The sequence below is a fragment of the Viridibacillus sp. NPDC093762 genome (genome assembly GCF_050279675.1).
Taxonomy (GTDB): domain Bacteria; phylum Bacillota; class Bacilli; order Bacillales_A; family Planococcaceae; genus Viridibacillus.
Genome location: NZ_JBNNUK010000022.1, coordinates 1 through 54,687 on the forward strand (window position 1 = coordinate 1; position 54,687 = coordinate 54,687).

Consider the following 54,687-nt stretch of genomic DNA (forward strand, 5'->3'; position numbering starts at 1 on the left):
TCCATAAAAGTAGTTTGAAAGCTCATTAGCTTTGCTAGCGTATCATCCGAAGATGATATCTATTTTTTGTTTTGATCCACCAACAGAGTTGATGTCCAAAAACATTTATTGATTAACGTCTTGCATGTTCAGTTTTCAAGGTTCATTATGTTTGTCACTTCGTTAGCGACATTTAATATTATATCGCGATAACTTTTCGTTGTCAACAACTTTTTTAAGTTATTTTCAAACCGTTGTTTCGAACTCGTTATCATTGCTTGTTTATCAGCAACTTTTATATCTTATCAAATTCACTACTCAGTGTCAACAACTTTTTTAAGTTGTTTTCAAATCGTTTTGTTAGCTAAATTAGCAACTCAATTAATATATCACTATATTAATTCTAACGCAACACTTTTTTTCAAAAAAGTGAAATCATATTTATAAGTTAACATTAGAAGCTTACAAAAACAGCTTGTCTTCTATTGTAATGAACTTCTTAGTAATTTTCAATCAAAAAGCTAACCTCTCTAATAGAACGTAAATAAAAAAGACTCTAGTATTAACTAGAGTCTTTTCTATAAGAAAACCTTAGTATTTAATCACGAGGACGCATTGTAGGGAATAATAATACATCACGTATAGTTTGTGAATTCGTTAACAACATGATTAAGCGATCAATACCGATACCTAATCCACCTGTTGGCGGCATACCATACTCTAATGCTTCAATGAAGTCATCGTCCATTTCGTGCGCTTCATCATTACCTGCTTCTTTTTCAGCAAGCTGCGCTTCAAAGCGTTCACGTTGGTCGATTGGATCATTTAATTCAGTAAAGGCATTTGCATGCTCACGACGTACAATGAATAATTCAAAACGATCTGTGAATCGCTCATCTTCAGGATTCTTCTTAGCTAATGGAGAAATCTCCACTGGGTGACCATAGATAAATGTAGGTTGAACTAATGTTTCTTCTATTTTCTGTTCGAAGAATTCATTAATAATATGACCTACTTCCATAGAGTCTTTAATTTCAACACCGTGTTCTTTTGCATGTGCTCGCGCTTCTTCTTTCGACATTGGAGTCCAGAAATCTACACCAGTTGCTTCTTTAACCGCATCTACCATATGCAAACGAGTCCAACCTGGCGCTAAACTAATAACATCATCGCCATATTGTACATCAGTTGTACCTAATACTTCTTGCGCTACGTGAGAAATTAAATTTTCTGTAAGCGCCATGATGTCACGGTAGTCAGCATACGCTTCATATAATTCAATCATAGTAAATTCCGGGTTATGGCGCGTTGACATACCTTCATTACGGAATACACGACCGATTTCATATACTTTTTCAAGTCCACCAACGATTAATCGTTTTAGATGAAGTTCAATAGCAATACGCATATATAATTCCATATCTAATGAATTGTGATGCGTAATGAAAGGACGAGCTGCTGCTCCACCTGCAATTGTGTGTAGCATAGGTGTTTCTACTTCAAGGTAACCATTGCCATCTAAGTAACGACGGATAGCTTGAATAATTTTAGATCGAGTAATGAAAGTTTGTTTACTTTCTTCACTCGTCATTAAATCTAAGTAACGTTGACGATAACGTTGCTCTACATCTTTTAAGCCATGGAATTTCTCTGGCATTGGGCGTAGTGATTTAGTTAGGAAAGTAAATTCTAATGCTTTAACAGAAAGTTCCCCCACTTGAGTACGGAAAACATTACCTCGAATACCTACGATATCTCCTAGGTCCGCTTGTTTAAACAATTCGTATGCTTCTTCACCAATAGCATCTTTACGAACATAAATTTGTACTTGTCCACCCAAATCTTGAATATGTGCAAAACCAGCTTTACCTTTACCACGTTTTGTCATAATACGACCTGCGATTACAACTTCATGTAAATCTTCTTCTAATTGTTCTTTAGTAAAATCCACATACTGTTCTTTAATTTCGTTTGATAAATGCGAACGTTCAAAACGGGCACCGAATGGATCTAAGCCGTTTTCTCTAATAGAAGCCATCTTTTGGCGTCTCACCAAAATTTGGTCATTTAATTCTTCAGACACGATATTCACTCCTCATTTTTTGTTCCGCTATGCAGTCCATAATGTACTTATTGTACACAATTTCGCTGGACGATTCACGTCTTTATCATCATTTACTAGTAAATACTTCATAATCCATTAGCTCCTAAAGAAAAAAGTCGTCACTTCAAAGGCGACGACTCGGGGTTTCATTAAATAATATGGATAGCTTTTTCTGCTGCTTCTCGTTCTTCGAATTCTGCTACTAAAGCATTTAGTAATGTTCTTAATTCTAACGCTGTCTCAGTTTGGTTAATGGCATTACGTGCCTTACCATTACCGCGAATGCCCTTTAAGTACCACGAAGCATGTTTACGCATTTCACGAACAGCTACAACTTCTCCCTTTAATGCCATTAGGCGCTCAAAATGAAGCAGGCAAACATTAATTTTCTCACGAACAATTGGTTCATCAATTAATTTACCTGATTTCAAATATTCCACTGTACGGTATATCATCCAAGGGTTACCTAGTGCAGCACGTCCAATCATAACGCCATCTACCCCAGTTTGTTCAAGCATACGTTTCGCATCTTGAGGCGTTTCTACATCTCCGTTTCCGATAACAGGAATGTTGACGTTCTCTTTCACTTGACGGATAATATCCCAGTTTGCATGACCTTCATACATTTGAACACGTGTACGACCATGGACAGCAACTGCAGATGCTCCAGCACGTTCTACCGCTTTAGCATTATCAACCGCAAAGACATGCTCATCATCCCATCCAATACGCATTTTCACGCTGACTGGTTTTTTTACATTTTCTACTACGGCCGCTACCATTTCATATACTTTATTTGGATCTAGAAGCAATTTAGCCCCTGCTTCACATTTGATAATTTTATTTACTGGGCAACCCATGTTGATGTCGATAATATCCGCAGTTGTGTTTTGATCTACATATTTAGCTGCTTCTACAAGCGTCTCTTTATCGCCACCAAATATTTGTAACGAAAGTGGGTTTTCACGTTCATCGATGTGAAGCATACTCATTGTTTTATCATTACGATAAACAATCCCTTTATCCGTATAGTTGGCGCTTTCCTCCACCTTTTAATTCGTCCATATTTATATCAAGCGCTGTCGCTATGATTTGTAACTGTTCTTCCGTTGGCAAACGGTCCCCACGTTCAATTTTACCTAAAATAGAAGTAGACATACCAACTTTTTTCGCAAATTCGACCTGCTGAATTCTTTTTAGTTTTCGAAATGCACGAATTCTTCTACCCCAGCGATCGTTTTCCATTGCCGTACGCCTTCTTTCCCAACACTAGATAGTATCGATTGCAACGCTTCGTTTGTTTTAGGATAAATGAGATCTGGAGCGATTTCCAATAATGGTACGAGAACAAAAGCACGTTCATGCATTCTAGGATGCGGAACAATAAGTGTCTCTGTTTCAATATTGTCGTGATTATAAAGCAAAATGTCAAGGTCTATCGTTCTTGGACCCCAACGAATTACGCGAATACGCTTTAACTCATTCTCAATCGTTTGGCACAATTCAAGTGTTTTTTCCGGATTCAACGAAGTACGAATTTGCACAACTATATTAAGGAATGCGTCTTGGTCTGTAAAGCCAACAGGATCAGTCTCATATACAGAAGACACCGCAACAACTTCCACCTCTGGATGTTCAGTTAGTAGCTTGACTGCATGTCGCAAAGTTTGCAACCGCTCTCCTATATTGGATCCTAGAGAAATAAAGGCCTCATTCATTAAAACTCACCTCTTGTCAATTCAACAGACACTTCGCGGTAATGACCTGGAATCGGCGGGTCAGGTTTAATCATCTCTACACGCAACCCTTTTACTTGCCCTTCATATGTAGCCAGAATACGCGTCGCAATTCGCTCTGCAACAGCTTCGATTAATTTATACGGTTCGCCTTCAACAATTTCTTTGCAAATCATATAAACTTCCGCGTAATTCACTGTATATTCAAGCTCGTCTGTCTCCCCAGCTTGATGTAAATCTACCGCTAGTGATATCGATACCCTAAAACGCTGACCAATAGCGGTTTCGGCAGCCAATACACCGTGATAGCCATAAAACTCCATATCTTTTACATGGATATAATCCATAGTTAACACTCCACTTCATCATTAGAAATATTATTTTAAAACAAATCTTATCATTCTACATTTGGTTGTTTATCTAATAAGACATCCATCATTCGTGTCATACGGGTGATTTCCTTAACATCATGTACACGTACCATATGGCAACCTTTATCGATTCCGAAACAGACTGTAGCACCTGTACCTTCCACCCGTTCTGTAACTGGGAGATCTAAGATATTACCAATCATTCTTTTGCGAGACGTTGCAAGTAATACAGGATAACCCATTTCCACCAATTGAGGTAAAGCTTGCATCATTAATATATTTTCGTGGTGTGATTTCGCAAATCCAATCCCTGGGTCTAACCAAATATGTGCATCAGGTACCCTAGCAGATTTGGCGATTTGAACGCTCTTTTCTAAATCAGCTTTGGCTACCTCCCAGGGGTTTTCTCCATATTCTTCATTTTCTCGGTTATGCATTAAAATAATTGGCACATTTAACTCTGCAGCCACATTAGCAATTTCAGGGTCGTACTTAGCTCCCCAAATATCATTAATTATATGTGCTCCAGCTAAAACAGCTTGTCTTGCCACTTCTGCTTTATATGTATCGATTGAGATCAATACATTTACCTCTTTACGAAGCTCTTTAATAATAGGTAAAACACGAGCTAATTCTTCTTCGACTGAGATTTGAGTATGTCCCGGGCGAGTTGATTCGCCTCCAATATCAATAATCTTTGCACCATCTGCTACCATTTGCTTTGCTTGAGCGACCGCCGCTTCTAAATCGTTGTATTTTCCACCATCTGAAAAAGAGTCTGGCGTTACATTTAATATCCCCATCACAAACGTCTCTTTATGGAAGTCGAGTATATGCCCATCAATAGTTAGTGGTGTTGTATAATTGTCTAGGTTCATCAAAATCTCCCTTTCTCATCATTTATGCTTTTAACATACTGCTCATGAAGAGCTTTGTAAACCGGCCCGTTATTTCCCAGGAAATTTTTCCCTTGCAAAGAGTTGATTGGGATAAGCTCTTGAATAGAAGTTGTTATAAAGCACTCATCCGCTTGTTCTAACTGCTCTCTAGTATAGAACCCTTCTATAACAGTCATTTGCCGCATCACTTGTCCACGCGTAACACCTGGCAAAATACCCGTTTCAATAGAAGGCGTATATATCTTGCCATCCGTCACCCAAAAAACATTTGACGTTATACCTTCTGCTACAAAGCCCTCTTCATTCATGAAAAACCCTTCAAAATCAGCTAAAGATGGTACTTCAAATCTAGCTAATACATTATTCGCATAGTGATGGGATTTATGGCGGATTGATTGTTCCGGTGAATTACGCTCTGTATTCAACCATATTGCTGATTTCTCTTGCCCTCTCACCATCTTAGGTAAAGGTTTACGAAATACAATAACAGTCGGTTCAGTATAACTTGTTGGTTTTAACCCAATATCATGCACACCTGCCGATACATTCAAACGGAAATAACCATCTTCTCCATCACAACGTTTATCCAACTCACGAATAATCGCTAACAATTCATCAAAGCTATATGGTAAAACGATACGATAGTCATCTAATGCTCGTTGCAGCCTTTTACAATGCTCTTCCCACAGAAATACGTCCCCGTCATACGTGCGAAATGTTTCAAAGAAGCCTAACCCATACAAAAATCCGTGATCAAATGGCGAAATCCTTAAATCTTCACTCTGTACATACTCCCCGTTCATCCAACACCACATTAGTTACCACTTCCTTCAGTAACCTCACAATAGCACTCGATAAAGTTCTGCAATATCTTCTTACCTTCCTCTGTCATAATCGACTCCGGATGGTACTGAACACCTTCAATCGGATAATCCTTATGACGAATCCCCATTATCTCACCTTCTGCTGTCGACGAAGTAATTTCTAGACATTCAGGTAAAGTTCCACGTTCAACAATTAATGAGTGATAACGCGTTGCTTGGAACGGATTTGGTAGCCCACTATTTACACCTTTACTATCATGCTGTACAGGTGACGTTTTACCATGCATTAAACGTTCTGCACGAATAACTTTCCCACCAAATACTTGCGCAATCGCTTGATGCCCTAGACAGACACCAAAAATCGGAATGCTCCCTGCAAAATGAGCAATGATTTCTAAACTTCTACCGGCTTCATTTGGACTACAAGGTCCTGGAGAGATAACAATCATAGCAGGCGCAAGCTTCTCAATCTCCTGCACTGTTAACTCATCATTCCTTTTCACGATAAGCTCTTGTCCAATTTCACCAAAATATTGCACAAGATTATAGGTAAATGAATCATAGTTATCAATCATTAAAATCATATGTTACACTCCTCCGCCATTGCCTTCGCTTGCCATAAAGCCTTTGCCTTATTTAGCGATTCAATATATTCATTTGCAGGAATAGAATCTATCACAATACCCGCACCTGCTTGTATATATGCCATCTCTTCCTTAATAAAAGCCGTACGAATGACGATATTAAGTTCTAAATCACCATTGTATCCTAACCAGCCGATTGACCCTGTATATAATCCCCGACGAACCGTTTCAAGTTCCTCAATAATTTCCATAGTACGAATTTTGGGTGCACCTGTTATTGTGCCACCAGGGAATAGCGCTCTTACAACATCTGCATTCGAACAATTTTCATCTACAATGCCCCGCACATTCGAAACAATGTGCATAACATGCGAATATCTCTCAATCACCATAAACTCATTTACTTCTACAGTTCCATATTTTGAGACACGACCTAAATCATTACGCTCTAGATCAACGAGCATAACATGTTCCGCACGTTCCTTTTCATTATCAATTAATTCTTGTGCCAATCGTTCATCTTCAACAATATCCTTCCCTCTCGGGCGGGTTCCTGCTATTGGGCGAGTTGAAAGCTCCTGCCCTTTTTTCTTCACAAGTAATTCAGGAGAACCTGAAACGACAGCAAATTCAGGAGAATTGATAAATGCCATATACGGAGAAGGATTAAACGAACGTAGCGCCTCATACATTTGCATAGGTTCTGCACCAAGCTCTTTTGCTTGTCTAACGGATAGATTCACTTGGAACACATCACCTTGCGCAATATAATTTTGCACTTTACGGACAGCCTCTTCAAAAACCTCTGACGATAGTGATACTTGTAGCTTTGTTACATCATGCACAACATCAGTAGCCGCTCCCTCCGCAAACATTTGCGATTTTAGACCTCTCTCTATAGCAAGTTGCCAATCGCGCGCTCGTTGTTCAAGGTCTACATTGCTAGATGAAAGCTTCATCAAATGAACTTGTTCTTCCACTACATCAAATACAGCCCATTCATCAAATAGATAAAAATATAAATCCGGTATTTGCAGATCATCCTCCGCTAGATCCGGTAGGTTCTCTATTTTTCGTGCATAATCATATGAGATAAATCCTGCTGCCCCACCCTGGAAATCCGGAAAATCGACATTAGCAGGCAATCTATATTCTGCCATTAAATCTTCCAACAAATGTAATGATTCTCCTACCCGTATTTCTTCTCGTCCATCACGCCAAGAAATAAGTATGCCGTCATCTGTCGAACGTACTACAGCCATCGGGTTCCACCCTGCCACTGACTGCTGACCACCGCGGCCACTCTCTAATAACAAATGATACTGTTCACTTTTTACAAGTTCCTTAAACGCATAAAAGAATGACTGTTTATCCATCGAAAAAGATGGATAGTTAATTAACGATAAGCTCAAGAACTCTTCCTCCAATTAATTAAATTTATATTTTACAAATTTTGTTTTAAAAATTGCACCGACATCTAACAGTATATGAAAATGAAAGTCAGAGAGCAAAGTTCTAGAGAAAATATAGACAAAAATAAAAAACGGAGCACATATATGCCCCGCTTAGAATTTAATATAGTGGAATTAGTCGTCAAAGTGGTAAAGAGGCGTACTTAAGTATCTTTCTCCATTCGATGGAAGAATCGCTAAAACGTTTTTACCTTTACCAAGACGTTTTGCTGTTTCGATTGCTGCGAAAATAGCTGCTCCAGATGAAATACCACCTAATACACCTTCTTCTTTAGCAATTTTACGAGCTGTATCAAATGCAGCGTCATTTTCCACTGGGAAGATCGAAGTATAGATTTCCGTATTCAACACTTTTGGAATAAAACCTGCTCCGATCCCTTGAATTTTATGAGGTCCCGGTTGTGCCCCAGCTAGAACTTGAGAATCTTTTGGTTCTACTGCAATAATTTCAATTTCAGGATATTTTTCTTTTAATACTTCTCCTACACCTGTAATTGTACCACCAGTACCAACACCAGCAATAAATGCATCGAGATTTAAGCCATCAAATGCTTCAACTATTTCTGGACCAGTTGTTACACGGTGAACTTCAGCGTTTGAAGGGTTTTCAAATTGTTGAGGAACAAACCAGCCATTTTGTTCAGAAAGCTCATTTGCCTTTGCAATTGCACCTTTCATCCCTTCAGCGCCAGGTGTTAAAACAAGATCCGCTCCGTAAGCACGTAGTAAATTGCGACGTTCCATACTCATTGTATCAGGCATTACTAACACTGCTTTATATCCCTTAGCAGCTGCTACCATTGCAAGACCAATACCAGTATTACCACTTGTCGGCTCAATTAATGTGCTTCCCTCTTTTAACTTACCAGCTTTTTCAGCAGCTTCAATCATCGCTAAAGCAATACGGTCCTTAACACTACTGCCCGGATTAAAGTATTCTAGTTTTACGTAAACATTCCCATCATTCGGTCCTGTAACATTATTCAATTTCACGATTGGCGTTTTACCAATTAAATCTGTTACTGAATTAACTAATCTACTCATCTTTTACTCACTCCTAATTCCTAGTAATTTTATAGGTTTTAAATTATCTTAATTTTACAACCTATTGGTTACGTTTGTCAAATGAAAAACTATTTACTCTACTAAAAATGCAAACTATATTCCTAAGTAACAAATCCCACCAATGAACCCTAAGATCATTCCTTATAGACGTGTATATTCATTCCACTCATGTAAAATAAAAAAGACTACTCTACAATTAGTATGTGCAGAGTAGTCTAGATATCATTATTTTATAAGTCTTTATCATGCATCAATATGTCTTCACAATATAAATGTTTCGGCATTTAATTAAGATACAGACTAATTTAAATTACATTCTTCAGAATAGATTTACTAACATTTTAAGAATTTATTTCTGTTATGAATCCTTCTAATTCTTCTTTTGAGTATTGGTACTTTTCTTGACAGAAGTGACAATGAGCTTCTGCTTTTCCATCTTCTTCGATCATATCACGTATTTCTTTTTCACCTAAGCTAATGATAGCTGCGCCAAAACGTTCTTTTGAACAACTACATTCAAATTTCACAGGCAATGTATCTAGCATTTGAACATTATCTTCACCTAATACGGCTTTTAAGATTTCTTCAGGTGTGAAACCTTTTTGAATCATTTTAGAAACCGGTTCGATTTTCGATAATTGGTTTTCAATTTGCGTAATGGTTTCATCATCTACACCAGGTAGAAGTTGTATGATAAATCCGCCAGCCGCCAGAATAGAATCATCTGTATTTACCAAAACACCAAGACCTACTGATGAAGGTACCTGTTCAGATGTAGCAAAATAATATGTGAAATCTTCTGCAATTTCCCCAGAAACAATCGGCACTTGTCCAGAGAAGAAGTCACGTAAACCTAAGTCTTTCACAACTGTTAATGCACCTTCAGTACCAACAGCTCGGCGCACATCTAGTTTTCCTTGAGGATTCAAATCAAATTCTACATGCGGATTTGTAACATAACCACGAACTTCACCTTGTGCATTCGCGTCTACGATCATCGAACCAATTGGTCCATTACCTTCAACTTTAACAGTGATTTTATCTTCACCTTTTAACATAGCACCCATCATCACTGATGCAGTCATTGTACGACCAAGTGCCGCAGAAGTTGTTGGCCAAGTATCATGACGACGTTGTGCTTCCCCAACCGTTTCAGTTGTACTCACAGCAAATGCACGCACACTATTATTAAACCCTAACGCTCTTACTAAATAATCTCCCACTCTTATATTCCTCTTTTCTTATTGATTTCTCTTATATATTATACGCAGTCCCTTTAAAGTTAAAAATGGATCAACAATATCGATAATTGTTGATTCTTTCGCAATCAATGAAGCAAGTCCACCCGTTGCAATTACAAGTGGTTCCTTCTTATTCTGCACCTTCATTCGACTAACGATACCTTCTACTTGTCCAACATAACCGTACACGATACCGGATTGCATAGCAGATACCGTATTCTTTCCAATAACATTACCAGGTCGCATAATTTCAACACGCGGCAATTTAGAAGCACGTGCAAATAATGCTTCTGTTGAAATATTAATACCAGGCGCAATTGCCCCACCCATATAGTCACCTTTATCATTCAAATAACAATAGGTTGTTGCCGTACCGAAATCTACAATAATCAGTGGCGATTCATACTCATGAAGTGCAGCTACAGCATTCACAATACGATCAGCACCAACTTCCCTCGGATTTTCATATTTGATATTCAGACCTGTTTTCACACCAGGTCCAACAATCAATGGCTCTAGAGAAAAATACTTACGACACATTGCCTCTAGTGAAAACATTATCGGAGGCACTACTGAAGAAATAATAATACCATCTATATCAGCAAAAGATAAATCCACATGTGTGAACAATGATTTAACCTGCATTGCATATTCATCTTCTGTCTTATGCGGGTCAGTTTCCATACGCCAATGATGCATAAGTTTGTCATCGTTAAATATACCAAGGGAAATATTCGTATTCCCAGTATCCATTACTAAAATCATCAACCCAAGCCTCACTTACATACAGTTTTCTGAAAGAATCATAACATATTTTGGCCTAATAAAAGAAGCTGATTGCCTTATGCGTACACAAAGGTCAATCAGCTTCTAATTTAATAGCTATTATTTTCGTTCTTCTTGAATACCATCATTTGATGTTCCATCCTGCTTTTCAGTAGGTAGGTCACTTGATGTTGGATCAGCAGTTCCAAATACATCAAGCTTTTCTTCTTTAACTAAAGTTACATTTTTAGATTCATTACTTTCAAGTACTAGATCAGCTTTTTTACCATTACTTTGGTTATAAGGTCTGTCTGGCAATTTCCCATGATCTTTTAGATGTTGAATCTGTTCTGCATCTAATGTTTCAACTTCAAGTAAAGTTGTAGCAATTAAATTTAGAAGATCACGATTTTCAGTAAGAATACGTTTTGTACGGTCATATTGCTCTTTTACCATACTTTGCATCTCTTGATCAATTTCGTAAGCAATTTTATCTGAATAGTTTTGTTCAGAATTGATATCTCGACCTAAGAAGACGTTGCCCCCTTGGCTTGAACCAAATTGCAATTGACCAAGTTTATCACTCATACCGTATTCGGTAACCATTGAGCGAATAATACTTGTTACGCGTTGGAAGTCATTATGAGCGCCTGTTGAAACTTCACCAAAGACGATATCCTCAGCTACACGTCCACCAAGTAAACCTGCTACTTTATCAAGAAGCTCCGGTTTAGTCATGAAGTAACGATCTTCTTTTGGAAGCATTACAGCGTAACCGCCAGCTTGACCACGAGGTACAATTGTTACTTTATGAACTTTTTCAGCCTCATCCAATATTAATCCAATCACAACGTGTCCTGCTTCATGGTATGCAACAATATTACGTTCTTTTTGTGAAATGACACGACTCGTTTTAGCAACACCAGCAATTACACGGTCTGTTGCTTCATCGATATCTCCCATGTCTATTTTCTTCTTATTCGTACGAGCAGCGACAAGCGCGGCTTCGTTTAATAAGTTTTCTAAATCTGCACCAGAGAATCCTGGTGTACGTTGAGCAATTGCTTTTAGGTCCACTGATTCGTCTAAAGGTTTTTTACGAGCGTGTACTTTAAGAACCGCTTCACGACCTTTTACATCTGGGCGTCCAACTGTAATTTGACGGTCAAAACGACCTGGACGTAATAATGCAGGATCTAGAATGTCTGGGCGGTTCGTTGCAGCAACGATAATAATACCTTCGTTTTCACCGAAACCATCCATTTCAACAAGTAATTGGTTTAATGTTTGTTCACGTTCATCATGACCGCCACCTAAGCCTGCGCCACGTTGACGACCAACTGCATCAATTTCATCGATGAATATGATACATGGTGCGTTTTTCTTCGCGTTTTCGAATAAATCACGAACACGTGAAGCCCCCACACCAACAAACATTTCAACGAAGTCAGAACCACTAATAGAGAAGAATGGTACACCAGCTTCACCGGCTACCGCACGTGCTAGTAAAGTTTTACCAGTACCAGGAGGTCCTACAAGTAGAATCCCCTTCGGAATACGCGCTCCAATATCATTGAACTTAGTAGGATCTTTTAGGAAATCTACTACTTCTACAAGTTCTTGTTTTTCTTCGTCGGCGCCAGCTACATCTGTAAAACGAACTTTTTTCTTCTGATCGTCATACAGCTTAGCTTTACTTTTCCCGAAGCTCATTACACGATTACCGCCACCTTGTGCCTGGTTCAATAAGAAGAAGAACAGGATAAAGATGATGATGAATGGAATAATTCCAGTAAAGAACTGAATCCATCCGCTCGTTTCAGGAGCAGGTAAAAAGTTGATTTTCGAGTTGTTTTTTGCCGCAGCATCAATTTTATCCATTACTGCTTGGTTATCACGAGGTATAGTCGTTACGAAAGATTCACCTTTTTTGTAACCCTCTAATTCACCTTTAACGACATAAACCAATTTGTCAGGCTGTAACTCCGCACGGGTTACTTTGCCTTTATCTAGTGCTGTTATAAACTCGTGATACTGTATTTCTTTCGTCGGTTGGTTCGAGTTATTAAACGTACCAAAAATCCCGATGATCACGAGGAAAATTAATAAATATAATATGGTGTATCGAAATATTCGATTCATCCCCAGCCTCCTCACAAGGTAAACAGAAAAACTATAGTAAATCTTAACATATGAACATTAAGGCGTACAACGAAAAGCATTTGTAAAAAGAAGTTTCAATGTAAAATTGTCAAAATTTTAACATTGTTATTAAAATGAATAAACTTCTTTCTTTAACACCCCAATGTATGGTAAGTTACGGTATTTTTCTGCGTAGTCTAATCCATATCCCACAACAAATGCATCTGGTACTTCAAAACCTACAAAGTCAGCTTTTAAGTCTACTTTGCGACCAGTTGGTTTATCTAATAATGTAACGATTTTAATTGATTTTGCTTTGCGATATTTGAAAAGGTCTACTAAGTAGCTTAGCGTCAAACCACTATCAATAATATCTTCTACTATTAAAATATCGCGACCTTCAACACTTGTGTTTAAGTCTTTGACAATTTTCACTTCACCAGAAGATACAGTTGCATTACCGTAACTAGTTACATCCATAAAATCTACTTCAACGTAAGTGTCAATTCGTTTCATTAAATCAGCCATAAACGGCATCGCACCTTTTAGTACACCAATCATTAAAGGAAACTTCTCTTGATATTCCTCCGTTAAGGATTCCCCAATCTCACGAATTTTAACTTGTAAATCTTCCTCTGAAATTAATACTTTTTCGATGTCTTTTTGAAGCATCTTAGTTCCTCCTTGATTGTATATAGACACTACAAAGTTTGTTGATCTACGATGAAGAATGCATCATCAGTAGAACGTTCGCTATAAGAAAAACAATTACCTATACGAAGACCAGGAAGTGCAATAACCTCATTTTCTTGCGTAACAATAACCGGCCATTCATCTCTAAGCGCCATTGGTACCTTCTCGTCAATAAAAATACGAGATATGCGCTTATGTTGATTCAAGCCGAGTAAATTGATGCGGTCTCCATTCATTCTAGTTCGGACATATAACGGCAATGACAGCAACTCAATTTGAAAAAAATACGTCTTTGCGGACGGGGTAGTATCAGATGGCCTTTCATCAGATAGCTTTCCTATGTATACACGCAAATTGTTCGTCAAATTCGTCCATGTATTAAGCGTAACCATTAAAGGCGACTTTTCTACACTTGAAATTTGTTTTTTCTTGATAATTAGCTCATCATATTGACGAATTGCTACAACACCTTTTGGTAAATGCAAAATTGCATTTCCAGCCATTGATGAAGTCTGTTCGAGAATAGAGTTCCAAAGAGTATAACTTTGTACAATGGTTGTATCTTTATATAGATATTTTAATAGTAGTAGAATGATTCTTCTTTGTAAAGCGAGTGGCTTATTTTGGAATGCTTTTATGCAAATTCCCCATGAATCTTCATTTATTTTAGCCACAACTTCATGAAAAGCATCTTGCGCTAAACTTCGCAATAAATCTTCATCAGCTTGTGCCCTTTCAGTATACTGACGAACTGCATCAGCAACACGTGGATTTTCACCCTCTAATAACGGCACAACATGATGGCGAATTCGATTACGTGTATAAGAATCCTTTTTGTTACTAGAATCTTCTCGATAAACCTGTTCGTTTCGTTGTAAATAAGTATGAATTTCATTCTTTGTTACAGATAAAAATGGACGTATTAGATGCCCATTTGCAAATGGGCGATCTCTTTTTATACCAGTAAGACCAGAAGCACTTGAGCCTCTTGTAAGCGCCATAATGACACTTTCTACTTGATCATCTGCATGATGCGCAACAACAAGATGCGTACTTGAACTTTCTAACATGATTTTCTCGAAATAACTATAACGCTCTCTACGGCATATAGCCTGTAGATTCCCTTTCTCACGTTGTAAAATTTCAGGAATAGGTATATCAATAGCATAAACAGGAATGTCATGCTCTTTGCAAAAAGCTTCAACAAATCGACGATCCCCTTCAGCATCTTCCCCACGCAACATATGATTCACATGAATCGCTGCAACGGAGACACCCAGTCGGTCCTTCTCTTTATACAAAAAATGCAGAAGCGCCATTGAATCAGCACCCCCCGAACAAGCTACGAGAAGACGGTCACCTTCATTACATAAATGATACTGCTTCATGTATTGATAAGCTTTTTGTTCGAGTTGTTCCATCTTCTCACCTCATTCACTATCTTACCATTCTTTGCTCAGAAATAGCCGCCGAAGATGGTTTAAATAAAGACCAATTCGATATTTTATGTTCAATGCGAATTGCTACGAGTGTACAATCATCATTTGGTACATCCGGACCTCGAAATGCACGTATAACAGATGCACACATATCCTCAGCTGGACAATTCTCTAGCTCGCGTAAATGACGAATTAGTTTACTTTCCTGCTCTTCCCAAGGCTTATTTTCAAAGAATAGACCATCTGTACACATGAAAATAATATCTCCTGCTTTTAGCGATACTTGATCTGCTTCTACTGAAAAGGATGTCAAAAATCCTACTGGCTCACTCTTACTCTCTAGTCGAATACACTTTTCCCCTCGCACTAAATAAGTTGCCATACTCCCTGCTTTCCAAGACCATAAGGTTCCAACTTGTAAATCAACAAGTGCAAAATCCATTGTCGCGTACATATCACTATCATTTTTCAAAGACATGACATAATGCAATGTATGCATCGCTGTTTCGGGTGCCATTTGATGGTGCATACATTCACGCATTAATCGAATGAGACGTCTGCTCTCCTGATGCGCTTTTTTACTATGTCCCATTCCATCTGATAACATAACGGCCGTAAGCCCCTGATGAAGTGGAAAAACGGCGTGTGAATCACCAGAGTAAATCGTATTCTGCTTCGAAGACGTATATACATCATAAGACATATGGAAACGAACTGAAGATTGGAAAGTCATCTGTAAATGTGGATACGGACTGTCCTTCATAGCAGTTCGTGCGATTTCAAACGGCTCATTAAACACACTTTGTAGAATAGGTAGTACTAAGCGTTCTGCTAATGTTTGATCTGTTTCCCACATGGCCTTTTTCTCTGGTAAACAGCAAACAATCTTTCGATTCCCTGCCTCATTTGATAAAATATCTACTTGAAAATGTTCGATACCAGCAAGCTTTAGCTCTTCTGATAGTTCGTCCTCTTTATGTTGAAAAGAGACTGCTTCTCCCGTCATATCATTCATCACCATATCGATATGTTGACACATATCCCTCAATTGCAAGGCAATCATCTTACGACCGTGGTAAAACTGACCACTAAGTTGCTTTTTCGAAACCTTCTCCTCAAGCGCTGACAAAAACGGCCCGGACTTCACACATTTATAACGAATTTTCTCATCAAGCTGTAGTCTCGTCGCTGCATTCGCAGTTGCACTTGCATCCAGCCATCTCTGCGTTAGATCTGGCATCTCACTTTTGCTATTGCTCCAACATTTATCATACTTAAAACAGGATTGGCAAACTCCGGGAGGCTGCTCTTGCCTCTCTTCCGCTACATGTCTATTCACACTCCCAAAACGATCATGTACAAGCTCTTTCATAAAATCTACGAAGTGATGGAAATCTACAAGCTTTGTATTGAGTCTTTCCGTTAACCACTTCTGCCTTTCTAAAAGCACTTCGTCTCTGTTTGGATATAGTTGATTTTGCCAATACAGTACCCATTTCTGTGGGAAGATAAAAAATAATAGGGTAGCAAATGCAATAGACATAAAGAATGTGTAATCAAGTGGCAGTGTCGCATCATACAATGCAAAAAAGACGCTCGCCATTATGCCTCCTGTAGCAATCCAAAACTTACCGACATTTTTACAAACTCCAGCAAATAATCCTGTTACCGCGTAAACCGCCATCATTCCACTAAAAGATAATTGAGATAAACTAAGTATCATACCTGTTAGCACTGCAACAGCTGTTGCTAATGTGACACCGCCAACTAATGCAGATACAAGTATGAGTAAATGCATGGCAATACGCGATACTGATAAGAAGCTAAGTACAACACCATCCATAGCCGTTAATACCACAGCGCCTACGATCAATGCTGCACCGAGTCGCTCAAAAGACCATTTGGCCGTCATTAACTGATGCATCGGTAAGAAAATGAGACCCAAAAAGAGCGTCATGAAGATAGCAAGTGTACCTTCATACCCGACGTATAGCCAAACAAGAATTGGAGGATGCCCACTATATGAAATATATTGCCAAACTATTTGAACCATCAAAATACTAAACCCGACTATTACAGGAAGTGGCAATCGTTTAAAAGGGGTTTTTAAAAGGAGTAATAAAAACAACAATTCTAATATATGAATTGTTGTTTGACCGAAACCTAATGTAAGACTTCCACACAATCCCCCTACTAATGTCCAACTCATCCACCTTGGATATCTAGTAAATGCAATTGCTGCAATCGGTAGGAAGAATGGTACTGTTGCTTCAAATAACACGGCCTGAGATAAGTAAAAGGAACAAAATAAAAACAAAACAGATAGCCATATCCGATATTTCCCCTTAGCTACACTTGCCCATGTATTCTTAATTGCTTGATTTTGAGCTATTCCTTCATGCCACATCTTCATAAAACAACCTCCTCCTGAACATTGCCACCATTATAGACTGAATATTCCATAAAGTTTGTCTTTTTGTGTTTCCACGAAAAAAAACTTTTCGACGAGAAATTGCTTTTTTTAAGAAAATATTTTCATAAAACAGCTTGACACTTACATACCTTATCTTGTATTATTTATTATGTTGTTTAAAACGGCGGCGTAGCTCAGCTGGCTAGAGCGTACGGTTCATACCCGTGAGGTCGGGGGTTCGATCCCCTCTGCCGCCATATTTTTTTCATCTAGGCCATCTGTGCCAATATTTTTTTGGCCCCTTGGTCAAGCGGTTAAGACACCGCCCTTTCACGGCGGTAACACGGGTTCGAATCCCGTAGGGGTCATCCTAAAAAGCAACTTTCCCAACATGAGAAAGTTGCTTTTTTGTTTGTCAAAATAAATACGGTATATAAATTTAAGTGGCAAATCATCTACAGAGGTGTCGTTATAGGCGAATTATAGTTTGTTTGTATTGCATTTAATAGTACAATTCGTCAGGTATAAACAATAAAAAAGCAATCCACAACGTACTTGGATTGCTCAAAAATCTATTTCACACTTTTTCTACAATTAAAATAGCCAGCAAGTTACCCTCTTCTTGCGCCTCGGCCACCACGTTTAGATTCTGTGGCGCGCTTTAATGTTGCAAGACGATCTTCACTGTCTTTTAAGAAACGGGCCATTTTTTGTTCAAAATTTTCTTTCGGTTGATGACGATTATCATTACGATCATTTGAACGGTTATTATGACGTGGGCGTTGAGGGCGCTCTGGTCGTTCTGCTTGAGGCTTTGCTTTACGAATAGACAAACCAATTTTGCCATCCGCTTCGACATTCATTACTTTAACCTCAACCATTTCTCCAACTTTCAAATGTTCGTTGATGTCTTTTACATAATTGTCCGCAACCTCACTAATGTGCACAAGACCTGTTGAGCCATTTGGCAGCTCTACGAATGCTCCAAAATTTGTGATACCTGTTACCTTCCCTTGTACCTTGCTGCCTACTTCAATTGACATAAAAAAAATGCTCCTCCTTAATAAATAAAGCGACTTTGTAAGCCATGTAATCAATTTATGAATCTTAAAACTCGGCTAGATTCTCACTTCTAATTATATCCAACAAAAAAAGAGTGTCAATAAGACTACTCTTTCGAATCCCCACTTTTCTCATCTTTTTCGGTATTTTTTGGAATTGAGAAAATGATTTCACCATCTTCAGAAAGGAAAAGTTCTTTACGTGCTAATTTGGCGATATAGTCATCGTCTTTTAGCTTCGAAATTTGAATTTTCAATTCCTCTTGTTGGTCTTGGGTGTCTGAAAGTTTTTGTGTTAGCTCGATTTTTTGTTGTTCTTTATTAGCGAGCGTCTTCTTTTGATTTATTAATGTAAACATTAGGGACCCCATAACGAGAACAAATGCGATTGCGAAAAGCGCCAGTCTTCGATAAAGACGTATTTTCATGGCTCTTTTTTTCTTTTCCTGCCGTTCCATGGACTCGATGTATTCTCGACGAATGGCAGCAACCGAATTTTCTCCACTAGCTTTTTTGTTACGATTATTCATCCTCGTTATCCCTCCCTAATTAATAATTCTTTTAGCTTCTTGGTTATTATTGTATGTGTATTCTCCATTATAACGAATTTACCTTGTTTTTTTAAGTCTTAACTGTTTAGTTTTTTTAACCAATGGCATAAATGGTAGCAGCAGGAGCCTTACAATACGCATTAGGGCGCGGATTATCCATCTTATGACAGAAAAGAAAAAATTAAAAATCAACCATATTGGCCTAAGTAAAATGATGTATATTAGACGACCTCCAAAACGAAATACAGATTGGAAGTATAACTGGTAACAATAAAAACCTGCGAGCTGCGCTATTGGATCAACAATACGCCATTCACCAGCTCGCACTTTAAATAGTAAATAAAAACTAGCTATACCGAGTATAAGCCAAGTTATCAACTCTAACGCTATATAGCCTTTTCTTCTGAATGACCGCGGGGGTGCATAATATTTAATCGTACGTACTAAATCTATACATGCTGCTCCTACAATTCCACTAGCAATCATGACGAGAAGGCTGAGAAATTGCGCTGTTACGGTCATCCAAATATTTTATGAAGGAAGCTTTTAGACAAGCCGTTGTCTTCGTCATCATACTGTAGCGTCTTCACTGTTCCTTCAAGTGTCAATAAACCTTTGTCTACATCCAAATGGACAATACGTAACTCCTCACCTCTGATGAGTAAATGTCCTTGCGAAGTGTGCACTAAAAACTCTTCTTGATCAAAGCGCTCGATTGATTTCACCGAAGTGACATCCATTCGTTTGCGATTTCTGACCGTTAGCAAATGATCCCCTGTTGGAATTGTGTACGTTGCATTATCCGGCTGTAACGTCAATGATTCCCCTCCCTTGTCCTGTCTTTAAACTATATGCTGCGGACAAACCCTTTATGATAAAACTGCTAATTTCCATTTAGAAATTTGTTTATAGATCGTTTTTTCTAATCGATTTGCTAGCATTTCTTTACTATTTTAACGTTAGCTCTTACAACATTCACTCTTCACATAGTTAGAAGAAATCCCTCTAAAAATGCATTACTGCATATATCTGCTCATTTCTATGGACCCTGATATAAGATATTCTTATCCCTTAATAATTTGTAACTTCTACCCTATCATGATTACTGATCAGTGATACTTTGGGGAATTAGCTTGGGAGTTGCCTAATTAAAAAGGTTGTCCTAAAATTTAGCGAATCCTAAATTTCAGGGCAACCTCATATAAAATCATTCAAACAAATATAGATCCATGCTTAAAATACTGTTTCACTATAAGCAATATCTACTTTCAAAATCAGCTAGTTCTCATCATCGATAAATTGCGGTTCAATCTTCTCTAATTTTTCTTCTTTTAAAATTGTAAACATTCTTGCTGCGTCTTCTTTTTTCACTGTATCTTTCAATTCTTCAACACGTGCTGTTACAACTTTTTGACCGAAGCGAATTGCGAGTTCATCACCAGCTTTTACAGCAGTACTTGCTTTCACCACCTTACCGTTAATTGTAATACGGCCTTGATCAGCAACCTCTTTTGCTAATGTACGACGTTTAATCAAACGCGATACTTTCAAAAATTTATCTAATCTCATATTATATTCCCTCCTTGTAATTTAGCCTCGTTCCAAAAGGCATCTAGCTCTTCAAACGTATAAGCTTTAAAGTCTTTTTTACCAGCCATTACTTGAGCTTCAACATAGCCAAAGCGACTAGCAAATTTTCGGTTAGCGTGGAGCATGGCATCTTCAGCTGAAATTTTATATACACGCGCGATATTCACTAACGTAAATAGCACATCGCCAAATTCATCGAGACGTGATTCATTCGTTCCATTCGTTACCTCAGCTCGGAATTCCTGCCATTCTTCGGAGAATTTTTCCCACACGCCTTCTGTCGTAGGCCACTCAAATCCAACTTTTGCAGCTCGTCTTTGATAATTATAAGACGTTTGTAGTGAAGATGTTGCTCGGTACTCACCTTTTAATAAAGGTTCTGGTATCTCACTATTAGCATTTTCTTTACTTTTAATTTTTTCCCAGTTGGCATTTACTTCTTCCACACTATCTACAGTAACATTACTAAATACGTGAGGATGACGACGAATCATCTTTGTGCTTACAACTTCTAATATATCTTCAAGGTTGAAGAATCCTTCATCTTCACCGATTTGTGCGTGTAAAAATACTTGTAGTAGAACATCACCAAGTTCTTCAATCATATGCTCATCATCTTGCTCATCGATCGTTTGTAAGAACTCATGTACTTCCTCTAGCATATATCTTTTCAAACTTTCATGCGTTTGCTGTTGATCCCAAGGACAACCATTAGGACCACGCAATGTTGAAATAATCTCACGGAAAGTTGACCATTCACGAACAGCCTCATCACGATTTGTTACTGGAGGTACATAGACAGTTGTTAAGTTATCAATTTCCGCTGCACGGTCCAATTCGTATAAAGGAACTGTACGTAGTTTTTCGCCTTGTGAACCTGCTGCAGTAACGATTGTAACTGGATAGTCCTCACGGTATTTTTCCATCAAAGTCAGTTTTACTTCGGAAGCGCTGAAAGTATCATATACTTGTGCAATTAATAGATGTTGCTTCATATTCACTTCATGTGCTGAGAAAGTTGTTCCATCTACCAGTTGGAAGCCATCGATTGGGTCGATACGTAATGCTCCGAAGATTGGATCTAGGAAACTTTGACCTCCCTCAATGTTCAGTTTTACTTTCCCTTCTTTTTCAGCTTCGATTAAAAGTTGAACAGTTAACTCTGCTACGAGTGGATGTCCAGGTACAGCGTACATTATGTCTTCCTTCTCCACATAACTTAAAAGCGTTGCTACAATTTCTTCATAAACTGGTCGGAAATCATCGTGCTTTTCATAAACATAATCAAAGCTTTCAAATTCGATTCCTTCAGTTGCTAACTCATTTAATACTGGGTGATCTATCGTACGTACATATATTTTCTTTGCCTGTTGTAGCTTGCGATAAACACCTATTTGTAATTGTTCAAAGTCACTAGCTCCGAGACCGATTATTGTTAATTGATGCATAATTTTCACCTATCCTTATTTCTTTCTTTGAAGCCATAATTGATAACTAGCCATTCTGCGCCCAAACGGTAGTAAAAACCAATCCCTACTCGTTAGAACTCCATACTTCGCAATGATTGTCAAAAAGACAAAGGCTCCTATCAATGCTGCTGAGCTACCAGTCAATGTCGCATTCAATCGCGAAGGTAAAGAAGCAAAGAGCCACTGCCCAGCAAAATAACTCCAACACACCACAAAAGCTATCATGACGACGGAAGCAAATCCAGTACATATATAAAAACGTAAAGGTGCGAAGCGTATCGGTCTAATTTTTTTAAAATAATAGATCAACCCAATAGCTGAACATATTAAACCTAAATTACTAGCATACACTGCACCAATGATACCCCATCTCATAATAAACAACTCATTACAAATCACTTTCACTATAAAGCCTACAATTAATATTAAAGTCGGTATTTTTAATTTCCCTAACCCTTGAAGCATAGCTGTTAATGTTAAAATAAGCGACAGCCATATAATTTGCACCACAAATAATATCAGCACATTAGATAATTCTCTTGTTTCAAATAGCATCTCATTTACATAAGGCATAACCAGCATTAAACCAAGCGTCGCAGCAAAACCAAATAACAAGGCCGTGCGATAAGTCACTTGAATAAACCGTTCAGTTCTTCGCCCATTGTCCTTTTTTGATGTATGAGCAACAAGAGGGACAATGGCAAGAGATAGCGATGTCGCAATTACAAGCCCAACTTGCACAAGTGGCTGCCCTCTATCGTAAATTCCCTTCGTTTCCATTGCCTCTATGGTTGGTACTCCACTTTTCGTAAGGGTTTCAAAAACAGTAAATGAGTCGACTAATTGAAAAAACAGTAGTAAAAGTCCACTCATACTGACCGTAATACTTAAAACTGTCAATTCCTTTAATACAGGAAATATATCTATCTTTTTCCTTACAACTATTTTGTCCCTCTGTTTAACTTTTTTATAATACATCCACAATAAAATAATGCCTGCCAGTTCACCAACTACAGTGCCTGCCATAGCCATTTGTCCAGCTTGATAAAGCGAAGAGGTTGTCGTCATAACAAGCCATGTGCCACCTAAGATGACAAGAACACGTACAGTTTGTTCCACCACTTGTGCATAGGCAACCGGCGTCATCATACCACGTGCTTGGAAGAACCCTTTATAAACAGCAATTGCTGGCATACATAGCGTAACAAACGCACCTGTACGTAGTAGTGAAGCCAATTCCGGATCGCCCATCCACTTTGCGAATAGATCAGCACCACCAAATAAAATTACGAAGAAAAGAATGGATAGGATACTTAAATAATAAAATACCACTCGTAACAATTCACTACGCCATACCCCTTCATCACTATCTTCAGCTTCAGCAAGAATCTTAGAAATAGCAACAGCAAAACCACTCGAGGTCCAAACAACGAAAATCGCTATAAATGGATACACTTGTTGATAAATATAAAATCCCTGGTCCCCAACTAAATTTTGAAAAGGGACTCGGTACAACATGCTCAGTATTTTGACAAAAAGAGCGGCAAGCGTTAGTAACGCCACTCCCTTCACATATACCTTCATTCCCCACTTCTCAGGCATTTCAAATCCTCATTCCTATACATGGTTCAATAAAATCAATAATAATCTAAATGTCATCAGTATAGCATATTGATGCATATCCATAAAAAATCAGGTTAGCGTGTATCCAAAGGACTATACTTATTAGATAACTATCTCTTTATATAGTAATGAATTGTAAATAAGTGACTTTTAGTTCAATTTCAGTAAAAGAATCCGATAAAATCCTTAATTAAAGAGTATAGAGGAGGGATTACTTTGAAGATGAATGTCACGAATATCAAAACATTTCATAACGCGGCGAAATTCAATCAGCCACATATACTACAAAGTTCATATATTTACGCTGCATTAAAATCAAAATCGAAAAAAAATCGAGTGATAACTGAAAAAGAAAATGGTTATGTACGTCAGTATCTCGTCAAAGAAGATGGCACTAAAATATTAATTTCCGAAATGCGGGAAGATACCGCGAAACAAGCACCTATTCATAATGGATCAAATACACGATCAAATACCGATGATTTAATGAAGTTACTTAATTTTTCAACAAATGTACATCCTTCTAATATTAAAACGATAAAATAAAAAAGTCTCCCTCGCAAAAATTGCGAGGAAGACTTTTTTCATGTTAATCAAGCATTTGCTTGGCAAGAAAGTGAGCAGCAGTTTCAGCTACTTTTTGCTCTGAGTCACCAATAAAGTGCACCTTTGACAATATATAAACAGCGCCAATTGGGTCACCTGAGACGATAATTGGTGCCACACAGTAAGATTTTATTTGCTCAACTTGACCTGGAACTAACTCTACAGAACTTTCATGCTTCTCTACAAGAATGGATCGTTGCATAATACTTTCTTCAGCAAATGATGAGAGCTGTCTATTAACATAATCCTTTTTCGATACACCTGCTACAGCAATCATTTCATCTCGATCACTAATTAATGCAGCCGTACCCAGTGTTTCATATAACGTTTCTACATACGAAGTTGCAAAGTCACTTAATTCGCTAATAGGTGAATATTTCTTTAAAATAACTTCCCCTTCGCGATCCGTGAAAATTTCTAACGGGTCGCCTTCACGAATGCGTAAAGTCCTTCTTATTTCTTTTGGGATAACGACGCGCCCTAAATCATCAATACGTCGTACAATGCCAGTTGCTTTCATTCGTGTTGCCTCACTTTCGACAAAATATAGTTATACTTGTCCTAGTATGGTTCACAAATGGGCAATCTATGCAAAAAGGGTATTACTCAGCAACAGGTGCAGATTCTTCCCTTTTTGCAGTCGGCAAAAGTTTCATAATAGCTTCTAAAATATCAAACGGTAATTGTTTTTCCATTTTACGCTCATCTATTGTAAGTAATAGTTGTTGCCCATCCATCCGGAAGCCCACAGCCCGCCCGAACTTCAATGATTCTGAGACAACTTTTGCGCCATCTATATTCGCTGTACCCTGCTCTGAAATTTGAATAGTAATTACTTTATTCATTTCCTTAATTGAAGTGACTCCTGCTTCTTTCGCCCAAACTTTCATTCGCGCAATACGTAATAATCGTTCGGTTTCAAAAGGTATATCACCAAATCGATCTTGCAATTCATCAATGATTTCTAGATAGTCATCTTCATTTTCCATCGCTTTTACACGTTTATACATTTGAATTTTTTGATAGCCATCTGGAATATATTGATCCGGAATGTATGCGTCATACGGTAAAATTATTTCAATTTCAGGTATGTTTTCTTTTTTCGTACCACTACGTCGTTCTTCTATTGCTTCTTCAAGCATTTGTGAGTACAAATCAAATCCGACAGAATCGATGAAGCCATGTTGTTGAGAGCCAAGTAAATTCCCTGCACCCCGAATTGATAGATCACGCATGGCAATTTTAAACCCAGAGCCAAGTTCAGTAAATTCTTTAATCGCTTGCAAACGTTGCTCCGCTACCTCTGTTAGTACTTTATCACGTTGATACATGAAATAGGCATAGGCTACTCGATTGGAACGCCCAACACGCCCTCGTAATTGATAAAGCTGTGATAAACCCATGCGATCCGCATTGTGTACAATTAATGTATTCACATTTGGAATATCAATACCTGTTTCAATAATTGTTGTAGTGACTAACACATCATAATCTCCGTCCAAAAACCCAAGAATAACAGCTTCTAGCTCAGACTCAGTCATTTGGCCATGTGCAAAGCCGACACGCGCTTCAGGTACGAGCTCTTGAATCTCTTGTACCTTTTTCGCCATATCTTCAACACGATTATATAAATAGAACGTCTGCCCACCGCGTGACATTTCACGCTCAATAGCTTCACGCACAAGCGCACCACTATGCTCCATGACATACGTTTGAACTGGGAAGCGATTTGCAGGTGGTGTTTCGATAACAGATAAATCACGGACACCAACCATCGACATATGTAATGTACGAGGTATTGGTGTTGCTGTTAATGTTAATACATCAACGTTCGTTTTTAATTGTTTGATCTTTTCTTTATGCGTCACACCAAATCGTTGTTCTTCATCGACTACGAGTAATCCTAAATCACGATACACCACGTCTTTAGATAAGAGACGATGTGTACCGACAACAACATCTATCGTGCCGTCTTTTAATCCTTTTAGTGTTTCTGCTTGTTGTTTTTTTGTACGGAAGCGGCTAAGTAAACCAATAGAAACTGCCTGCTCTTGGAAACGTTCTACCATTGTTTCATAATGTTGCTGAGCTAAAATGGTTGTCGGTACAAGGAAAGCTACTTGCTTACCGTCCATAATTGCTTTAAAGGCTGCACGAATGGCAACCTCAGTTTTACCATAACCAACATCACCACAGACAAGCCGATCCATTGGGCGCTCACGTTCCATATCGTGTTTGACCTCACGAATAGAACGTAACTGATCTTCTGTTTCCTCAAAGGGAAACGCCGATTCAAATGTGCGTTGTTCATCGCCATCCGGAGTAAAGGCAAAACCTTTTTCAGCTTCGCGTTTTGCATATAGTTTGATTAAATCATCGGCAATATCTTGCACTGCAGATGACACTTTACTTTTCGCACGTTTCCACTCTGCTCCACCTAGCTTATGTAGCTTCGGTTCACGTTCTTCAGAAGCAACGTATTTTTGGATTAAATCAATTTGATCGACTGGTACGAATAATTTATCGTCTGCTCGGTAGCGGATGTGCAAATAATCTTTATGTGACCCTTTTACTTCTAAAGTTTCGATACCGATATATTTCCCAATACCGTGGTGAATATGAACGACGTAATCTCCAGGTTTGATTTCGGTATAACTTTTTATACGCTCGGCATTTGTCATTTTTTGAGGGCGCGATTTCTTTTTTTGCTTTTGTTTAAATAGCTCCTCTTCCGTAACAATTGCTAAACGCTGTAATGGAAGTTCAAAACCAGCTGTCAATGCACCTTCAATTGCATAAACGCCCGCTCCATTCGGTTGCCCAAGTTGTATATGAATATCGTAATCATCCAGCACTGTTTGCATTTTTCGTAGACGGTCTTTACCTTCCGCCACAAAGAGCACCGTAAATTTCCCTTGCTCCCATCGCTCCATCTCATTTTTCAATAGAGGTATTTGCGCATGAAAATGTTGCATTGGTTTGCACGAGAAACTTGTAGTTTTCTTAAACTGCACCCCAGAAAATGCACGTGTAAATAGAGCAAAAAATAGTTTCGGTTGTTTTAGCATCGCTAAAATTTCTTTTAGTGAATATGAAGGTTTCACGGCATGCACCATTTTCCCTTCTTCTAGGAGGCTCAAGAACCATTCTTTCTCTTCTTTCTCCCACGCATCCATTACTTCTTGTACTCTTCCTAATTCATCAAATACAACGAGAGCATTTTGGGCAAAATAATCACCTAAATAAGATGGCTTATCATATAAAAGCGAGCCATACTTATTGGCGTAATTAGGTAAGTTACCTTGCTTTAGCATTTCAATATCAGCTTGGATATTTTGATAGAGTGCTTCTTTAACATCTTGCGCTTTCACTTTACGTAAGCTTTCTGCCAATGCATTCTCAAGTTTTTCAGCCAGTATTACTCTATCTGCTTGCGTTAAAACGAATTCTGTCGCAGGCAAAATACGTACCTCTTGTAGTTTATCAATTGAACGCTGATCATCAGCTGAAAATGTTCGTATTGAGTCTACTTCTGTATCAAACAATTCAATACGCACTGGCACTTCCATATAAGGTGGATAAATATCTAAGATACCCCCACGTAATGCAAATTCTCCTGGTGTTGTCACCATCTGACCACGTGTATAGCCCATAACAATAAGCTGATTCAACCAAGCTTCTACATCGACATCGGCACCGATTGCCGTTTGAAGACGTAAATTAAGCCATTGCTCTTTTGGGGACATCATTTTACGTAGACCTGCTACTGGAATAATGTAAATTCCTTTTTGTTCATGTAACATATGGTCAATTGTTTCAATTCTTTGCGCTCTTAACTCAGGACTTGCTATCGACATATCAGCTGCGATAAATTCATCAGCTGGATAATAATGCACAAGTTCCTCGCCCATTAACTTCACTAAATCATCATACATTTTCTGCGCCTGTAATAGATTTGGCGAGATGATATACACTGGTTTTTCTATAGCCCCATAAATCGTATCTAAAAAAGCCGGACGCGCACTCCCAGAAAGGCCTGTAATTAACTGAGGACCATTATCTTGCTGCAAATCTTCCAATAATTTTGTTATATGCATATCTTGAGAGAACAATTTACGTAATATCTCCAAATAAAGCCCTCTTTCCTTCAAAAAAATATAATGAACCTATTTGCTCTATCTATATTTTACGAGTAAATAGTCTATCTATTTCATATTCCTTTTCATTCTTATACAGAAAAAGGCCTTGGACGCATTGCGCGCCAAAGCATCCTTCATTATTGTAGCCATTTTTTTAACGCGTAATAGTCTGGAAATTGTTTTAAAGATTCTTCACAGTGCTCACAAATACAATCGACCGTTGTATCTCCATTATGGTCTTTATGAATGTATTGTTCTGCCTCTTCTTCATTTAATTGATGTAACTTACGGACACTTTCCTCTGAATCGAAAGGCAGTAGCCCAACCTCAGTTTCACAGTGCCGACAGCGATAATGAATTGCCATATGCAACATGCCCTCCTTTATAAAAAGTATAGACAGTCACATAGCAATTTATGCTCATTCATTAATTAAATTGATTCATAACATCTATAAACGGCTTGTTCAGTGCATACTCACAAGCATCCGCCGCTTTTTCAAAAGCATCTTGCATTACAGGTTGGTCTTCCTTCGAAAATCTTGCAAGAACATAATCCGAAACCTTCATACCAGCAGGTGGGCGGCTAATACCAATACGAATACGGTTAAAGTTTTGAGTACCTAAATGCTGGATTAATGATTTTATACCGTTATGACCACCCGCACTGCCTTTTTGACGCAAACGTAATTTTCCTTTATCCAAATCTAAATCATCATATATAACAATGATATCCTCCACATCAATATCAAAATAATCCATGATTGGACCTACACATTCACCAGAAATATTCATATACGTAAGTGGCTTCAATAGCATTACTTTGCCTTCTGGGCGGTGGATAGTACCGTACATACCATTAAATTTTGATTGATTTAATGATACACCCCACTTTGCTGCTAATATGTCGATGGTATCAAAACCGACATTGTGATGCGTATGTTCATATGTTTTGCCCGGATTGCCGAGACCAATTATTAGTTTCATAATAGCATCTTCCTTTTCTGCCTAATCCATGCTATTTTATCACATACCGTTGGATATTATGAAAAAATGCAATTATTAGTGGTTTTTCGACTTTTTCCTAAGAAAAAAATCGCTCTATCATAAAATGATAAAGCGATTTTCTCTATTCGACTATTGTTTCCAATAATCGGCCATTTCTCGGTCGAGATATACCCAACCTTTCCAAGAAATATGAATTGTATCACTAATAAAATGCGGCTCGTACTCGTAACCAGTAAAATCAACAAGTGGGAAACCAGCACTTTGCACCTGCTTATTAATTTTCGTATAATACTCTTCTCGACGTTCTTGTGGGAACCCTGCATAATCGTACCATTTTCCATTTACAGGAATAGATACAAACATTGGCTTAGCACCCGCATCCTTTAATACATCCAAGACCATTTGAAAATCTTCATACTCCGGTGACTCTGTGTAGCTTTCTTTTTTACGGAAGCCTTTAAGTTCATCTAACTTGAACTCAATCATCTTTTTATAATATTTATCGTTAATAGATAAATCATTTGTTGTAATTCGCTGACTACCATATTCATCCGCATACTTCGTCAACTGCTCAAAAGATTTTCCAGCAACCATGTCTGGATTTGCATGCAATTTTTCACGCGGCTTTGCCATGATGGAGTAGTACAAATCTTTTTTCTCCATTAACTTTTTATTTATTAAAGCTACTGGTTTTGCTAAAGCTGCTTTTATTGGATACTTTGCACCATCTGTTACTTCATTTTCATAAATTGTTGATAAAACAAAGTCTCTTTGTACAGTATCAAACTGCAAAAGACGCTCCATTGCTTTTTTCTTCAACTGAGGATCCATCTTATTATTCAACGCTAAATCGTAAGACTGCAACATAGAATAGTTAGGTGAGAAATGGAATTCATCAACACCTGTTTCTGTAAACCATTGCGGTGAAATAATAAATACCAATTTCTTATTTTTTAAATTTCCCTCTTGCGCTGCAAAATTCAAAAAATGATGAATCGATTGCGTACCACCACGACCATTTAAATACGTCGTAAAGCCTTCATCATTCGCTTCAAAATAGTTATATGGATGAAATGGATCAAAGCGATTCAACTCAGATGAGCCATAGATTGGGAACATATTCGGCTCTTGTAGTAAACGATTTTGGAAATACTCCCCTTGGAACATTAGAGGATTCAGAGCTGTTTTGGCATGTTCTACATCTTTGTCTGAGATTAAAAACCCAAGCCATTTATTTGGTATAAACAAAAATACTAAAAACAGAATTACCGCAATGATGAGCGGTAAGAAGGCATACTTTCTCATACACGCTCAGCTAACTGCTCTGCGATACGATTCGGTGTATTCCACTCCTCGCGCGTAAACTCTGTAATCGATACTGAAATACCAAACTTTTCTTCTACTTCAACTAGAAACGTAATGATACCAAACGAATCTAGTAAACCTTCTTCAAATAAATCGATATCAGGTTGCTCTACAACAACATCTTCCTGACATACCTCTGCTAATAATTCATATACTTTTTGTTTTTCCATCTTAATCTAACTCCTTATTATTTAAATAGTTGTCCAGAGAAAATATAAAATCCAAAGCAAATAAAGTTAAATGTTATAAACACGGATACAACATGTGTCCATTTATTTTTCGGCCATAGTTTATGTTTTCGATTCCATCTGTCGAAGTAATCATATCCTATGATTAAGGCTGCTTGGTACAAGCCATAAATAATAAAATGCCATTCTAGCCCATGCCAAACACCCATTATAAAGAATAATAGGAAATAACCAATATTAGAAACTGTATAGCGATTTTTAATCCACTTTTTCTTTGTCATCCAAAATACAAAACGCATATATACATAGTCTCTAAACCAGAATGATAGACTCATATGCCAACGATTCCAAAAGTCTTTAATATTTTTACTAATGAAAGGCATATTGAAGTTTTCTGGTGTTTTAACTCCCATTAAATAACTTACTCCTATAGCAAAGGCGCTATAGCCGGCAAAGTCGAAAAATAAATAAAAGCTGTAAGCATACATATAAGCAACGTTAGCCCAAAATGGTGAATGAATATAAGTTGCGTGGTCTGGTAAGTACACAAGAATTTTGTTGTAAATTAAAAATGCTAAAATAAATTTGTATAAGAACCCTCGGAAAATACTATTAATCCCTAAATATAAAAGCTCTTTATACTCCTCTTTTGAAAAGGTCTTATTAACATCCTTCTCAAATCTTCTCCAACGATCAATTGGACCTGATGAGACAGTCGGGAAAAATAGTAGGAAGTAAATAAGCTCACCAATCGGTAGTGTCTGCTTCTTCATCAAGCCGTCACGTGTTTCAATAACTATCTGTACAGACTTAAATGTAATATAAGAAACACCAAGGAATCCAAATATATGATTCAAACCAAGTAATGGTAATACTTTTACAAGCACTAATGGTAATATCGCTAATACAACCATCATACAGAATACAACTGTATTATTACGTTCTTTTCTATAATGATGGTAACCTTTAATTAAAACAATTTGAAAAATCGTAAACAAAATAATAGATATTGCACCGGTCTTCGAATTCCCAAAGATGACGGCCAATATAACAATAGACACAAGCATATTATAAATTTTTGATGATTTACCTAATAACCCAAGAATGATAGTAGGTAAAAGAAGGATACCGATTAGAAAGAAAAATATAAACGAGCCATATGGAATCATACCATAACCTCAGCTATTATTTGTTTTCGATTTATTTTACCATTAGATGTCATAGGTAATTGATCACAATAATTAAATTTTCTCGGAATCATATATGCTGGCAAACCTTTTGCTAGTTCTTTTTTTATAACGCTTGATAATTGATATTCTTTTTCAAAAGAGTGTTCTTTAGGCACGATGTATGCTGCTAAAAAATCAATAGCCTCATTTTTATAAACCGGTACGACTACACATGAATCTACATACTGGCATTGTAATAAATGGTTTTCGATTTCTTCGATTTCCATTCTATAGCCATGAACCTTCACTTGGAAATCTGCACGTCCACTATAGAAATGTAACCCTTTTTTCTGATATCCAACATCACCTGTACGATACGCTTGTTGCCCTTTATATTCAAAAAAGGCTTTTTCAGTTAATGTTTCTTCTCCTAAATACCCTTTACTAACACTCGGTCCAACAATAATCATTTCACCTTTTTCGCCATCAGGTACTATTTGATCATCCTCATCTATAATAAGCATTTGAGTATCACATTTTATATAACCTATTGGTAAAGAAATATGATCATTTAATAATTCTTTGGTTACTTCTATTGCTGAAACAGCTACTGTTGCCTCTGTTGGTCCATATGTATTGAAAATGCGTGCGTTCGGGAACAATTTCAATAACTTTTTTGCAACTTCTGTCGGCAATACTTCTCCACAAAATAGGAAAGTATTTAATGAAGGCAGCATCTCACTAGTAAATTCCGGATTCATTAAACACATTTGTACGAATGATGGAGTGGATGTCCAAACATTTGTTTTTGACTGTGCTAATTGCCCAAATAAAATCTTAGGATTTGCTATCATCTCTTTTGTAATTGCGAATAACGTAGCACCTGTCGTTAGTGCAGGATAAAGGTCCATTACCGACAAATCAAATGAAAATGGTGCCTGATTTAAAAATACCTTGCCCTCTGTTATTGGGAAATCTTCATGCATCCAACTAACAAAGCTCTCTAAATTTTGAGCTGAAATTTGAACACCTTTAGGATTTCCTGTACTACCTGAGGTATAGATAATATAAAAATTATCATTCTCTTTCACCCAAGTAGATGTTGATGATCCATTGGCGTGTTCAGCAACTATATTTGCTAATTGACCTTCAGACATATAAGGAATCGATGACTGCTGAAGTGAATCTCTTTCTAGATTCTCTGTTTCAATGAGAAATGCTGCACCTGAGCACTTAATAATGTTTTGAATTCGTTCTTTTGGAATTGATACATCCACTGGAATATATGGGTGACCTGATTTTACTACTCCTAAAAAGGAGCTAACCATCATGGGTGCCATATGACCATATACTATAATTGGTGCTTTCTTCGGGAGATTTAAAGTGGTTAAATACGCGGCTAATGATTCTGACTGTTTCCATAAATCTCCGTAACTTAATGTCGCATCTCCATTTTGAAATGCAATAGAATCGTCATTATTTAAGGCTATATTTTGAATAGCCGAAAGTATATTCAATGGGAACCCTCCTAACTTTAAAATTCTGTATATATGAATGGACCGGCATTCATATCGTGAAAACCATATAAGAGAACAAGTAAAATGAGAATCGCCAAGTAATAAATCGTCCGCATACCCACATACGTTACACTATGATTCCAAAGCTTTCTTACTTTCTCCATCCTGTTTACCTCACATTTCTACAATTTAATCATTTACGATACACCATTTCATCTATTATTACAATATCATGTCAATACCATTACATTAGACGTAATATAGTAAAAGTTGTTCCTACCCTCAATAATAAGAAGACCTAAAGACTACATTTTTTCAAATAAATAGTAGCGAGGGTAAAGAAAAAGACTTACCATCCGTATCTATTGATGGTAAGCCTTTTTTTGAAATTTATTTTACCTAGCACCAATAATTTCTTCAGAAGTTGCATTTCCCTCAACTTCTGTTGACTCAACCTCAACTGTAGGTGCAGATACGGTAATAAGAAGGCAGTCATCCGTATCTAGAATTTCGAATGGTGACGTGCTACGAATATCACCAACAGCTAAAGTATCACCGATATCTCAAGTTGAAATATCAACCTCTATTGATTCTGGAATATCTGATGGTTTTACCTTAATTGTTACTTCACGATTAGGCTGTTGGAGAATGCCGCCCTCTTTTGCTCCTACTGAATCGCCAGTAAGATTTACTGGTACACTCACTTCTAAAGCATCTGACATGTTAACCGCTAAAAAATCTAAGTGAACTAATGTCCCCTTCAATGCACATTTTTGAGCTTCATTTAATACGGCGTTTAAGTTTTTACCATCAATTTCTAATATTACTATGGAGTTTTTACCATCTGAACGTAATGCTTTTTCATACTCTCTTGCATTAATCGTAATTGGAGTTGCCTCTGTTTTATAACCATATACCACAGCTGGTACAAAACCTCTTTTACGAAGTTCAGTTAGTGCAGAATGATTTTCAACCTTACGCTTTTTTGCATGAACTACAGAACTCATATAGAAATGTCTCCCTTCCTAGTTAACATAGTCACATTAATATATGTACCTTGTAAGCTAGGAATTCAAACATTTACCATTATTAATCGAATAAAGTACTTACTGATTTGTTCTCGTAGATTCTTACAATTGCATCAGCTAATAAAGTTGCTACAGATAGTTGTTTAATTTTAGGTGATTTTTTCTCATCTGGTAATTGGATAGAGTTTGTAATCACTAGTTCTTTAATAACAGAGTTATCAATGCGCTCGATAGCTGGACCTGATAATACAGGATGTGTACAGCAAGCGTAAACTTCTTTAGCGCCAGCTTTAACTAACGCGTCAGCACCAATTGTAATTGTACCTGCCGTATCAATAATATCATCGATTAAGATTGCTACTTTACCATCAACACTACCAACAATATTCATAACTTCTGCAACATTTGGACGCGGACGACGTTTATCGATTATAGCTATTGGAGCTTTTAAGCGATCAGCCATTTTACGAGCACGTGTTACACCACCATGATCTGGTGATACGATAACAACGTCTTCTGATTTGAAGCCCTTTGCTTTGAAATGGTCAGATAATAGCGGTACACCGATTAAGTGATCCATTAAGATGTCGAAGAAACCTTGAATTTGTGGAGCATGCAAGTCAAGAACGATTGCACGAGTAGCTCCTGCAGTTTCTAGTAAGTTTGCCACTAATTTAGCCGTAATTGGTTCACGTGCACGTGCTTTACGATCTTGGCGAGCATAACCATAGTAAGGTAATACTACGTTTACTGTGCGCGCTGAAGCACGTTTCACGGCATCAACCATAATAAGTAATTCCATTAAGTTTTCGTTTACTGGAGCTGAAGTAGACTGTACGATAAATACGTCACAACCACGAATACTTTCCTCAATATTAATTTGAATTTCTCCATCACTGAAATGTTTAACGGAGCATTTTCCTAGCTCGACACCTACTTCTTTAGCAATTTCTTCAGCTAATGGTATATTCGAGTTTAATGAAAAGATTTTTAACTTTGAGTTGGCATATTGATACGGCATGATGGCCTCCTGGTAATTTTAATTATTTTAATTTTAGTTTGTTAACATAATTATCTTTGTTTTCTTGTCTAGAACGTGCAATTGCTAGTGCGTCAGCGGGTATGTCTTTTGTAATTGTTGAGCCAGCTGCTACATATGCGCTTTTTCCCACCGTTACGGGTGCAATTAAATTAGAGTTACACCCCACAAAAGCATTATCTTCAATCACTGTTTTAAACTTGTTTTTACCATCATAATTGACAGTGATTGTACCGCAACCTATGTTGACTTCAGTACCTACTTCAGCATCTCCTAAGTACGATAGGTGAGACACTTTACTACCATTGTCTATTTTTGTTTTCTTCACTTCAACAAAGTTTCCAATTTTCACATGATTGCCCAAATCAGAATCTGGACGGATATGCGCAAACGGACCAACAGCTGTATCCTCACCGATGATGCTTTCACGTACTACAGAAGAATGGACAGTCGTACGATTTCCGATACGGCTATTTTGAATGTGGCTATTTGGACCAATGATGCAATCTTCGCCAATGCTAGAAGCACCTTCAATGATAACACCAGGTTGGATGACTGTGTCACTACCTATTTGTGCATCAACACTAATATATGTGTTATTAGGGTTAATAATCGTCACCCCATTACGCATATGTTGTTCGTTAATTCTAGCACGCATTGTTTCTTCAGCTTGAGATAAAGCAAAACGGTCGTTAACACCAAGCGTTTCAGCAAAGTTTTCAGTTACATATGCTGCAACTACTTCACCTTGTTTTTGTAAAATTTCAATGACGTCAGGTAAATAATATTCACCTTGTACATTATCATTTTTCACAAGTTTCAACGCAGCAAATAACGCTTTATTATCAAAGCAATATGTGCCAGTGTTGATTTCTTTTACTTGTCGTTGTTCAGGTGTTGCATCTTTTTGTTCAACAATTTGAGCAACCTGTTGACCTGCAGAGCGAAGAATTCGACCATAGCCAGTAGGATCTTCAGCGATAGCAGTTAAAATTGTTGCTTTGGCATGATTTGATTCATGATGCTCGAACAACGCTTTCATTGTTTCGGGGCGAATTAAAGGTGTATCCCCACATATAACAATCGTTGTGCCTTCTAATTCTCCAAGGATTGGTTCCACCTGCTGAACGGCATGCGCAGTACCAAGCTGTTCAGCTTGTAATACATACTCACTTTTTTCACCAAGTTGTTCCTTTACCTTTTCAGCACCATAACCTACGATTGTTACTATACGTTCTACATCTAATGTTTGAATATGATCAACTACATGTTCAACCATTGGTTTTCCACAAACTGGATGAAGAACTTTATATAATTTGGACTTCATACGCGTACCTTGGCCAGCAGCCAGTATAACGGCATAAACATTCGTCATTTCGCAAGTCCTCCATTTTAGCTGATTTTCTCTTTTGACTATAAAGCAAATTTAGTTAATTTTCAAGACTTCCTCACTTGACAAAACTATGACAAACAATTTATTATTAAAATCTTTTGTTTTTTTATAAAAAAATTCCAGTAGCTATACTTTTAAGTAAAAACAAACTTTTTAATTAAATAGACTCCACAATAAAAAGCACCATTCAAATAATCTTACTAATCTGTCGTCAATTATCCCTTTTCTTAGTAGGTTTCAGATTCTTATTCCTCTATTCACTAAACTAGCAAACGAAGAGGTCTGATATATACAAAAAAGAGCCCATTCAATATGAATGGGCTCTAAATTTACGGGTTATTGAATTTCTTGGTGTTCTTCATAAACCGTCGCATCTTCATCACTCGACTCTTCATAAGCTTTAAGTACTGCTTCTTGAATTTTCGTACGAGTTCCAGAATTAATCGGATGTGCAATGTCACGAAATTCTCCGTCTGGAGTGCGCTTACTAGGCATTGCTACGAATAGCCCTGCGTTACCATCAATGACGCGAATATCATGCACTACAAATTCGTTGTCAAGTGTGATGGAAGCAATGGCACGCATACGTCCATCAGTTTGTACACGACGTAATCTTACATCTGTAACTTCCATTCTCTCACCACCTCTCATCTAAGATGCCAAAATGACTCTATCTACTTTATTCTATGTAAATTTATAGATTCCTTCTTTTTCCTTATTTATTTTTTAAAAATTTCGAATGTTTACAATCCCATTATACATTAATCACTAATTGTCTTTAAATTACTGATTTATTCTGCCCATTTTTTACAAACAAAATGATTATATATAAAAAAGACTATCTAATAAGCTTACTAGCTTATTGATAGTCTTTTCATATTTCATCGTTTCTTAAAACTACTCTCTACTTAGCCAATTACTGCAATGACTTCAATTTCTACTTTTGCATCTTTTGGCAAACGTGCAACTTCTACAGTTGTACGAGCAGGTTTATGCTCACCGAATTGCGCAGCATATACTTCATTCATTGCTGCGAAGTCATTCATATCCGCGATAAACACTGTTGTTTTAACTACTTTTTCTAAAGAAGTGCCTGCTTCTTTAAGAACTGCTTTTAGATTCTCAAAAACTTGGTTTGTTTGTTCAGTGATGTCGCCATCTACAAACTCTCCGGCTGGTGTTAAAGGAATTTGACCTGAGCTATAAAAAACATTATTTAAAATCATACCTTGTACGTATGGGCCAATTGCTGCTGGCGCATTTTTTGTTGCTACTACTTCCATCTTTCATTTCCACCCTTCTAAAAATAGTTTCCCTCACTTAAAGCAATTGTACGATCCTTTTCATTCACTTCTTTTAGTTTCACAAGTGAATAATAATCATCTACTAAGCGCTCGTCTAGATGTTCAGCCTCTACTAACACAGCGATGCCAGCTAGTGTACAGTCGAATTCCTCTAGCAAGTTTTTCATGCCATTCATTGTACCGCCAACTTTCATAAAGTCGTCGGTAATAAGTACGCGTTGGCCACTTTGCATGCTACGCTTTGATAGCACCATCGTTTGAATACGACGCGATGATCCAGATACATAGTTAATACTTACAGTGGACCCTTCTGTTACCTTGTTATCACGACGTACTACAACAACAGGTACATTCAAATGCCTCGCAATAGCGTGGGCAATTGAAATACCTTTCGTTGCAACTGTCATAATAACATCAATTTCTTTATCGCAAAATGCCGAAGCAAATACTTTTCCGACGCGGTTCATTAATTCGGGATTACCGAGTAAATCTGTCATAAATAAGTATCCGCCTGGCAATAGTCGATCTGAATGACTTAACTCTTTTAAGAGCTCTTGCATAACTTCTTTAACAGCCTTTTCTGGCATTTTAGGAATATATTTTACTCCCCCAGCAGCTCCTGGAACAGTCACAAGAAGGCCAATCCCTCTTTCCTCAAATGTATCTTTAACAATCGATAAATCCTCACTAATAGAAGATTTGGCCGATTGATACAATTCTGCGAAAAACGTAAGAGGGATCAACTGCTGTGGATGCTCCAATAAATAATGCGTCATGTCTACAAGACGTTCGCTACGCTTCCATTTCATGAAATCCTCTCCTGAACACGAATGATTTATACAAAAAATACCACAATTATACGTATTTAATCAAGGGAATCGCGATCTCCAAGCATACGAATTGCATATACTTCATCACAAAAGCCTCTTAATCCATTATAAATACGACTTACACGGGCCTCATTCTGCACGAGACCAAACACCGTTGGACCGCTACCACTCATTAATACGGCATCCGCCCCAAAACGTTTCATTTGTTCTTTAATCACTGCTACTTCTGGATGTAATTTTAATGTAACCGTTTCTAGTACATTCCCCACAGTATCACAAAGTAATTCATAATCATCCTCTTCAATAGCTTGAATCATCTGTTGTGTATTCGGATGGACAACATCATCCATGCTTAGACCACCATAAACAGCCGCTGTTGAGACACCAATCGTCGGCTTAGCTAATACTACCCAGCAACTTGGAGGCGCAGAAATCGCCTGTATACGCTCTCCTCGGCCTGTTGCAAGTGCAGTGCCACCGTAAACGCAAAAAGATACGTCAGAACCAATTTTAGCTCCTAATTCTGCGATTTCATCCATAGTTAGGTTTAAGTTCCATAATGTATTTAAACCTTTCAAAGTTGCGGCAGCATCGCTACTACCTCCAGCTAGTCCCGCTGCTACTGGAATATGTTTATCAATAGTAATAGATACACCTTTATCTATGTTGTATGTATCTTTTAATAACTTAGCTGCTTGATAAGCTAGGTTTCTTTGATCATCAGGTACAAAGCGATCTGTCGAGTGAATTTTTATAAGTCCATCTTTTCTACTTCTAAGGCCGACTCTATCAGCGAGATCAACCGTTGTCATAATCATCTCTACTTCATGATAACCATCGGGACGTTTATAGAGTACATCTAATGTTAAATTAATCTTGGCAGGTGCTTTTACGTAAAGCATAACGCTGCCCCCTTCCTAGCAGGTTTTTATACAAAAAGTGATTCTATTATTCGTGCTTTTTTCACTGATTATTATTCTACCACAGGAAGACCTTTGTAAATAAACTTCTACCTTTCCAATTGGGAGATTTTTATGCCTGTTAAATCTTTATATTAAAAACGAAAGCTACCTCACAGTTGAAAGCTCAAGCTGTGAGGCAGCCAATTGTCAGTTCATCAATTTTGGACAATCATCAATCTACTTTGTTTTTGCTTCTTCAGCTAATTGCTGTTGTGCCATTTCGATTGCTCTTTTGACCATATTACCGGCATCTCGTGATTTGATCCCGCCCCATCCTTCTCGCTCTACTACATCGTAAAATCCAAGGTCTTTTGCGATTTCTTCTTTCAAACGATCCGACATGATACGTTTTCTCGCCATTCGAAATTCCTCCTTAGATGACTGACTGTTATAGTATGTTCAAAAAAAAACAAAAACACTCATAAAATATTCTTACGCAAAGAATACGTTACAAGTGTCCGAAAAAAAATATTCGATTATAATTGCACTTACTTGGCAATGACCAATTCTTTGATGTCATCGTCAAATGTAATCTCTACTGCTTCTGTTAAAATATCTGTGTAGCTGTAAGAAACTCGCTCAAAGGCGTTTTCATCTTGATCAAGATCAACTACAAATACTGCGCGATATGTTTCACGTAATATTCCAGCGCGCTCAACCGTTTTCTTGCGACCACCGTTTGCTTTTAATTGCAAACGTCTACCCAAATGACAATCTAACGACTTCTTAATGTCGGCTAAAGTTTTTGGCATTTTCGCTTACACCTCACTATAAACCATTATACACGAGGATGTTTAATTCGTCAAGTTAAATAAATTATTTTATCAATCCATCTTAGTGATGTCAATTGTTTTTTATTCGAAAATCTATATTTTTTTTTACGAGTGTGCTAAGAATGTAACAGAAACGTTTATTGACGGAAGGTAGGATAAAGTGCATTAGCCAATTGACCAAACTCAATAATAGACAAAGTTTCACCTCGGCGCGTCGGGTCAATACCACACTCATCTAGTGCTTCCATAATTTGTTCTTTCTTTTCTTTACCTTTTGGCAACTGTGATTGTAAGTTATTCAATATTGTTTTACGACGTTGTGCAAAGGAACTTCTTGATACTTCAAATAAGAATTCTTCATCAATTACATGCACAGGCGGCTCTGCATGACGAGTTAAGCGAATAACTGCTGAATCTACATTTGGCTGTGGCATGAAGACAGTTTTAGGTACAGTCATCACTACTTCAGCCTTCATATAATATTGGATAGCAATTGACAGTGAACCATATGCTTTTGTACCAGGGTTTGCAGAAATACGATCTGCTACTTCTTTTTGCATCATCACAACCATACCGCGTATAGGTAATTTCTCCATTAATAATTTTAGCAAAATAGGAGTTGTTACGTAATAAGGTAAATTTGCTACTACCATAATGTCTTTATACTTCGCAAATTCCGAACTTAACTCCTCAGCTACATTCGCTTTTAAAATATCTGAATGAACGACTTTCACATTATCATATGGGCTTAATGTATCTTCTAGAACTGGTAATAAACGTTGATCAATCTCAAATGATACGACTTGCCCTGCAGAGCGAGCTAAATGCTCCGTCAAGGCACCTATACCTGGGCCAACCTCAATTGCCACACTATCTTCTGTTAAATCAGCGTAGCTCACAATGTTACGAAGAATATTAGGGTCAATTAAAAAATTTTGCCCTAAACTTTTTTTGAATGAAAAACCATATTTCTTTAAAATCTCTTGCGTGCGTAAAGGCGTTGCAATATCTTTATGCATTTTGTTCCTCCTGATTTATCTGTGCAATCGCTTCACCGAATTGCTCTAAAGTTATTTGAAACATCTGTAATCGCTTGTGCAATTGTTTGCCGTTTGTTGAACCTATATTTAATAACTCACCTAAACGTTCTCTACGTGCTTTCGCATTAGGATGTGATAGTAGCTGCGCCACGATTAAATCATCTAATGTGATATTCTGCACGTCCTCTGAAGCCACTCTAGGTGTATAAACGTTTGAGAGGGCATGACGGATATCACCGTCTTTCGCATGTTCTATGCCAAGACTTTTACCGTTTTTAGCAATAGTTTTCTTTTTCGGTAAAAATGCATGTTTTACATCTGGCACTCTTTGTTCAATAATTGCGCGAATACGTCTCCCTGGATAATCCGGATCCGTAAAGACGATAACTCCCCTTTTTTCTTGGGCATGTTGAATTCGTCGTAGAACTTCCTCTGAAATAGCAGAACCGTTCGTTTCGATTGTATCTGCATGAACAGCACGTTTAATAGCTGTCGTATCATCTTTTCCTTCAACCACAATAAATTCTTTTATTTCCACGGATACCTTATCCTCTTTTCTAAAACGTCCTTTGACCATTTTACTGCTATATTACTTATATTGTACAGTAGCTTAAGCAAGAAGGCTCGTTTTCAATCAGTAAGACTGTTCCCTATAAAAAAAGCTTCCCTTACAACTGCAAGGAAAGCTTTTCATATCTATATGTTAAACGTCATGTATTAGTTTAATACTTTTATTTTAACTCTTTTGCGACCCCAATTATAAACAGACTGCTTATTTGAAATAAAGACATCGATCTTGTTCCCTTTAATCGCGCCACCAGTATCCCCAGCAACCGCATAACCGTAATCTTCTACCCAAACTTTAGAACCTAATTTAATAACCTTTGGATCAACCGCAATTACTTTCATATTTGGATTCTTTCGTAAGTCGATACCTGTAGCTGTTTTACCCGAACAACCATTACAAAAAGCAGTGTAAGCTGTAGCTGTTACATACATAGATCGACCACTAGACGGCTCATCTGAACGAGATGGTGTCTTAGGTTTTGAAACTTTTTTAATTGATGTTAAATATTTTGATGAGACATAACCCGTTTTACCTTTATATTTCACTTTATACCAAGAACCTTTTTTACCTTTGTACGTCACTTTTTTACCTTTTGGAATTGTCAGAAGCACTTTATATTTTGTGCTTGGACCTTTTCGTAAATTCAAACGACCTTTAGTTTTATAGGTTTTGGCTTTGCTAACTTGTGTAATTTTCTTGTTGCTAACGTCAGTTGTGGAGCCTTTAGAGCCTTCCACCACATCGGTGACTTTTTGTACTCGAACATCATCAAAAGCCGTTGCGTTAGGTGTTTTAGCGAGCGCCTTAGTGTCTTGTTGAGCGCGTCCTATCTCGCCTGACTCAACTATTGGTTGCTTTAAAAAGTCAGCGACCGTAGTCGAAGTGGTTCCTGCTATCTTGTTGCTACCATCACCTTGGATGGTTAAATTTAATGCCTGTTCATACGAATTTGTATTATTATTTTTAAAATTCGTATTCACTGAGGTTTGTATTTTATCATTGTCGGATGTTTTAACTCCAACAATATTGTTTTGTGCTGTAACTTCTTGATGATCACCGTTTACCACGGCTGTGTTTGTACTTTCGAATAAATTCGAAGCTACGAAAGCAATTACTAGTGCGATTGATAATACCATCATCACTACTCGCTTATTCCTCAATGATCTTGAGAACAGGTTTCTCATGGGATTTTTTGTCATGAAAAACGCCTCCTTATCACTCGTTGGATTATATAGACCTTCTTTTTAGCTGTCAACACCTAAGGTTTTTACCTAATTTTGACAATAAAGCAAGTCCTCCTATCCTAAGTAAGGGAGGCGACCTTGCATTTTATTTCGTAATTTTATAAAAACGGTGGGCATTAGCAGTTGTTGCCGATGCTACTTCTTCTACCGATATTTCCTTTAGGCGCGCTATTTCTGCTGCAACTAACGGTACTAAAGATGGCTCATTTCTTTTACCTCGATGTGGGTGAGGTGCCAAGTATGGAGCATCTGTTTCAATCATCAAATACTCAAGTGGAATTTCTGTTGCAACTTCTTTTGGTTTTTTTGCATTTTTGAAAGTAACGGGACCGCCTAAGCTAATCATGAAATTCATGTTAATACACTCTTTTGCAATTTCTACGCTACCGCTATAACAGTGCATAACTCCACCCGTAATTTCTGCATGTTCTTCTTTCAAAATGCGCACACAATCTTCTGTTGCATCACGATTATGAATGACAATTGGTAAATCCAATTTTTGTGCCAATCGAATTTGTTTACGCAATAATTCCTGTTGCATTTCTTTTGGAGATTTATCCCAATAATAATCAAGTCCTGTTTCACCGATTGCTACTACCTTTGGATGAGCTGCTAATTCCTCAATCCATTGTAAATCCGCTTCTGTGCAGTCAATTGCATCTACAGGATGCCAACCAATTGCTGCATACAAAAATGGATATTCATCAATCAATTTCATCGCCTTCTCGATTGTTGGTCTGTCAAAACCTACGACAACCATCTCTTTTACATCAGCATCTAATGCGCGTTGGATCACTTCTTGTAAATCCTCTTCGTATTGGTCAGCATTTAAATGCACATGTGTATCGATAAACATCATCATTCTCCTCACAGTAGTTTTATTTTAGACAAAGAACAGATTTCAGAGTTGTCATTCATATTACAATTTGATTACAAGGCTCTCCAGATTATTTCAATAACCATTTAAAGGAACATTTATAGGTATTAAAATTTCAACGTGTTATTTTTATACTATTAGCATATCCCCGAAATACAGTTCCACAAAAAAATATCATATCCATAAATAGAACCAAGAGCCTACTATGTCATACAGTAGGCTCTTGGTTTTTCAGTAAACTTAAGAAAAATCGCGATATTTAAGGAAATTTAGACTTCCTTCATTATTAATAAGATGATTCTTTAGTTGTTATTAAATATTTATTTTACTTTTGCGCCGTTTTCTAGTTTTTCATCGACAGTCGCTAAAGTTAAAACACCATCTTTACTTCCTGCCAAAACCATACCTTGAGAAAGTTCGCCACGAAGTTTTACTGGTTTTAAGTTAGCAACAACGATTACTTTACGCCCAACTAATTCTTCCGGTTTGTAATACTCAGCAATACCTGATACAACTTGGCGTTGCTCATATCCTAGCTCTAATTGTAATTTTAATAATTTATCTGCTTTTGGAATTTTATCGCATGCAATGACAGTTGCAACACGAAGATCCACTTTCATGAAATCTTCAAAAGAAATTTCAGGTACATCTTCTTCTTTTTTTGCTACCGCATCTTTTTTAGGCTCTTCAATTGGCTTAACTGAACCTTGCATTTGTTCGCGAATATAGCCAACTTCTACTTCATTATCTAGACGTGGGAAAATCGGTACACCTTTTTCGATGACTTTTTTACCAGATGGTATTGCTCCAAATGTATCTAGTGTATCCCAAGCCAATAATTCTTCCCCTAGGCCAAGCTGTTCCATAATTTGCTTTGGTGCAATTGTCATAAATGGTTGAATCATAACAGCTATTTGTCGTAAGCTTTCTGCTAAATTAGCCATTACAGTTGCTAATTGACCTTTTAGTGCTTCATCTTTTGCTAATACCCACGGTGCTGTTTCATCAATATATTTGTTTGTACGTGAAACTAATGCCCATACATCCGAAAGAACTACACTAAATTGCATTTTTTCCATGTTTTCTTCATATTTCATTTTAGTATCTGTAGCTTGTGCGATTAATGCTGCATCAAATTCTGTTGGTTCTAAACCTTCAGTCGGTATATGTCCATCGAAATACTTGTTCATCATAGAAATAGTACGGTTTAATAAGTTACCAAGGTCGTTTGCAAGATCAAAGTTTGTGCGTTCGACAAATGATTCTGGTGAGAATACCCCATCTGATCCAAATGGTAACTCACGTAATAAGAAGTAACGTGTTGCATCTAATCCATAACGCTCAACTAACATCTCAGGATATACAACATTACCTTTAGATTTCGACATTTTACCGTCTTTCATCATGATGAAACCATGTGCAAATACTTTTTTAGGTAATGGTAAATCCAGAGCCATTAAGAAGATTGGCCAATATATTGTATGGAAACGTACTATATCCTTACCAACTACATGTACATCTGCCGGCCAGTACTTTTTAAATAATGTATCATCCTCAGATAAATAGCCTAATGTTGTAATATAATTTGTTAAAGCATCTACCCATACATAAATAACATGCTTTGGATCTCCAGGAACTTTAATTCCCCAGTCAAAAGAAGTACGAGAAACAGATAGGTCTTCTAAACCAGGTTTGATAAAGTTATTGATCATTTCGTTTTTACGAGACTCTGGTTCGATAAATTCAACATTATCCTCATAATATTTCAAAAGGCGATCAGCGTATTTCTTCATATTAAAGAAGTACGATTCTTCTTTTACCTTATGAACAGGGCGACCACAATCAGGACAATTACCATTGTCCAATTGTGATTCAGTAAAGAATGATTCACACGGTGTACAATACCAACCTTCATATTCCCCTTTGTAAATATCACCGTTGTCTAAGAATCTTTGGAAAATCTTTTCGACAACGTCTGTATGACGTTTTTCTGTTGTCTGGATAAAATCATCATAAGTGATGTCCATTAACTTCCAAACAGCTTTTGCCGATTCAGCAATTTCATTCACATATTGCTGTGGCTCTTTACCAGCTTCAGCTGCTTTTTCTTGAATTTTTTGCCCATGCTCGTCCATACCCGTTTGGAAACGTACGTCATATCCTCTCAAACGTTTATAGCGTGCGATCGTATCAGAAGCTACAGTTGTATATGCAGTTCCAATATGAAATTTACCACTAGGGTAATAAATAGGTGTTGTTATATAGAATGTTTTCTTTTGATTGTCCACGAAAACTTCCTCCAGTGTTCTACAGTATACTTTCTATTCTAACCAAGTACCAAAAACCTTTCAATCAAAGTTTATTAAATGACGTTTTGACGAAAAATGTCGAATATTACTTTTCGAATTCGAGATACTCAAATATAGCAAAAAACTCATGCAATTTATGTGTTTTTGAGGAAAATAATCAAATTCGTATGTAAATCCTACTTAAAGAACGGAATATTTTTGAAATAAAATATCATTTTTCAAACAAAAATAATTGACGTTTATGGCATTAGTTGGTATGATAATCAACAGACACAGAATATATGTCGAAATTTGACGAAAAATCATAATAATATAGGAGGAATTCTTGTCATGAAATCTACTGGTATCGTCCGCAAAGTTGATGAATTAGGTCGCGTGGTTATTCCTATCGAACTTCGCCGTACTCTAGGCATTGCTGAAAAAGACGCTCTTGAAATCTACGTTGATGATGATAAAATCATCTTAAAAAAATACTTACCTAATATGACTTGCGCTGTAACAGGCGAAGTGTCTGATGATAACTTCCGTCTTGCTGGTGGTAGCTTAATTCTAAGCCCTGAAGGCGCTGAAATCCTTGTAAAAGAAATCCAATCTAAATTAACTAAATAATTTAGAGGATTTAATTATATTCGAGTAACAAGTTATACAATAACAAATAGATTATTACCTATCTTGTTTTTCAAATGTGATTTCATATATAGAAAACATCCGAAATATTCGCTATTTCGGATGTTTTTTTTATTAATAGATCTTATTATTCCACATGATAGGCTTGATACACTTCTCGCTTTGCAAGACCTCTTACTTTTGCCACTTCTTTAATAGCATCTTTAGAAGATAGTTGCTGTTCTTCTATTACCTTATTTATGTGGTCGACAACCGTTAGCTCATCCCACCAAGTTGCTTCCTCTTCTTCATCAGCATTTACATTACCTTCTAAAACAATACAAAACTCTCCGCGAATTTCGCTTTCAATTGCCCACTCTAACGCTTCATCAATTGTGCCTCTTAAAAACTCTTCAAATTTCTTCGTCAATTCGCGTGCTAAAACAATCCGACGATTACCAAGAATCGTTTGCATATCCTTTAATGTATCTTTCAAACGGTGAGGAGCTTCATAAAATAGAATCGTCTCTTGTCTCTTACTTAATTTTTCTAAAGCTTCTTTACGCTCCTTCTTTTGACGACTCAAAAATCCATAGAAGAAAAATGGTTGAGGGATTAAGCCTGAAGCGATTAAAGCGGTGATAGCCGCATTAGCACCAGGTATCGGTACGACCGCAAAATCTTCTTCAATTGCCTTTGCAGCAATATCTGCACCTGGATCTGAAATACACGGTAGTCCTGCATCACTTACTAATGCTACGGTTTTACCTTCACGTAAATAATTAAGAAGCTTTTCACCACCATACTCTTTGTTGTGATCGTGGTAACTAACAAGTGGTGTATCAATTTCAAAGTAGTTACAAAGTTTCTTAGTATTACGCGTATCTTCTGCTGCAATGACATCAGCTTCTTTTAGTATACGAATAGCTCGCATAGTCATGTCTTCTAAATTGCCAATAGGTGTTGCGACTAAATATAAGCAACTCGTATTTTCATGCATGGTACTTTTTTGTGATTTCACAGTTCTCCGCTCCTTATATGGTCTATCTTCTGTTTACGTGTTAATTGTTTAAATGCGTATTCAGCTCTCATCGCTTCTTGCTTTGTCTCGTATTCTTCAAAGTAAATGCAACGTACAGGTAAGCGGGCCCTTGTATACTTGGCACCTTTTCCTTGATTATGCACGCCGAGTCGATGTTCTAAATCATTTGTGTAACCTGTATAGTAAGTTCCATCACCACATTCTAGTACATACAGGAGATGCTTATTGTTCTTTTCCATATAGCATCTCTCTCACTTCAGCTGTATATTCACCATCTTCTCCATATACATAGAGTGGGGGCAAAATCTTTAAATCTGGCTTGCCATCTTTAATTCCTTCTATTAATAATGTATTGGCTTCTTTACCAGCTTTCGGATAAACAAAGCGGATGCGTTTGGGCTCCAATCGATTTTCACGCATCGCCGTTATAATATCAAGTAAACGACTCGGGCGATGGACAAATGCTGCCTTTCCACCCTGCTTTAACAATTTACTTGCGGAAAAAATCATTTGCTCTAATGTTAAATGGATTTCATGTCTAGCAATCGCGACATGCTCCTTCAAGTTTTTATCACTCGCTTCATGCGCAGGGAAATACGGTGGATTACATGTAACAACATCATACTTTTCAGCGCCAAGTACAGATGCAATTGTCTTCACATCACCTTGCATAATATCAATTTGTAGTTCTAATTTATTATAATGAACACTTCTCTGAGCCATATCAACAAGACGATTTTGCAATTCTACACCAGTAATATGCCCTTTTGTTCGAGCACTCAAGAACAACGGAATAGCTCCATTACCAGCACATAAATCAACAAGCTTCCCCCTTTGATAAGGTACATTCACAAACTTTGCAAGTAACACTGCATCAAGAGAAAAGGAAAACACCGACGGACTCTGAATAATGCGTAATTCCTCTGCTAAAAGATAATCGAGTCTCTCATCTTCTTTCAACCACTGTTCCATATAATTACCTCCAACATAGCAAAAGACTGACCTCCACTTTTTAAGAAAATGGAATCAGTCTTTGTTTAGCCGTTTTGTTTATTTAAAAATGATAGGCAGAATAAACAATCCTCGCCCTTACGTGATCCTCCAAAATGGACATGACATACATGGTATCCTTCATGATAAAGTCGTGCCAAGTTATCATAACCCTCACCGACATCAATGATTTCTACTTTTTTCGCCGAAACCTCTTTAATAACCTTCCCCTCAGGTTTAGAAGAGAGTACTTCCTCTAGACGTGTGCGAAGATGACGATTCTCCATTTGGAGTGTTTGATGCTCTTCCATCATGAGTGCAACGAATTTCTTCAGTGCCTCGAATTGTTTTTGCATCGATTCTAGCTGTTGTTCGAACTCCATAACAGTATCTAAGAAATTACGGTCCTCCACTCAAGCCACCTCATTATTTCCACTATTGGACAGAACTTTTTTCGTGTTGTAAAATTTCTTCCAATGTATAATCCAAAATACGTTGTTGCTCAGAAAGCTCTACTTGTAGCACGCGTTCTAATATATTCATACCTACTACTTTTCCACTACCATCTGGTGTTATAATTACAGCACCAATATCAGGCATTTGCTCTCTTGCTTCTTCATACTCGTCGTTTTCATATTTCAAGCAACACATTAAACGACCACATAACCCTGAAATTTTAGAAGGGTTAAGCGATAAGTTTTGATCTTTCGCCATTTTTATAGAAACTGGCTCAAAATCCCCTAAAAATGTAGAACAACATAACATTCTTCCACACGGACCTATACCACCAAGCATCTTCGCCTCATCTCTCACACCAATTTGGCGAAGTTCGATTCGTGTGCGGAAAATAGCAGCTAAGTCTTTTACTAACTCTCTGAAATCTACTCGACCTTCCGCTGTAAAATAAAAAATAATTTTATTGCGGTCAAATGTATATTCAACATCAACTAATTTCATTTCTAGTTCATGTTCTGAAATTTTTTCTGTTGCCAATTCAAAAGCACGTTTAGATTCTATAGCATTTTCATCAACCTGGAATCGATCACGTTCATCAGCTGGACGTACGACTTGCTTTAATGGTAGTACAACATCGCTTTCTCCTACTTGTTTCATTGGAACAACAACTTTGCCATACTCAATACCACGCGCAGTTTCGACAATTACATATTGTCCCTTATTTAATAAAAATTCTCCAGGATCAAAATAATATATTTTACCCGCTTTTTTAAAGCGGACACCAACTACATTATACAAAGGATTTTCCCTCCTGCAGATTCAGCATAAGCTGCTCCATCATCAGCGTTCGGTTCATGTTGCGCTGTAATTGCTGACGAGCTTGTAATATCGCTTGTAACTGCGTCGATAAACGAGCATATGTCGTCTGCAATGCAACTTTCTTCCAGTACGATAACCAATCTGGATACGTACACACTGCTTCGGGATTTGCTTTAATCGCAACAATGTCACGAAATGCAAATAGCAGTAAATCTAATGCCAACTCCATTTGCTCTTTCTCTTTAAATAGTGGCAGCCAATCTTCATGTACTGATAACATAGATTCATGCACATTAGTAAAGGTTGCTTCAACCAATTTTAACACTGTTTTTCGGGCCTGCGCAAACTCATCATCTTTTGATAGAGAAAAAGCTTCCTCTAAATCGCTTGTCACCATGCTAACCGTAGCAGCCATTGAAACAGTAATTCCCTCTGCTACAAGCTCTTTAATCATAGCGTCTTTCGATATTCCTTGAAACTTTATATGCTGGCAACGCGAACGAATAGTCGACAACATAGCATTAATATTATCTGTAATGAAGATTGCTGTCACAATACCTTCAGGCTCTTCAAGAAATTTTAATAATTTATTGGCAGATTGCGGATTTAGACGGTCGGCCTCATGAACGACATATACTTTTCGCCCTGCTTCTAAGCCTGTCTTATTCATTTCATGTAACAAAGCCTCGATGGTCGCCACTTTAATAAATTGACCATCCGGGTATATTTGGTGGAAATTTGGGTGATTTCCTGATTTTATACGCTGACAATTTCGACATGTTTCACATGGAACATTTTTCCGAGGTTCCTCACAAAACATTAATTGCACAAAGAAATGCATTATAACTTCCGTTCCAGAGCCTTTTCCACCTTCAAATATGTAAGCATGACCCAGTCTTTTTTTATCGAAAATTGTTTGGAGCTGCTTCATCACTACAGGTTGTAATTTAAGTAGCTCTTCAGCTGTCTGCACCATCATTCATCACCTTTTCATTGTTTGAAAAAATCCCGTGCTCCGGGGTTCCGAAAGGCACGGGGTTCAATTACGTATATAAGTTGATTAACAACCCTTTAATTTCGCCTATTTTACTTAATAAGTCAACGGAGTCTTTCTCCTGGTCTAAAATGTCCTCTGTCAATTCGATAAGCTTTTCATCAATTGTTGATACAACCTTCAATCGTCGACCTTCACCAAAACGATTCCATGTATGCGATTGTTTAAGCTCCATACCATAATCAACTGCCTCTTTTAAGAAGCGTTTTACAAGCATTTTAAATTTAGCTAAGTCACGTAAATTACGAGATTTGGCAATGCGATCGCCAGCTGTTGAAATATCACCTAATAGTCTTGTTAATTGCTCTGTTTGTAATCGCTGCCCTTGCTTCACTACTACATCACCAAAACGTGTTACGGGTTGATGATTTTGTAGCGGCTGACGTGATTGATCTAAGCCAGTTCGTAAGTCTTGATTAATTTTCAACTACCAGTCGCCTCCATTATTAGAAATGGTGGAACTGTTCAATCGGTAATACGAAAACCGTAGCTCCCCCAACTTCAACTTCTACAGGATAAGGAATATATGAATCTGCATTCCCACCCATCGGTGATATTGGTGCTACCATTTGTTCACGAGCACGACAATTATCACGAATGATATCTAAAGCTTTTGGAACCAATGAATCTTCAGTACCTATAAGGAATGTTGTATTTCCTGAGCGTAGGAATCCTCCAGTACTTGCCAATTTTGTTGCACGAAACTCATTTTTCGTCAAAGCGTTTGAAAGACGGTTACTATCCTGATCTTGTACAACTGCTACAACTAATTTCATCGGCACTCACCCCTTAATTAAATAGGTTCTTTAAATAATTATAACACAAACAAGCTTATTTCTTCATTTTCTTTATAATTCATTTTTCAAAATTTCCCAAACACTTTCCACTACTTCATCTAAACTTTTACTTGCATCGACTATACGAAAACGTTTTGGATTTTGATCAGCTAATAATTTATACGCTTCACAAACTTTTGTATGGAATGCTAAGCTCTCCACATCTAAACGGTTTATTTCACGTTCACTATGCGTATTAATTCGCGCAAGGCCAACCTCTGGCTCTAAATCAAATAATATCGTCAAATCAGGCATTCTATCGCCAATAGCAAACTCATTGATAGAACGCACCCCTTCCATTCCAAGACCTCTGGCATGTCCTTGATAAGCTAATGATGAGTCAATAAAGCGATCACATAAGACCGGGATACCTAAAGCTAAAGCTGGTTCAACCTTCTCCGCAAAATGCTGGCTGCGAGCAGCTGCATATAATAGAGCCTCTGTCCGTGCATCCATTGCTGTATGGGCAGGATTTAAAATAATATCGCGAATCTTTTCAGCTATTTCGTTGCCCCCTGGTTCACGTGTTGCAACGAACTTCTTGCCCTCCCTTTGTAGCCTTTCAACAACCATTTTCAAAACCGTAGTTTTCCCTGCTCCCTCTGGTCCTTCAATTGTTATAAATAAATTTTTCTTCATTATTATATATTCCTCCGATAACGGATTAGTTTCGATTAATTTCGATTTACTCTATTATACAATATCTATTCTTAAAACCAGTCACTCATGCGTAATTTCATAAATCAAACAGTCCATAATGCAACGGGTTATTTAATGATTAAAATATTTTAATTAGCTTCTATATATAATGTATTAAAACAATCAATAATAGCACTCAAATAAAATAGGCATAATTACTAATCTTTTTCGATAAAGAACATGCGCCTCCCTACCAAATTGTACATATAACACCACTTTATTATATTCGGTTTTTTAGACTCCATGGTTCTAATTGAAATGTTTCAAACAAACAAAAAAGCCTTAAGCCAATTTTAAATTGACTTAAAGCTACTATTTTAGCATATCATTGAACGAGCTAGCCCATCTACAAGAACGAATTACCTTTTCATACCTTTTGCTGATTTACTTACAATATATAATACCAAATCTGTTATCCTTTTTCATCCTGTAATCTTTTCTGCAAAACTAGGGGATTGAAAACTTATTCTAAATCTTACTTAACTTCAATGTTTCTATTTTTGGCTAAGTAATCAATTTCATTTTTTACAAGTAGAGTATCTATATATTCTTACATATTACAATTATCAAAATACCATCTAAATGAACTTCCTGAGTTATCTGTTTGAGTCTCTATTGATCCAACTGATTTAGTTAGACAAAGGTCCCCCGATTGGATAAACAGGAGAAGTAACTACAGACAAGCTCATTTTCACCATAAAAATTTAAGATTACTAAGACTATTGTATAAAGTATATTTGATGTATTATATTTTTCAAAATCAATAAAAAAGCACAACTGATTAAATCAGCTGTGCTTTAGTGTGCCT

57 protein-coding genes and 2 tRNA genes are annotated in these 54,687 nt (G+C 37.3%); 4 read left to right on the forward strand and 55 right to left on the reverse strand.

Going from position 1 to position 54,687, the window contains the following annotated elements; translation table 11 throughout:
• Window positions 1-577: 577 nt before the first annotated feature.
• The 16 genes from lysS to ACQKM9_RS18865 form a co-directional block, all read right to left on the reverse strand.
• Window positions 578-2,062, reverse strand: coding sequence for a lysine--tRNA ligase (gene lysS, locus ACQKM9_RS18790; RefSeq protein ID WP_427735917.1), 1,485 nt, complete (start codon window positions 2,060-2,062; stop codon window positions 578-580).
• Window positions 2,063-2,232: 170 nt separating this feature from the next.
• Entirely contained in the window at window positions 2,233-3,075 is an 843-nt protein-coding gene (dusB, locus tag ACQKM9_RS18795; RefSeq protein WP_427735955.1) for a tRNA dihydrouridine synthase DusB, read from the reverse strand.
• Between the two features lie 28 nt (window positions 3,076-3,103).
• Window positions 3,104-3,328 (reverse strand): helix-turn-helix domain-containing protein, encoded by a 225-nt coding sequence (locus ACQKM9_RS18800; protein ID WP_427735918.1) that lies wholly within the window; start codon window positions 3,326-3,328, stop codon window positions 3,104-3,106.
• Entirely contained in the window at window positions 3,280-3,801 is a 522-nt protein-coding gene (gene folK / locus ACQKM9_RS18805; RefSeq protein ID WP_427735919.1) for a 2-amino-4-hydroxy-6-hydroxymethyldihydropteridine diphosphokinase, read from the reverse strand. Before folK ends, ACQKM9_RS18800 begins: the two co-directional genes overlap by 49 nt.
• A complete protein-coding gene (gene folB / locus ACQKM9_RS18810) occupies window positions 3,801-4,166 on the reverse strand; it encodes a dihydroneopterin aldolase (RefSeq protein ID WP_427735920.1) in 366 nt (121 codons plus the stop codon). Before folB ends, folK begins: the two co-directional genes overlap by 1 nt.
• A gap of 50 nt (window positions 4,167-4,216) precedes the next feature.
• Window positions 4,217-5,068, reverse strand: a complete 852-nt coding sequence (gene folP, locus ACQKM9_RS18815; RefSeq protein WP_427735921.1) for a dihydropteroate synthase — start codon at window positions 5,066-5,068, stop codon at window positions 4,217-4,219.
• Window positions 5,068-5,904, reverse strand: a complete 837-nt coding sequence (gene pabC / locus ACQKM9_RS18820; RefSeq protein WP_427735922.1) for an aminodeoxychorismate lyase — start codon at window positions 5,902-5,904, stop codon at window positions 5,068-5,070. Before pabC ends, folP begins: the two co-directional genes overlap by 1 nt.
• Window positions 5,904-6,497 (reverse strand): aminodeoxychorismate/anthranilate synthase component II, encoded by a 594-nt coding sequence (gene pabA / locus ACQKM9_RS18825; protein WP_427735923.1) that lies wholly within the window; start codon window positions 6,495-6,497, stop codon window positions 5,904-5,906. Before pabA ends, pabC begins: the two co-directional genes overlap by 1 nt.
• The gene (locus tag ACQKM9_RS18830) at window positions 6,494-7,873 is read right to left on the reverse strand and encodes an anthranilate synthase component I family protein (protein ID WP_427735956.1); all 1,380 of its coding nucleotides are present in this window, start codon (window positions 7,871-7,873) and stop codon (window positions 6,494-6,496) included. Before ACQKM9_RS18830 ends, pabA begins: the two co-directional genes overlap by 4 nt.
• 210 nt (window positions 7,874-8,083) lie before the next feature.
• A complete protein-coding gene (gene cysK / locus ACQKM9_RS18835; RefSeq protein ID WP_427735924.1) occupies window positions 8,084-9,013 on the reverse strand; it encodes a cysteine synthase A in 930 nt (309 codons plus the stop codon).
• 362 nt (window positions 9,014-9,375) lie between these two features.
• Complete coding sequence (gene hslO, locus ACQKM9_RS18840; RefSeq protein ID WP_427735925.1) at window positions 9,376-10,257, reverse strand: Hsp33 family molecular chaperone HslO; 882 nt, start codon at window positions 10,255-10,257, stop codon at window positions 9,376-9,378.
• Between the two features lie 18 nt (window positions 10,258-10,275).
• Entirely contained in the window at window positions 10,276-11,040 is a 765-nt protein-coding gene (locus ACQKM9_RS18845; RefSeq protein WP_179078297.1) for a type III pantothenate kinase, read from the reverse strand.
• A gap of 120 nt (window positions 11,041-11,160) precedes the next feature.
• The gene (ftsH, locus tag ACQKM9_RS18850; RefSeq protein ID WP_427735926.1) at window positions 11,161-13,182 is read right to left on the reverse strand and encodes an ATP-dependent zinc metalloprotease FtsH; all 2,022 of its coding nucleotides are present in this window, start codon (window positions 13,180-13,182) and stop codon (window positions 11,161-11,163) included.
• Between the two features lie 129 nt (window positions 13,183-13,311).
• A complete protein-coding gene (gene hpt, locus ACQKM9_RS18855) occupies window positions 13,312-13,854 on the reverse strand; it encodes a hypoxanthine phosphoribosyltransferase (RefSeq protein WP_038179291.1) in 543 nt (180 codons plus the stop codon).
• A gap of 29 nt (window positions 13,855-13,883) precedes the next feature.
• Window positions 13,884-15,296 carry a tRNA lysidine(34) synthetase TilS gene (gene tilS, locus ACQKM9_RS18860; RefSeq protein ID WP_427735927.1) on the reverse strand — a complete coding sequence of 471 codons (1,413 nt, stop codon included), beginning with the start codon at window positions 15,294-15,296 and terminating at the stop codon, window positions 13,884-13,886.
• 16 nt (window positions 15,297-15,312) lie between these two features.
• Window positions 15,313-17,727 carry a SpoIIE family protein phosphatase gene (locus ACQKM9_RS18865; protein ID WP_427735928.1) on the reverse strand — a complete coding sequence of 805 codons (2,415 nt, stop codon included), beginning with the start codon at window positions 17,725-17,727 and terminating at the stop codon, window positions 15,313-15,315.
• A gap of 183 nt (window positions 17,728-17,910) precedes the next feature.
• Between ACQKM9_RS18865 and ACQKM9_RS18870 the strand changes: the two genes are divergently transcribed.
• Both ACQKM9_RS18870 and ACQKM9_RS18875 read left to right on the forward strand, forming a co-directional pair.
• Window positions 17,911-17,984 (forward strand) — tRNA-Met (locus ACQKM9_RS18870).
• Window positions 17,985-18,023: 39 nt separating this feature from the next.
• Window positions 18,024-18,095 (forward strand) — tRNA-Glu (locus tag ACQKM9_RS18875).
• Between the two features lie 243 nt (window positions 18,096-18,338).
• Here the strand turns inward: ACQKM9_RS18875 and ACQKM9_RS18880 are convergent.
• From ACQKM9_RS18880 to ACQKM9_RS18910, 7 genes are all read right to left on the reverse strand, one after another.
• Window positions 18,339-18,770 carry a S1 domain-containing RNA-binding protein gene (locus ACQKM9_RS18880; RefSeq protein ID WP_038179287.1) on the reverse strand — a complete coding sequence of 144 codons (432 nt, stop codon included), beginning with the start codon at window positions 18,768-18,770 and terminating at the stop codon, window positions 18,339-18,341.
• Window positions 18,771-18,895: 125 nt separating this feature from the next.
• Window positions 18,896-19,318, reverse strand: a complete 423-nt coding sequence (locus ACQKM9_RS18885) for an FtsB family cell division protein (RefSeq protein WP_427735929.1) — start codon at window positions 19,316-19,318, stop codon at window positions 18,896-18,898.
• A gap of 78 nt (window positions 19,319-19,396) precedes the next feature.
• Entirely contained in the window at window positions 19,397-19,861 is a 465-nt protein-coding gene (yabQ, locus tag ACQKM9_RS18890; RefSeq protein ID WP_427735930.1) for a spore cortex biosynthesis protein YabQ, read from the reverse strand.
• Window positions 19,858-20,157: a sporulation protein YabP gene (gene yabP / locus ACQKM9_RS18895; protein WP_038179281.1), complete on the reverse strand. Its 300-nt coding sequence runs from the start codon at window positions 20,155-20,157 to the stop codon at window positions 19,858-19,860. Before yabP ends, yabQ begins: the two co-directional genes overlap by 4 nt.
• Window positions 20,158-20,617: 460 nt before the next feature.
• Complete coding sequence (locus ACQKM9_RS18900) at window positions 20,618-20,908, reverse strand: RNA-binding S4 domain-containing protein (RefSeq protein ID WP_053418366.1); 291 nt, start codon at window positions 20,906-20,908, stop codon at window positions 20,618-20,620.
• Window positions 20,905-22,377: a nucleoside triphosphate pyrophosphohydrolase gene (gene mazG / locus ACQKM9_RS18905; RefSeq protein ID WP_427735931.1), complete on the reverse strand. Its 1,473-nt coding sequence runs from the start codon at window positions 22,375-22,377 to the stop codon at window positions 20,905-20,907. Before mazG ends, ACQKM9_RS18900 begins: the two co-directional genes overlap by 4 nt.
• Window positions 22,378-22,392: 15 nt before the next feature.
• On the reverse strand, window positions 22,393-24,000 hold the full coding sequence (locus tag ACQKM9_RS18910) for a putative polysaccharide biosynthesis protein (protein WP_427735932.1): 1,608 nt from the start codon (window positions 23,998-24,000) through the stop codon (window positions 22,393-22,395).
• A gap of 237 nt (window positions 24,001-24,237) precedes the next feature.
• On the opposite strand from ACQKM9_RS18910, the gene ACQKM9_RS18915 reads away from it, so the two are divergent.
• On the forward strand, window positions 24,238-24,567 hold the full coding sequence (locus ACQKM9_RS18915; RefSeq protein WP_427735933.1) for a hypothetical protein: 330 nt from the start codon (window positions 24,238-24,240) through the stop codon (window positions 24,565-24,567).
• Window positions 24,568-24,610: 43 nt separating this feature from the next.
• Here the strand turns inward: ACQKM9_RS18915 and spoVT are convergent, their stop codons facing one another.
• The 23 genes from spoVT to metG all read right to left on the reverse strand — a co-directional run bounded on the left by spoVT (window position 24,611) and on the right by metG (window position 47,356).
• Entirely contained in the window at window positions 24,611-25,147 is a 537-nt protein-coding gene (gene spoVT, locus ACQKM9_RS18920; RefSeq protein ID WP_038179271.1) for a stage V sporulation protein T, read from the reverse strand.
• Window positions 25,148-25,229: 82 nt separating this feature from the next.
• Complete coding sequence (mfd, locus tag ACQKM9_RS18925; RefSeq protein ID WP_427735934.1) at window positions 25,230-28,757, reverse strand: transcription-repair coupling factor; 3,528 nt, start codon at window positions 28,755-28,757, stop codon at window positions 25,230-25,232.
• A gap of 146 nt (window positions 28,758-28,903) precedes the next feature.
• Window positions 28,904-29,131 carry an anti-sigma-F factor Fin family protein gene (locus ACQKM9_RS18930; protein WP_053418371.1) on the reverse strand — a complete coding sequence of 76 codons (228 nt, stop codon included), beginning with the start codon at window positions 29,129-29,131 and terminating at the stop codon, window positions 28,904-28,906.
• Between the two features lie 61 nt (window positions 29,132-29,192).
• Window positions 29,193-29,750, reverse strand: a complete 558-nt coding sequence (pth, locus tag ACQKM9_RS18935; RefSeq protein ID WP_053418372.1) for an aminoacyl-tRNA hydrolase — start codon at window positions 29,748-29,750, stop codon at window positions 29,193-29,195.
• Window positions 29,751-29,900: 150 nt separating this feature from the next.
• A complete protein-coding gene (gene dltD / locus ACQKM9_RS18940) occupies window positions 29,901-31,076 on the reverse strand; it encodes a D-alanyl-lipoteichoic acid biosynthesis protein DltD (protein ID WP_427735935.1) in 1,176 nt (391 codons plus the stop codon).
• Complete coding sequence (dltC, locus tag ACQKM9_RS18945; RefSeq protein WP_038179260.1) at window positions 31,073-31,306, reverse strand: D-alanine--poly(phosphoribitol) ligase subunit 2; 234 nt, start codon at window positions 31,304-31,306, stop codon at window positions 31,073-31,075. The genes dltD and dltC overlap by 4 nt, the downstream gene beginning before the upstream one ends.
• Before the next feature lie 17 nt (window positions 31,307-31,323).
• Window positions 31,324-32,493 carry a D-alanyl-lipoteichoic acid biosynthesis protein DltB gene (gene dltB, locus ACQKM9_RS18950; protein WP_427735936.1) on the reverse strand — a complete coding sequence of 390 codons (1,170 nt, stop codon included), beginning with the start codon at window positions 32,491-32,493 and terminating at the stop codon, window positions 31,324-31,326.
• Window positions 32,490-34,010 (reverse strand): D-alanine--poly(phosphoribitol) ligase subunit DltA, encoded by a 1,521-nt coding sequence (dltA, locus tag ACQKM9_RS18955; protein WP_427735937.1) that lies wholly within the window; start codon window positions 34,008-34,010, stop codon window positions 32,490-32,492. The genes dltB and dltA overlap by 4 nt, the downstream gene beginning before the upstream one ends.
• 17 nt (window positions 34,011-34,027) lie before the next feature.
• Window positions 34,028-34,174 carry a teichoic acid D-Ala incorporation-associated protein DltX gene (locus ACQKM9_RS18960; protein ID WP_427735938.1) on the reverse strand — a complete coding sequence of 49 codons (147 nt, stop codon included), beginning with the start codon at window positions 34,172-34,174 and terminating at the stop codon, window positions 34,028-34,030.
• A 399-nt stretch (window positions 34,175-34,573) separates the two neighbouring features.
• Window positions 34,574-35,017 carry a 50S ribosomal protein L25 gene (locus tag ACQKM9_RS18965; RefSeq protein ID WP_427735939.1) on the reverse strand — a complete coding sequence of 148 codons (444 nt, stop codon included), beginning with the start codon at window positions 35,015-35,017 and terminating at the stop codon, window positions 34,574-34,576.
• Window positions 35,018-35,099: 82 nt separating this feature from the next.
• On the reverse strand, window positions 35,100-36,059 hold the full coding sequence (locus ACQKM9_RS18970; protein WP_038179251.1) for a ribose-phosphate diphosphokinase: 960 nt from the start codon (window positions 36,057-36,059) through the stop codon (window positions 35,100-35,102).
• 22 nt (window positions 36,060-36,081) lie between these two features.
• Window positions 36,082-37,452 carry a bifunctional UDP-N-acetylglucosamine diphosphorylase/glucosamine-1-phosphate N-acetyltransferase GlmU gene (gene glmU, locus ACQKM9_RS18975; protein ID WP_427735940.1) on the reverse strand — a complete coding sequence of 457 codons (1,371 nt, stop codon included), beginning with the start codon at window positions 37,450-37,452 and terminating at the stop codon, window positions 36,082-36,084.
• Between the two features lie 354 nt (window positions 37,453-37,806).
• Window positions 37,807-38,103, reverse strand: coding sequence for a septation regulator SpoVG (spoVG, locus tag ACQKM9_RS18980; protein WP_053418378.1), 297 nt, complete (start codon window positions 38,101-38,103; stop codon window positions 37,807-37,809).
• Between the two features lie 275 nt (window positions 38,104-38,378).
• Window positions 38,379-38,753, reverse strand: coding sequence for a RidA family protein (locus tag ACQKM9_RS18985; protein ID WP_038179245.1), 375 nt, complete (start codon window positions 38,751-38,753; stop codon window positions 38,379-38,381).
• Between the two features lie 17 nt (window positions 38,754-38,770).
• Complete coding sequence (gene purR / locus ACQKM9_RS18990) at window positions 38,771-39,583, reverse strand: pur operon repressor (RefSeq protein ID WP_427735941.1); 813 nt, start codon at window positions 39,581-39,583, stop codon at window positions 38,771-38,773.
• A 56-nt stretch (window positions 39,584-39,639) separates the two neighbouring features.
• On the reverse strand, window positions 39,640-40,506 hold the full coding sequence (gene ispE, locus ACQKM9_RS18995; protein WP_427735942.1) for a 4-(cytidine 5'-diphospho)-2-C-methyl-D-erythritol kinase: 867 nt from the start codon (window positions 40,504-40,506) through the stop codon (window positions 39,640-39,642).
• Between the two features lie 237 nt (window positions 40,507-40,743).
• Window positions 40,744-40,926 (reverse strand): small, acid-soluble spore protein, alpha/beta type, encoded by a 183-nt coding sequence (locus ACQKM9_RS19000; RefSeq protein ID WP_053418381.1) that lies wholly within the window; start codon window positions 40,924-40,926, stop codon window positions 40,744-40,746.
• A 128-nt stretch (window positions 40,927-41,054) separates the two neighbouring features.
• Window positions 41,055-41,318, reverse strand: a complete 264-nt coding sequence (gene veg, locus ACQKM9_RS19005; protein ID WP_038179237.1) for a biofilm formation stimulator Veg — start codon at window positions 41,316-41,318, stop codon at window positions 41,055-41,057.
• A 158-nt stretch (window positions 41,319-41,476) separates the two neighbouring features.
• Window positions 41,477-42,358 (reverse strand): 16S rRNA (adenine(1518)-N(6)/adenine(1519)-N(6))-dimethyltransferase RsmA, encoded by an 882-nt coding sequence (gene rsmA, locus ACQKM9_RS19010; protein WP_427735943.1) that lies wholly within the window; start codon window positions 42,356-42,358, stop codon window positions 41,477-41,479.
• Complete coding sequence (gene rnmV, locus ACQKM9_RS19015; RefSeq protein ID WP_427735957.1) at window positions 42,351-42,917, reverse strand: ribonuclease M5; 567 nt, start codon at window positions 42,915-42,917, stop codon at window positions 42,351-42,353. The genes rsmA and rnmV overlap by 8 nt, the downstream gene beginning before the upstream one ends.
• Before the next feature lie 179 nt (window positions 42,918-43,096).
• Window positions 43,097-44,146 carry a 3D domain-containing protein gene (locus ACQKM9_RS19020; RefSeq protein WP_427735944.1) on the reverse strand — a complete coding sequence of 350 codons (1,050 nt, stop codon included), beginning with the start codon at window positions 44,144-44,146 and terminating at the stop codon, window positions 43,097-43,099.
• Between the two features lie 130 nt (window positions 44,147-44,276).
• Window positions 44,277-45,047, reverse strand: a complete 771-nt coding sequence (locus ACQKM9_RS19025; protein ID WP_427735945.1) for a TatD family hydrolase — start codon at window positions 45,045-45,047, stop codon at window positions 44,277-44,279.
• 341 nt (window positions 45,048-45,388) lie between these two features.
• Window positions 45,389-47,356 carry a methionine--tRNA ligase gene (metG, locus tag ACQKM9_RS19030; protein ID WP_427735946.1) on the reverse strand — a complete coding sequence of 656 codons (1,968 nt, stop codon included), beginning with the start codon at window positions 47,354-47,356 and terminating at the stop codon, window positions 45,389-45,391.
• A 351-nt stretch (window positions 47,357-47,707) separates the two neighbouring features.
• Between metG and ACQKM9_RS19035 the strand changes: the two genes are divergently transcribed.
• Window positions 47,708-47,986, forward strand: coding sequence for an AbrB/MazE/SpoVT family DNA-binding domain-containing protein (locus tag ACQKM9_RS19035; RefSeq protein ID WP_038179230.1), 279 nt, complete (start codon window positions 47,708-47,710; stop codon window positions 47,984-47,986).
• Between the two features lie 145 nt (window positions 47,987-48,131).
• Here the strand turns inward: ACQKM9_RS19035 and rsmI are convergent, their stop codons facing one another.
• The 9 genes from rsmI to tmk all read right to left on the reverse strand — a co-directional run bounded on the left by rsmI (window position 48,132) and on the right by tmk (window position 53,819).
• Window positions 48,132-49,004 carry a 16S rRNA (cytidine(1402)-2'-O)-methyltransferase gene (rsmI, locus tag ACQKM9_RS19040; RefSeq protein WP_427735947.1) on the reverse strand — a complete coding sequence of 291 codons (873 nt, stop codon included), beginning with the start codon at window positions 49,002-49,004 and terminating at the stop codon, window positions 48,132-48,134.
• The gene (locus ACQKM9_RS19045) at window positions 49,001-49,264 is read right to left on the reverse strand and encodes a GIY-YIG nuclease family protein (RefSeq protein ID WP_427735948.1); all 264 of its coding nucleotides are present in this window, start codon (window positions 49,262-49,264) and stop codon (window positions 49,001-49,003) included. Before ACQKM9_RS19045 ends, rsmI begins: the two co-directional genes overlap by 4 nt.
• Window positions 49,248-49,997 (reverse strand): tRNA1(Val) (adenine(37)-N6)-methyltransferase, encoded by a 750-nt coding sequence (locus ACQKM9_RS19050; protein WP_427735949.1) that lies wholly within the window; start codon window positions 49,995-49,997, stop codon window positions 49,248-49,250. Before ACQKM9_RS19050 ends, ACQKM9_RS19045 begins: the two co-directional genes overlap by 17 nt.
• Window positions 49,998-50,062: 65 nt before the next feature.
• Window positions 50,063-50,428 (reverse strand): DNA replication initiation control protein YabA, encoded by a 366-nt coding sequence (gene yabA, locus ACQKM9_RS19055; RefSeq protein WP_427735950.1) that lies wholly within the window; start codon window positions 50,426-50,428, stop codon window positions 50,063-50,065.
• Between the two features lie 22 nt (window positions 50,429-50,450).
• Window positions 50,451-51,269 (reverse strand): PSP1 domain-containing protein, encoded by an 819-nt coding sequence (locus ACQKM9_RS19060; protein WP_427735951.1) that lies wholly within the window; start codon window positions 51,267-51,269, stop codon window positions 50,451-50,453.
• Complete coding sequence (holB, locus tag ACQKM9_RS19065) at window positions 51,262-52,266, reverse strand: DNA polymerase III subunit delta' (RefSeq protein WP_427735952.1); 1,005 nt, start codon at window positions 52,264-52,266, stop codon at window positions 51,262-51,264. The genes ACQKM9_RS19060 and holB overlap by 8 nt, the downstream gene beginning before the upstream one ends.
• A gap of 67 nt (window positions 52,267-52,333) precedes the next feature.
• Window positions 52,334-52,771, reverse strand: coding sequence for a YaaR family protein (locus ACQKM9_RS19070; protein ID WP_427735953.1), 438 nt, complete (start codon window positions 52,769-52,771; stop codon window positions 52,334-52,336).
• A gap of 19 nt (window positions 52,772-52,790) precedes the next feature.
• Window positions 52,791-53,120, reverse strand: a complete 330-nt coding sequence (locus tag ACQKM9_RS19075; protein WP_038179221.1) for a cyclic-di-AMP receptor — start codon at window positions 53,118-53,120, stop codon at window positions 52,791-52,793.
• 72 nt (window positions 53,121-53,192) lie between these two features.
• A complete protein-coding gene (tmk, locus tag ACQKM9_RS19080; protein ID WP_427735954.1) occupies window positions 53,193-53,819 on the reverse strand; it encodes a dTMP kinase in 627 nt (208 codons plus the stop codon).
• Between the last annotated feature and the right edge of the window lie 868 nt (window positions 53,820-54,687).

What these genes read in the sequence shown, in the direction of transcription:
- spoVT (WP_038179271.1), bottom strand. Translation starts at nt 25,147, where the DNA reads ATGAAAGCAACTGGCATTGTACGACGTATTGATGATTTAGGGCGCGTC.
- ACQKM9_RS19000 (WP_053418381.1), bottom strand. Translation starts at nt 40,926, where the DNA reads ATGGCGAGAAAACGTATCATGTCGGATCGTTTGAAAGAAGAAATCGCA.
- ACQKM9_RS18960 (WP_427735938.1), bottom strand. Translation starts at nt 34,174, where the DNA reads ATGGAGAAAGTAAGAAAGCTTTGGAATCATAGTGTAACGTATGTGGGT.
- ACQKM9_RS18830 (WP_427735956.1), bottom strand. Translation starts at nt 7,873, where the DNA reads ATGGATAAACAGTCATTCTTTTATGCGTTTAAGGAACTTGTAAAAAGT.
- ACQKM9_RS18970 (WP_038179251.1), bottom strand. Translation starts at nt 36,059, where the DNA reads ATGCCGTATCAATATGCCAACTCAAAGTTAAAAATCTTTTCATTAAAC.
- pth (WP_053418372.1), bottom strand. Translation starts at nt 29,750, where the DNA reads ATGAAACTAATAATTGGTCTCGGCAATCCGGGCAAAACATATGAACAT.
- folP (WP_427735921.1), bottom strand. Translation starts at nt 5,068, where the DNA reads ATGAACCTAGACAATTATACAACACCACTAACTATTGATGGGCATATA.
- ACQKM9_RS18880 (WP_038179287.1), bottom strand. Translation starts at nt 18,770, where the DNA reads ATGTCAATTGAAGTAGGCAGCAAGGTACAAGGGAAGGTAACAGGTATC.
- ACQKM9_RS19025 (WP_427735945.1), bottom strand. Translation starts at nt 45,047, where the DNA reads ATGTTTATCGATACACATGTGCATTTAAATGCTGACCAATACGAAGAG.
- ACQKM9_RS18845 (WP_179078297.1), bottom strand. Translation starts at nt 11,040, where the DNA reads ATGATTTTAGTAATGGATACTGGGAATACGAATATTTCCCTTGGTATA.
- tmk (WP_427735954.1), bottom strand. Translation starts at nt 53,819, where the DNA reads ATGAAGAAAAATTTATTTATAACAATTGAAGGACCAGAGGGAGCAGGG.
- folK (WP_427735919.1), bottom strand. Translation starts at nt 3,801, where the DNA reads ATGAATGAGGCCTTTATTTCTCTAGGATCCAATATAGGAGAGCGGTTG.
- tilS (WP_427735927.1), bottom strand. Translation starts at nt 15,296, where the DNA reads ATGGAACAACTCGAACAAAAAGCTTATCAATACATGAAGCAGTATCAT.
- ACQKM9_RS19050 (WP_427735949.1), bottom strand. Translation starts at nt 49,997, where the DNA reads ATGGAACAGTGGTTGAAAGAAGATGAGAGACTCGATTATCTTTTAGCA.
- veg (WP_038179237.1), bottom strand. Translation starts at nt 41,318, where the DNA reads ATGCCAAAAACTTTAGCCGACATTAAGAAGTCGTTAGATTGTCATTTG.
- holB (WP_427735952.1), bottom strand. Translation starts at nt 52,266, where the DNA reads ATGGTGCAGACAGCTGAAGAGCTACTTAAATTACAACCTGTAGTGATG.
- dltD (WP_427735935.1), bottom strand. Translation starts at nt 31,076, where the DNA reads ATGAGAAAGTATGCCTTCTTACCGCTCATCATTGCGGTAATTCTGTTT.
- yabQ (WP_427735930.1), bottom strand. Translation starts at nt 19,861, where the DNA reads ATGACCGTAACAGCGCAATTTCTCAGCCTTCTCGTCATGATTGCTAGT.
- folB (WP_427735920.1), bottom strand. Translation starts at nt 4,166, where the DNA reads ATGGATTATATCCATGTAAAAGATATGGAGTTTTATGGCTATCACGGT.
- spoVG (WP_053418378.1), bottom strand. Translation starts at nt 38,103, where the DNA reads ATGGAAGTTACAGATGTAAGATTACGTCGTGTACAAACTGATGGACGT.
- ACQKM9_RS18865 (WP_427735928.1), bottom strand. Translation starts at nt 17,727, where the DNA reads ATGAAGATGTGGCATGAAGGAATAGCTCAAAATCAAGCAATTAAGAAT.
- ispE (WP_427735942.1), bottom strand. Translation starts at nt 40,506, where the DNA reads ATGCTTTACGTAAAAGCACCTGCCAAGATTAATTTAACATTAGATGTA.
- ACQKM9_RS18800 (WP_427735918.1), bottom strand. Translation starts at nt 3,328, where the DNA reads ATGGAAAACGATCGCTGGGGTAGAAGAATTCGTGCATTTCGAAAACTA.
- hpt (WP_038179291.1), bottom strand. Translation starts at nt 13,854, where the DNA reads ATGCTTCAAAAAGACATCGAAAAAGTATTAATTTCAGAGGAAGATTTA.
- mazG (WP_427735931.1), bottom strand. Translation starts at nt 22,377, where the DNA reads ATGCATCAATTAACAATAATCGGTCTCGGAGCTAGTGACTTTGAACAA.
- ACQKM9_RS19075 (WP_038179221.1), bottom strand. Translation starts at nt 53,120, where the DNA reads ATGAAATTAGTTGTAGCAGTTGTACAAGATCAGGATAGTAACCGTCTT.
- pabA (WP_427735923.1), bottom strand. Translation starts at nt 6,497, where the DNA reads ATGATTTTAATGATTGATAACTATGATTCATTTACCTATAATCTTGTG.
- ACQKM9_RS18930 (WP_053418371.1), bottom strand. Translation starts at nt 29,131, where the DNA reads ATGGCAATTCATTATCGCTGTCGGCACTGTGAAACTGAGGTTGGGCTA.
- dltC (WP_038179260.1), bottom strand. Translation starts at nt 31,306, where the DNA reads ATGGAAAAACAAAAAGTATATGAATTATTAGCAGAGGTATGTCAGGAA.
- ACQKM9_RS19020 (WP_427735944.1), bottom strand. Translation starts at nt 44,146, where the DNA reads ATGACAAAAAATCCCATGAGAAACCTGTTCTCAAGATCATTGAGGAAT.
- cysK (WP_427735924.1), bottom strand. Translation starts at nt 9,013, where the DNA reads ATGAGTAGATTAGTTAATTCAGTAACAGATTTAATTGGTAAAACGCCA.
- ACQKM9_RS19045 (WP_427735948.1), bottom strand. Translation starts at nt 49,264, where the DNA reads ATGGAAAAGAACAATAAGCATCTCCTGTATGTACTAGAATGTGGTGAT.
- ACQKM9_RS18885 (WP_427735929.1), bottom strand. Translation starts at nt 19,318, where the DNA reads ATGAATAATCGTAACAAAAAAGCTAGTGGAGAAAATTCGGTTGCTGCC.
- ACQKM9_RS18985 (WP_038179245.1), bottom strand. Translation starts at nt 38,753, where the DNA reads ATGGAAGTAGTAGCAACAAAAAATGCGCCAGCAGCAATTGGCCCATAC.
- ACQKM9_RS18900 (WP_053418366.1), bottom strand. Translation starts at nt 20,908, where the DNA reads ATGAGATTAGATAAATTTTTGAAAGTATCGCGTTTGATTAAACGTCGT.
- purR (WP_427735941.1), bottom strand. Translation starts at nt 39,583, where the DNA reads ATGAAATGGAAGCGTAGCGAACGTCTTGTAGACATGACGCATTATTTA.
- glmU (WP_427735940.1), bottom strand. Translation starts at nt 37,452, where the DNA reads ATGACGAATGTTTATGCCGTTATACTGGCTGCTGGCCAAGGTACGCGT.
- rsmA (WP_427735943.1), bottom strand. Translation starts at nt 42,358, where the DNA reads ATGCATAAAGATATTGCAACGCCTTTACGCACGCAAGAGATTTTAAAG.
- dltB (WP_427735936.1), bottom strand. Translation starts at nt 32,493, where the DNA reads ATGATTCCATATGGCTCGTTTATATTTTTCTTTCTAATCGGTATCCTT.
- pabC (WP_427735922.1), bottom strand. Translation starts at nt 5,904, where the DNA reads ATGTGGTGTTGGATGAACGGGGAGTATGTACAGAGTGAAGATTTAAGG.
- ACQKM9_RS18965 (WP_427735939.1), bottom strand. Translation starts at nt 35,017, where the DNA reads ATGAGTTCTGTAGTTCATGCAAAAAAGCGTAAGGTTGAAAATCATTCT.
- ACQKM9_RS18910 (WP_427735932.1), bottom strand. Translation starts at nt 24,000, where the DNA reads ATGCCTGAGAAGTGGGGAATGAAGGTATATGTGAAGGGAGTGGCGTTA.
- dusB (WP_427735955.1), bottom strand. Translation starts at nt 3,075, where the DNA reads ATGAGTATGCTTCACATCGATGAACGTGAAAACCCACTTTCGTTACAA.
- ftsH (WP_427735926.1), bottom strand. Translation starts at nt 13,182, where the DNA reads ATGAATCGAATATTTCGATACACCATATTATATTTATTAATTTTCCTC.
- ACQKM9_RS19035 (WP_038179230.1), top strand. Translation starts at nt 47,708, where the DNA reads ATGAAATCTACTGGTATCGTCCGCAAAGTTGATGAATTAGGTCGCGTG.